The following is a 50040-nucleotide window of genomic DNA, read 5'->3' as shown; positions in this document are numbered from 1 at the left end:
AGGAGAACTCTTCCGGCCATCGCAAAGGGAAATATAAAATCTCCAAGCGGTGACGGAAACGGCTGCGATCAGTGCTGTTTCGGTTGGTGATTCATCTGTTTCGGCATAACGAGGCGTTTCGCGAGCTGCATGAGTATTATACGACCCGATCCGTCAATCCGCTGACCGGAAAGCAGTCCATCGTCGCCTTGTGCCGGAAGCTGTTGAATGTGCTGTTTGCGATTTGTACGAAGAAACAAGCGTTTGACGCGGAGCGAATGAAACAGGACGTCTTGTCCCAGGTGCAACGGGCGGCCTAAGGCCTCCCCCCTGCGAACGGAAGAATCGTTGGACAACGAGATGACACCGGAGAAGCTGGCGTGATTTCATCCATTCGACCTTGAGTCCCTAAAGGAGCTTGGCCGGCCTCCGCCTGATGACGAGACCGAACGAGGGAATGTTGGCGCGAAGACGCCCGGAGACATGGGAGGGTTCGTCCTCATCAGCGACGCGGAGATCCAAAGGGTGCATCGAATATGCTTCCCCCCGTGGCAGGAAAATATAACCAGCCGTGGCCGCGAAGCGCACCCTAGGTCTGTAAGATATCCACAAAACTGAAAAAGGATGTAAGGGATTTTGTCGAAAAATATTTTTTGGACACCCCTGAGAGGCCGAAAAGCCTTGATAGATCAACATTTCTAGAGGGAGGAAAAACGAGATATAAGCCTTATGTATCGAAAGCACTATACGATGCCAACAAACGATTGGATCGAGATAAAGATGGGATCGCCTGCGAACGATAGTCTTTCGCCCTTCGTTCTGCATCTTGTTAAAGCCAAAGGGCCAACCGAATCGCCCTTTGGCTTTTGGTTTCTTCGAATGGGCGATCGCTTACACCGCCGTTTCTCGTCCTTTGCCCGAATCGCGGACATCTAAGAGAGCAGGCGGGTACGGGGCGAAGTACCGCTGTTGCAACAAATAATCGTTTTCTTCGCGAATGGCCCATGATTTCAAGACGCTTGTCACACTGCTGAGCGGCAGTTGTTGCGCCCGGTATTGCGCCAGCAGTTCCAAAACATATTGCTTTTCTTTCTCCGACATCCCTTTTTTGAAATAGCCCATCAAATGTTGGCAAACGTTCACATGGGAGCGGCGCTGTGGAGCGCGGGCAAATAACGCGTGCAATCCTTGTTCATATGCCTCAAGCACCTGTTCAACCAGTAGGCGTTCGCGATTCGCCACCAAGCGGCCAAGCTGCTTCAACCACTTTTGGCTGTACGCCATAAATAAATATTTATGCTCAGAGTGGAATTGCACAAGCGCTTTCATGGACCCCTCCGCTTTCACTTCGCGGAATAAGGCGAGCGAAAACAACTTTGTCAAAAAGTGTTCGCGAATGGCCGCATTCGTCAAGCGCCCTTCTTCCTCAATGGCGGCATTAGGGAAGCGTCGGAAAACATGCTCGGCGAACAGTCCGACTCCCTTCTCAACCACCATGCCGCTTTCCTCGTCGTCATACACTCTCACATCTTTGATGCCGCACGTCGGGGAGCGCCCCTTTAAAATGAATCCATCGACTTCTCCGACTTGGCCGAAAAAGGAGGTGGCAAATTCATTCATTTCCCTCGTCCAATCTCGGTTCGTCGACGACTGCACAAGCCGCCTTTCCTCGCCGCGTTTCACAAGTCGGACCGTTTCCCGCGGAACCCCAAGCCCAATGGCCACTTCTGGGCATACAGGCACAAGCCGAGCAAACTCCCCTAAACGAGAGACAAACGAATTGTGAATGATATCGCCGTTATACCGACAGGCAGAAAAGCCGAGGCATTCGCTGACAACCACCGTTGGAATTGCATAATGCATTTCTCTTTATTCTCCTTTCTCGTTCCGTCATCTTACTTTTATTGTAACCATTCGAACAAGTGACTGTCATGAATGACGATTTCATTAAGTCTGTCAAAAGAAGAGGCTTCGGACACTCTCTTTACTCAAGAAGGCCGGTGAAAAACGATTATTTTCGCTAAATCCGTTCGTTTTGGTTAGAAAAGAAGGGTTTATTTTGCAATGTTTTCCAATATCGAGAAAAGTCGGTTTTAAGCTTCTTTTTTATATTACCGTCCTTCAAGAGACCAACTCACTCTTACCACTGCGCCACCAAGCGGCAGTGGGCAAGACGACTCAACATGCAAAAAGCGTCCTAAACAACTCCTGCTTAGGACGCTTTATTTTAGCAGAATAGTTGCGGCAGTTGCTGCATAGCGGTATGACGCCCATATACTCCATCAAAACGACGACAATGGCGCCAAACACGGTGAGCCAAAGCGGGTGGCGGTAGTCGCCGACAATGTCCCGCTTGTAAGCAGCGACAAGCATACAGCCCCGGCCAACACACTGATTCTGCTTTCTTTCTTCATCGTCTCTCCTCCCGTTGCACCGCCTGAATGGCGATTCCTTCGTTTTGCAAGGCTTGATAGAGCCGCTTGGCAAATCGCACCGCTTGTTCATTGTCGCCATGGAGACAGACGGTGTCGGCTTCAATCGCCACGTCCGTCCCTTGCACCGAGCGAACGCGCCGGTCGCGGATCATCATGAGCACTTGCTTGACCGCTTCGTCTTCATCCGCGATGATAGCGCGCGGATCGCTTCTTGGGGTGAGCGAACCATCCGTCTGATACGTCCGGTCGGCGAACACTTCGCTCGCCGTCCGCAAGCCGCAGGCGCGGCCGGCGCGGATGAGTTCGCTTCCCGACAAGCCGTATAAGACAAGCATCGGATCGACATCATGCACCGCTTTGGCGATCGCTTCGGCCAGCGCCGCGTCTTTCGCCGCCATATTGTACAAGGCGCCGTGCGGCTTCACATGCGTCATCACGCCGCCTTCCGCCTTCACAAACGCAGCCAGCGCGCCGATTTGGTAGACTACATAGGCGTATACTTCCTCTGGCGAAACGGCCATGGCGCGCCGTCCGAAGCCAAACAAGTCCGGAAACCCCGGATGGGCGCCGATGGCAACGCCATGACGAATCGCAAGCTGCACCGTCCGCCGCATGACGAGCGGGTCGCCGGCGTGAAACCCGCAGGCGATGTTGACAGAGGTCACATACGATAAGATTTCTTCCTGCCCAATCCTATACACCCCAAAGCTTTCGCCGAAATCGCAATTCAAATCAATCGTCCTCACCGTTCTCCCTCCCATTGACGGCGAATGGCGGCAACCCAACGAATCAATCGATGATGTTGTTCCTTATAAAGCCGCGTTGCTTCCTCCGAAGTAACCAACTGAAATTGAAGACAATCGCCCGGGCGAGCCTGCGCCAAAATCGGCAAATCGACCGCCGCAACTTGGGCGATGCGCGGATAGCCGCCCGATGTTTGGCTGTCGGCCATCAATACAATCGGTCGGCCGGATGCCGGGACCTGCACCGTACCGAAAACGACCGCTTCCGAGACCATCTCCCGCTCGCGTACAAGCGCCAACGCTGGTCCAGAAAGCCGATAGCCGGTTCGGTCGGACTGCGGCGTCACTTCATAACGGGCGGCGAAAAACTGGCAGCGGCTCGCCGGCGTAAATTCATCATACTCCGGACCGGGAACCGCGCGCACCGTTTTCGTTTTCCCGTGAATATAGGAAGCGGCTAGACGCGAAAGCCCCCAGCGGATCGAGCGAACCGCAGTGAACGGGTGCGCAGCGCCGACCGGAAGCACATCTCCGCGGCGCAACGGCCGCCCCGCCAAACCGCCAAGCTGCGCTGGAACATACGTGGAGCGGCTGCCCATCACGGGCGGCACATCGATGCCGCCTGATACCGCGATATACGCCCGAAACCCCGTCCGACACACTCCCACTTCGAGCACATCCCCCGGTTTGACGGTCTCCGGTTTCCAAAGGGAAATCGGCCGCCCATTGAGCGCGCACGGGAAATCGCCCCCGCATACCGCAACGACGACCTCAACGCGAAACCGAAGCGTCGGTCCGGCCATCGTCACTTCCAGCACTGCTTCATCACCGCTGTTGCCGACAAGCGCATTGGCAAGACGATATGCCCATGCGTCCATGGCTCCGCTCATTGGCACACCGGCATGCCGGTAACCGGTGCGTCCGCTATCTTGGACGGTTGTAAAAAATCCGCTCTCGATGACGTCAATCATGTTCCTCTCTCCAACGTGCAAATTCCTTGGCGTCAATGGGCTGAAACTCGACGATGTCGCCAGCGGCAAGCAAACTCGGCTCAGCCCGGCGCGGGTCAAACAGCTTCAGCGGCGTCCGGCCAATCAACTGCCAGCCGCCCGGCGTGGCAAGCGGGTAGACGCCCGTCTGTCCGCCGGCGATGCCGACCGAACCGGCTGGCACTTTTGTGCGCGGCACCGGCCGCCTTGGCGTCGCCAAGCGCGGCGACAGCCCTCCTAAATAGGCAAATCCAGGAGAAAAGCCGATCATATAAACTCGGTAGCGTCCGGTCGAATGAAGCGTCACCACCTCGTTTTCCGTCATCCCATGAAAGCGGGCGACATCCGACAAATCCGGACCGAATTCGCCGCCGTAACAGACGGGAATGACGACCGTACGCGCCAAACGCCGCGCCGCTTGTTCAGACCGCCTGATGTTTTTCCTTAGCCATGCGCCTATGCCGATGTAATCGATCACCAATGGATCATAGTAGATGGTGAGCGACGAAAACGCCGGCACGATCTCCTCGATGCCTTCTTTTTTCTCTGCCTCAAGACGGGCTGCCGTCCCATGGACGACCTCGTTCACCGCCTCATCAATGCAGTCCGCGAACCGAACCGTCACCGCATATTCGCATAGCGGAAACAACGTATACTCCACCATCATCCCTTCCCTCGAAAGCCGAGTTCGCGCGAAATGTCCATCGCCGCCTTCTTCAGAAGCGGAACGATGCGCGCCACATCATCCGACGAAAAGCGTTGTTCCGGCCCGGCAACGCTCAGCCCGGCAACCGCCGCGCCTTCATGGTTGAAAATCGGCACAGCAACGGCGGCCGAATAGTTTTCCAGCTCAGAATAGCTGACCGTATAGCCGCGGTCCCGGTCTTCTTCCAACAACCGGCGCAACGCTTCTTTGTCGGTCACCGTATGTTTGGCGATTTTGACAAGCTCGACTTGTTCTAAATAACGTTCCCGATCCGCCTTGTCCATAAACGCGAGCAACACGCGCGGACACGCACCGGCGTACAGCGGAGCGCGCCGCCCAACTTTCGTATAGACGCGCACCGGCTCGGACGTTTCGACTTTTTCAATATACAGCGCCTCATCGCCGTCGCGGATGACTAAATTGACCGCTTCGTTCGTCTCCTCTTTCAGCCGCTTCATCACTGGCAGCGCCGCCCGGCGAATATCGAGCCGCTCGGCGACGAGCGCGCCAAACGTCAAGAAGGCTAAACCGAGCTCATAGTGATCGCCTCGTTTTTGCAAAAAACCAAGGACAACAAGCGACTGTGCCATCCGGTACACCGACGTTTTGGGCATCCGAAGCCGCTCGACCATTTCCGGCAGCGTCAACCGTTCGCAATCGAGAAACAAATCAAGCAGTTCTTTTGTTTTTAAGACCGTTTTATTCACCATTGCCCCTCTGTTCCGAATATCAGAATATCAATTCCAAAATACGAGTTATATATTTTTTATTATAATGAAAAGTGGAACAACTTTCTACCACAAAATGAAAAGCGCCCGCTGAACGGACGCCGTTGAATTCAAATCGATAAGCGTTTCAAAAACACGTAACTCACTTTTTGATATTCCATTTTTTCCTCATAGAAGCGATGGGCGTCAACCCGCTGGAGGCCGGATGACAGCGAGACAATCCCGTAGCCGTGCTCCTTCGCCCATTCGTGCACATGCGACAGCAACGCTTTTCCATACCCTTTCGAACGTTCGCTCGAAGCGGTAACCAAATCGCACACCCAAATAAAGCGACCGTTATAGAGCGTAATCATCGGCATGAATCCGACAACGGCAACCATTTTGTCCTGATCATATAACGCCGCAAGCTTATACCCTTCTTTTTCTTGCGCTTCACGCACAAGCGCAACATACGTTTCTTCATCCAAATGGGTGCGCAGCTCGCGCATGACCGGAAAGGCGCTTCTCACTTCTTCTTCGGTTTCGAGCCAAACGAATTGCCGCACGATTCCCATCTCCCTTCTCTAGTCAGTGCCCCTTTCAATGGATCGGCTGATCATGTCAGCGAAGCGAGCACAGCCGGCAAGGCATCCACAACGTCCGACGCCAATACATCCCAGGGCGAATGACCGTGTTGAACAAGCCAATCAGCAGCCTTTCCATGCACGAAAACAGCATTGCTCACCGCCGGCTGCACCGCCTCGTGCTGCAGCAAAAACGCCGCCACGATGCCCGTCAACACGTCACCGCTGCCGCCTTTCGCCAAAGCCGGGTTGCCGGTCGTGTTGACATATTGCGATCCATCCGGCCCCGTAACAATCGTATACGGCCCTTTCAACACGACATACACGCCATATTCCATCGCCAACCGCTTGGATACCCCAAAGCGGTCGTGCTCCACCTCGCGAATGGAGCGATGGACGATGCGCGCCATTTCCCCCGGATGCGGGGTGATCACCGTCGGCGCGCTTCGGACGCGCACCTGTTCGGCGTAATCATCCCAGAAAAATAGGGCATCGGCATCGAGGACAAGCGGCACCGGACGGCGCACAAGTTCGCTGACCAGGCGGCGCACCCCTTCCGTTCGCCCCATGCCTGGACCAACGGCGAGCGCATCGACATCCAGCCCATCCCAATCGGTCGCACCGGCAAATGCGCCGTCATCAGCCGGCCACGGCCTACACATCGCCTCGGGCACCCGGTTGGCGACCGCCTCGTACACCGTTTCCGGAACCGCCATGGTCACAAGTCCGGCCCCGCTTCGCAGCGCCGCTTTGGCGGCGAGCGTCACCGCTCCGGCCATCGCCTGTGACCCGCCGACAACAAGCAGTTTGCCGTACGTTCCTTTATGAGAGAACCGCTTCCGCTTTGGCATCGTTCGTATGACATCGCTTCGTTCCCACACGAACCGATGGTCTGCATTCGCTTTGACCGCCAGCGGCGGAATGCCGATATCAACGACAACCATTTCTCCGTAATAATCGACAACGGGGAAGGTATACGCCCCAAGCTTTGGACATTGAATGGTGAGCGTCATATCCGCGCGAACGGCCGCGGCGACATCACCGCCATCCGCCGGCACCCCGCTTGGCACATCGATTGCATACACAACAGCCCGCGAGCGGTTCACTTGTTCAATGATTTCTTGATACGGAGAACGAACCTCACCTTTCACGCCGATGCCAAGGAGCGCATCAATGATCACGTCGTAGTGCGGCGCACGCATCGCAAACTCTCGTTCATTCCCTTCATACGGAATCCACGAATACCCGGACCGCTCGTACACCTCAAGCGCCGTGCGCGCTGCTCCTTTCACCTTTTCCTTTGGTGGAACGAGCCATACATCGGTTTCGTAGCCGTAGCTTTTCAACATGCGGGCAACGACAAACCCATCCCCGCCGTTGTTGCCCGTCCCGGCAAGCACCGCCACGTTAGCGGCGCGTGGAATTCGTTCTTTCAGCGCTGAAAACAGCGCCTGCCCGGCGTTTTCCATCAATGAATCAGCGCTAATGCCGATCCGCTCCGTCACTTCCCGGTCGATGGCGTACATTTCATCAGCTGTTACGATCGGAATCATTCTCCTTCCTCCTCGCTTCTTTTGGCCTCCGTCCCCTTTGACGCTCCATCTTTTACACATGTTGGCCATGGGAGAATCAGGCTTCGAGAACGAACCACGATGCCCGATGGAGCGGTCTTTATGGAGCGTTCATGAAACGTTTGGCGTTCCCTGCCGCGCCTTCCCATCATCAATGTATATAGCATAACGTTCGACGCAAGAAAATGAGCGGTTCAACTCAACGCCAACCGCGCTTGCACCGAATGGGCGCCACATCATTCATCAGCCAAACCGCAGGCGCGAATCATCACTGTCTGTAGACGATATAGGCAAAAAAGGAGTATAGTAGAAATAGGCAATCCCGTAAAAGTCAAAAAAGAGGCGACCAACATTGACGCACATCGAAAAAGGAAGCAACAAATACCTTAAAGCAAGCATATCGCTCTTTTTTGGCGGCTTTGTGACGTTTGCCGTCCTATATACGCCCCAGCCGCTGTTGCCGATTTTCGCCAAACAGTTTCACATTTCTGCCGCGGCGGCGAGTTTAACCGTATCAGCATCGACCGGCACGCTCGCCGTCATGATGCTGATCGCTGCCAACTTATCGGACCGAATCGGCAAAAAACGGGTGATGATCGCCTCGATGTGGCTGACGTCGCTGTTGGCGATCGCGATGGCGTTCAGCCCGAATTTTCCGATGCTGCTTGCGGCGCGCACGCTCGTTGGCATCACGGCAGCCGGCATCCCTTCGTTGGCGATGGCGTATGTCGCCGAAGAATTCCACCCAGCAAGCATCGGCAAGGCGATGGGGCTCTATATTAGCGGCACATCGATCGGCGGCATGGCTGGACGGATATTGACGGGCGTACTGACCGATCTCTTTTCCTGGCGTTCGGCGCTTGCCATCATCGGCCTTCTATCATTGGCGCTTTGCCTCGCCTTCACCGTCCTTCTACCTGCCCCAAGACAAGCGACCAAACGACGGAGCAGCGAAACGGTATGGCGGGCGTACGCCGTTCACCTTCGCGACAAGCCGCTTGCGGCGCTGATCGTCCTTGGTTTTTTGTTTATGGGCGGGTTTGTGACGATGTACAATTACATCGGCTTTTTGCTGAGCGAGCCGCCGTATTCATTCCGCCAATCCGTGCTCGGCTTTTTGTTTATCGTTTATGTGTTTGGCAGCTTCAGTTCTGTCTATATGGGGCGTCAAGCCGATATATACGGCCATGCGCGCACCCTGCGCCTGTCGGTCGCCTTGACGGCGCTCGGGGCGCTCGCCACGCTCGCCCCGTCCGTGTTCGTGAAAATCGCCGGCTTGGCGCTGTTTACGTTCGGCTTTTTCGGTTGCCATTCGATCGCCAGCGCCTGGATCGGCGAGCGGACGCACGTCTATAAAGCGCAGGCGTCGTCCTTGTATCTTCTTTTCTATTATTTAGGATCAAGCCTTGCCGGAACAGCCGGCGGCTACGTCTGGGCGCATTTTCATTGGAGCGGCGTCATCGCCTTTATCGCCGTGTTGCTCGCCTTGTCCTACCCGCTTATCCGCTATGCGGAAAAACGACGGCCATCGCCTTCACGATGACCGCCGCCTCGATTATGGCTGCTTGGCGATCACTTGCAACCCAAACTGCAGGCAATCGTCGCAAATCGCCGCCAGCGGACCTTTGGCCAGCCTTGGTTTTTCTTTGAGACAAAACGAGCAGCGGCCGCCGCCATGCGCCTCTTCTACCTCCATGGCCAGCGTTTCCTCAAGTTTTTCCAATGAGAAGACAGCCAACGCCTCGTATACATTATCAAGCAAATGATCATCAATATAGGCACATTTTCCTTCCCAACGGAGCGCGATGAGTTTCGCCGCCACCGCCATCCCTTCGTAAAACCGGCGCCGAGCCTCATCCTCCCTTTGCTCGGCCATAGCGATCAATTCATCGGCAAAACGCTCAAGCGCCCGAGGCGTGCATTCATCAAGCCACCGTGTTGTTCCGTTTGTCATGCACATTTCCCCTCCCTCGTTTCTTTCCCTTTTCAATACGACAAACGGGCGTATTTTCCTTCTTCACCGCGGCAATTCATCAAGAAAACGGGATCGCAGCTCAAGCGGCGGCAGCTGACAATGATCGCGCTTCGGAGCGAGACGATGCCGACGATTGGCAATCGCGTCATACATATGATCGCGCAACAGCCGTGGAACGAGAAATCCAGCCGCTGTCAGCCAATTCCACGGCCAAGCTAGACGCCGGCCGATGCGCAGGACAGCGTCAGATTTTACATAACAGCACCCGTTCTCGATGAGGACGACACTGTCTTCTGCTGACATCTCCTGCTTTGCCAGCAACGCTTGGCCAACGATGCTCTGTTGCGCCGCAAAGCGGAACACCGCCTGGCGGTCGCGGGCGGCGATCCAGTGCGCGCTCGCATGGCAAAACAGGCAATCGCCATCAAATAAGATGACAGGATGCATCACGTTCCCTCCATTGACCGGCTGTCGACCGGCTTGATGCAGGCGATCACGTCGTTTTTCGGCGAGTTGACCAGCGGCGCCACTTCGTACATGCGCATCTCGCCGCTCGGATACGGCGACAATAACGATTTCAAGTACTCGCTGTCGTCCAAACGCGGATCAAGCCAGTCGTCATGCCGCTCGGGAGGCAACATGACCGGCATCCGATCGTGGATGGGGGCGATGAGCTCGTTCGCCCTCGTCGTGACGATCGCGCACGTCTCAAGCGGCCCGCTCGGCCCGTCCCAGCGCTCCCACAGTCCAGCAAAGGCAAACGGCTCGCCCGTTTTGAGGGTAAACCGGTACGGCACTTTTTTCGTTCCTTCCTTTTTCCATTCGAAAAATCCATCGGCTAAAATCAAACAACGCCGCCGCTTGAACGCATGGCGAAAACTCGCCTTTTCATCGACTGTTTCCGCCCGGGCGTTGATCATCTTGGCGCCGATGCGGGCATCTTTTGCCCAAAACGGCACAAGCCCCCAGCGCATCATTTTGCCGATTCGCTCCCCTTCTTCCACAATGACCGTCAACACCTCCTGGCTCGGGGCGATGTTGAACCGGGGCGCGAGCGGGCCTTGATAACGGAAGTGAAACTGCTCCTGCAACGCCAACAAATCGACAGTTAATGTAAACCGCCCGCACATGCCTCTTCCTCCCTTCTTCTCGTTAGCTCGATGGAAGCAAACCATCTTCTACCAGCAAACTGTCAACAACGCTCTCCCCATGTGCGCTCATCTTTATGAAAGTGTAAGTCTTCCTAGTTGAGTGATGATCCAAATCCTTTCCTTCTCAGTTTATAAAAAAAGCGGCCGAGAGGGAAATCCGGCCGCTTGATGAAAAGAAGCATCAGTTCACCTCTTGCGGCACCGGCGCCAGAGGAAACCGAACCGTAAACGTGCTTCCTTTTTTCTCTTCCGAAACGACGGTTACCTCACCGCCGTGCGCTTTCGCAATTTCTTTGACGATCGTCAAGCCGAGCCCTGTTCCGCCGATGCGGCGGCGATCGGAGTTATCAACGCGGAAAAACTTCTCGAAAATATGCGGCAACGCTTCCGCCGGGATGCCAGGCCCTTCATCTTGCACATCGACGCACAGGCAGCCGCTATGTTCATACAACCGGATCACAACGGCTCCACCGTCTGGAGAATATTTCACCGCATTATGAACTAAGTTCGTAAACAGCTGCCGCAAACGCTCTCTGTCGCCGCGGATCATCGTCCGCTTTGTCTCGATCAAGACGGAAAACGCATGAATATCCGTCCCCATTTTTTCGGCATCGATGACTTTTTCCATGATCGGAACAAGATCCACCGGCTCCCAACGATACGTTTGCCGGCCGGCTTCCATGCGCTGCACATCGAGAAAATCATTGATCAAAGCCGTCAGCCGCTCCGCTTCTTGGCCAATGGCGGTCAAATATTTTCGCTGCCGTTCCGGCGCAAGCGGTTTGTTCAGCAGCAACTCCGCCAAACCGAGAATGCCCGCAAGCGGCGTCCGCAATTCATGGCTGACCGTGCTGACCAACTCGGATTTCATCCGATCCACTTCCGCCCGCGCTCAAACGCCTCCATCGCTTTCGGCATAAGCTGTTCGAAATAACGGATGAAAAACTCGCGGGCATCGCGAAGAACCCGCTCATCTTCCGGATGAGAAGCCAACGGCTCCATTTCCCGCAATACTTGCTTCACGATTTCTTGTTGCTGAAAGACGCTTTCTTTAAACGACGGACGTCCAAATGCAAAATAGCCGCGCACATCAAAAAACGCTTGCGTAAACGCCCGATCAAGCTGGCGGGTGAGAATTTCCTTTTGCTCGAGCCTTTGTTGCGCCGCCTCAAATGAACGGACGAGCGACTGCTGGTACATCACAAACAACGCCGAACCGAGAATAAACAACATCGTACATAAAACCATCAGCGATACAAATCGGGATGCAAGGTTGCGACGAAAGCGCATTGTCATCTTTCATTCAATACCTCATTCACTTTTTTCACAAAATCCAACGGGTGATACGGTTTTTCGATAAACAAATCCGCACCGGTTGAAAGCGCCCGCTCTCGGTCGGCCGGCTGGGTTTTCTCCGACAGCATGATCACTTTCGGACGTTTCCCGGGGCAGTCACGGCGAACATGTTCGAGCACCTCGACACCGCTATAAAACGGCAACATATAATCCAGCACCACCAAATCATAATCGCGTTCGCGCAGCTGCGCGAGCGCCTCTGCTCCGTCCGCCGCATCGTCCACTTGATGCCCTTCATCGGTCAACAAATCGACTGCCAACATGCGCAACACATCTTCATCCTCAACAAGCAAAATCTGTTTCAATCGTCCTTCCTCCCCCTGCTTCATCATGTTCGCCGCCTGCTTCTCCCCTTGCCGGCCAAAGGAAAATCCTCTTCCGCTCTCCCCGATGCCCGACGGGGGAATCCCATAAAAGCATAGAACGGTCGACGCAACTCTACATCCGTTTCAGCAATCGGCTGACCCGCGCCTCGAGCTCAAGCCGTTTAAACGGCTTCGTTATATAATCGTCCGCTCCCAACTGAAGCGCCCGCGCGATATCTTCTTCACTTTGCCGCATGGTCAACATAATGACTCTATACCGTGAGGCATCACGTCGGCTACGAAGACGGCGCAATACCTCAAGCCCGTCCATTTTGGGCATCACTCCATCCAAAATGACAAGGCACGGCGAGCGGTCCTCGTGCCACGATGACTCGACAAACGACAGCCCATCCGCAAATGCCCGCACTTCACACCGTTCTTTTCGATCCCGGGCAATGTGTTCAAGAAGATCTGCCACAATCGTGCGAACAATCACATCATCGTCAACGACCGCCATTTTCATGGTTTTTCGCTGTTGTCTGCCGCCGAGCTTTTCAGCAGCCACCGTCCGATCACGACCACCGTTTTTGGCCGCATACATCGCCGCATCCGCCTGCTCGAGCCAATCATCAAGCGCCGCGCCTCCTGCGTTCACTTCCACAATTCCACAAGAAAAGGTGCAATGGAACACCGTGTTCCCCCCGGAAAAAGAGCAGGAGCGAAATTGGTCGCGAAGCCGCTCAATGACTTCGATCGCGTCTTGTTGCGGCGTTTTCGGCAAAAAGAGAAGGAATTCCTCACCGCCGAAACGAAACGCCAAGTCATTGGGCCGTGTTCCGTTCCGAAGAAGCGCCGCAAATTCACGCAACACTTCATCTCCGACTAGATGGCCGTACTGATCGTTAATCTTTTTAAAATGATCAAGATCAAGCAATGCAATACGGCTTCCCGAGCCGCTCCCGCTCGTTTTCGAACTGGCGATAGGCCTCGGGCAAATATTTGCGGTTGTATAATCGCGTCAATTCGTCGACAAGCAAAAGACCTTCCAACTGCCTTTTTCGCTCCAGCAGCCGATTCACGCGAATAAGAAATTCGGATAAAGAAAACGGTTTGACCATAAAATCGTCAGCGCCCAACGCATAACTTTGCAGGCGCACCTCTTCACGATCATCGGCGCTGATGATGACGGTTGGTACAAATTGTTGGCCAAGCGCCGCTTTCAATTCTTTAAGGACAGTCAACCCGTCCGTTCCCCTTATGTGGACATCGATGACAATACAGTCGGGCTTCACCTCATAAAATTGCGCGATCGCCTTTTCCGGTTGGGCGACGGTGACAATATGCCAACCTGCTTTTTCCATTTGCTCTTTCATAAACATAAGAAAAAGCGGATCGTCGTCAATCATCAACATCAATGGCGCTTCCTCGACCTCCGCTTTCGAAAGCGAAAAATGGGGCGGAATGTCGCGATACGTCTCATCGTAATACCAATGCATCAGTTCATAAACATGCTCCTTCAATGCAGCGGACGTCCATACGTTTCCGCTTTCCTCTTCAAGCCGCTTCATGAGGCGGCGCGCTTTTTTCCCCAGCTCTTCCATGCCGATAACCGCTGCCGTCCCCGCAATGTTATGGAAGAACCGATACACCTCTTCATACGTAATCGTTTCCGCCCGCTCCCATTGTTCCAATTTGGCGCGAATATTGCGCCAAAAATGCTCCTTATATTTGTCCATGGCCGGACGCTGCCCCTCCTGTTTTCATCTCATCTCCTTAACGGCACAAAAAAGAAGGAACCGCCGAAGCCGTTCCACTATTTTTCATTATATATGGCTTTTGTTGTGCTGTACACGATCAAATCAATTTTTTCTAGCCTCTGTCACTCAAGCGACTGTAAAAAAGAAAGCATGCGGCTCACGTATTGGTCGCCATACAACGAGAAACTTTTGACATGATCCGCTTTGTCCGTCAGCCATAGTTGAAACGCATCCGGATGGGTTTTGTACAGTTTTACGCTTTCCTCATACGGAATCGAATGGTCGTCTTTGCTGTGGATGAACAAAATCGGCCTTGGCGCGACACGATCGACCGCATGGATGGGAGAAGATACGCTCAAATCCAAGTCGGCAAGCGCTGGGATGATGGCCAAAATCAAATACGTAAACGGTACATCCGGCAAATGCGTCCAAACCGGCATGTTGGCGCGCAAATACGATTCAAGATCGCTAAACGGGCTGTCCGCAATCACCCCGCGAACATCGCCGTCCTCTGCCGCCGCCAAGATCGACGTTGCCGCTCCCATGGAAATGCCGTATAAGGCGATCGGCTCGCGGTAATGACGTTTCGCGTAATCAATGACGCCGAGCAAGTCGTCCTTCTCTTTGACGCCGATCGTAATCATGTCCCCTTCCGATTCACCGCTCGCACGGAAATCGAACAAAATGACACGGTACCCTTCAGACACGAGCCGCTTGGCGAGCGGCAAAAACGGCACGTTTTTCTGAATCCGGTTGCCGGCGTACCCATGGGCAAAAATGACCGTCATCTTCGCCTCTCCTTTAGGCGGAATGATCCAGCCTTCGAGCGCCGTTTTCCCATCTTTGCTTGTGAATGTCGCACTTTCATACGCCATGCCATAGTCTTTCGGCGTCACGGCAATCGGCTCGCGCGGTTTATGCGTCAGCTGCCAGCCGACATAAACGGACAAACCGACGCAAGCGAGCAACCCCAAAATGACAACGCCAATGGCCGCAGAAATCCAAACGCGCCGTTTTGTCCGGCGCGGCGTGCGCACCAATTCCATGCGCATTTCCCCCTTCTTGCTTTTTCCCTTTCTTTCATCCTACTTGTGCAATTGGTCATTTGGCAAACAAAAAAGAGATGTCCGCAAAAGAACGAACATCTCTTCCGCCAATGGCCCGCTTGAAACACAATCTGCCATACCGCCAACTTACGAATGCGCAAGCGGCGCAGACGCTCCTTTACATCTGACGATCAAGTCAAACTCACGCACCGACGTCATGCGTTCATCAACGAGCCCGCGCTCCCAAACATGGCACAAAAACAGCTCAGCGATCAGCCTATTCCGTTCGTTTTCTTGCCCGCGTTCCAAAGCGATGACGCTCAAATACAGATCGCACATCCGATTGGCGATCGCTTTCGCATGGAACGTCTGGACCTCTTCCGCCTGGCCGTTAAGACGCGCCAGTGCTGCCCCCCATTCCTTAAGCCCTTCTTCGACCGGGCGGGCGAGCGGCTTCACGTCAGCTGCCAAATGCTCAAGGCGCTCCTGCATCTCGGCGGCAAACCGTTCGTGGATGCGATATTTGCGCATCAAACGCAGCACCTCGAGCGCCAAAATGTTCGCCGTCCCCTCCCAAACCGTCAGCACTTGCGCATCGCGCAACAGGCGCGGCGTGACGAAATCTTCAATATACCCGTTGCCTCCATGCATTTCAATCGCCTCATGGCTGAACGCGATCGCCTCTTCAGCGGTGCGCATCTTAAGGAGCGCGATCAGAAGCCTAAGCCATGCTTTCTCCGCCTCGCCCGCTTCATGCGGCGCAGTCATCACGCGGTCAAACAAGGCGATCATGTCAAAGCAGGCGCTCGTTTCCACTTCCTGCCTCGCCGTCAAGTCAGCCAACGTATGGCGCACCATCGGGTAATCGGTCAGTTGATGGCCAAAAGCGGTGCGCTGTTCGGCGTATTGTTTCGCTTCCTCGAGCGCCCGCTTCATGATGCCGACCGAGGCGACCGCATTGCAGACGCGCGACAAATTGAGCGCTTCCATCATATAATAGAAGCCTTTTCGCGGATCACCAACCACATACGCCTCGGTCCCGTCAAACACGACTTCGGCCGACGGCACGGCGCGCACGCCTAACTTATCTTTTAGGCGGCGAATCGAGATGCCGTTTAACGTCCCATCCTCCTTGCGCCATGGGACGAGAAACAAGCTCAGCCCTTTCGTCCCCGGGCCGCTCCCGTCGATGCGCGCCAATACGAGCGCTACACCGCAGCGGCCGGCATTGCTGGCAAAATATTTTTCCCCATATAGTTTATAATGGTCGCCGCACGGCACGGCACGCACCGCGTTGGCGCCAACGTCCGACCCGCCTTGGCGCTCGGTTAAAAACGTCGCCCCTTCGTACAGCTCGACTTCCCCAGTGGAGATGACATGGGGCAAATACGTCGCTTTCAGCTTTTCATCGGCGAAATGCTCGAGCACATAGGCGGTCGCCATCGTCAGCGTCACCGGGCATTGACACTCCACACGCCTAAAGGGCGTGGGATTCTTGGGTCGTTCGCGTCCTCATCCATTTCTGGTTCGGACAACGCCCAAGTTCGGGGGTGTGTCATCACCCCGTCCCATCGGGTTAGCCTGTACCCCAATGGGCGGCGCACCTGTGACCAGTGCGCTAGGTTAGGCGGCGAAGCCCGAAATCGCTTTGGCGATGTTGATCGCGCCATTCAAGTCGGCATGAATCGCATATCCGCATTTTTTGCATTGGAAGTGGATGCCGTTTCGGTTCGCTTTCTCCCGATGCCCGCATCGGCATGTTTGGCTTGTATAGGTCGGCTTCACCCACTCCACCCGAATGCCCGCCATTTCCGCTTTATAGGCAATCATCGTTTGCAATTGATGAAACGCCCAGGAATGGAGACTTCGTCCTGCTTCTTTTGCCGATGTTGCCCGCTTTCGAATCCCCGTCAACTCTTCCATCCGAATCACGCCAACACCGTTGGCGAGGGCAAAACGGACGATTTGACGGCTGATTTTATGGTTCCTATCCTTCATCCAGCGGGACTCTTTACGGCCGATTTTGCGAATCATATGGAGCTTCTTGGCTTTGCCCAACGTTCGCCGCAAAGCCGCATATCGTCGGCGTACAAAGGCGCATTGGCTCCCTTTGAAAAACAACGATTTCGTTCCTACGCTGGCAACGGCGATATAGCGAAGCCCAAGGTCAACCCCCATCACCTTTGTTTCGTGTCGCGGCTCCAYTTCAAAGGTGATGGTGATMGCCAAGTACCATTTCTTTCTCTTTTTGTAGAGCTTGGCTGCCCCTTGTTTGGCGGTTCCATTGATAAGCCGATTCAGCCACGCTTCTTGATAGGAACGCGTGACGACAGGCACGCCRATTCGYTTCTCCAGTGTGGGGAATGAAACCGTGTAGAACTCTCCTTTCTTTTCCACCTTTACGTTTTGGTTGTTAAAGCAACACCATAATGTTCGGAACTTCTTTGTTTTCTGGTTTTTCTTTTGAGACTTCACTTCTCGAATCGTCTGATTCACGACGGCRGAAGGAAACCGCTGCGACGAAAACTCTTTAAAWAKTTTGCTCGTCGCTTGATTCAGYTCGGGATGATTCAACAGCCAATTCGCAAACGMTGTATTCACTTCTGTCATCCGTTCRTACATGTCTTGTTTGACTTTCGTTGGGTTGTGCAGCTCCAGCYTTAGTGTGATSGTSGGCATGGATTCACCCCCTTTTCTTTTGAGATTCCACATAGCGTTTTATTGTTTCACTTGATACATTCTCTGCTGTACTAACGAAGAAAGAGCGTGTCCAAAGACTAGGCAAATGAGACAAGTGTTTAAATTCCTGTCTTAATCGTCTGGAAGTCACTCCTTTCACTCTTGCCATAATATCTGATGGAGAATCAGAAGGGAGGCAATTCAAGAACAAATGGCAATGATCAGGCATCACTTCCATAGCAAGGATGACCCAATCATTCTCTTGGCAAATTTCTTCTACTAACTGCTTGAATCGCTCTTCCACTCTGCCTACCAACACCTTTCTTCGATAACGCGGACAGAAAACAAAATGATAGTGAATCAAAGATACAGTTGTTTTCGTTCTTCGATATTCTTGTTCCATATTATGAATAGTATCAGTTTAATGGTTATACTGCAGCACCTAAAGATAAAAATGGTTGCTCGAAGCAATCCTCTTAAGGGATTACCGAGCAACGCCGTCTTTCATCCCACGATTGAAACCGTGGGATGAAAGACGGCTTTTTCTGTAGAATTCTTCACGCGACACTGCCTGTTTTTCCGGAACGTTCACGAAATCACCTTCTTTCCAGCTTTCTATTTTCATTATACACTGGCCGCTTTGCCGAACGAAAATGATTTGGCATAACGCAACGGGTGACATACTCCCGCCGCCTACGCTCACTTGCAGAAATGGCGGCCTTGTCGGTTTAGGACGATAAAAAAAAGCCGCCCGCTATGGGCGGGCGATTCGTGATGCGAATGGGCAGTGATGAACAGGCGGCCGACAGCGCGCGTTGCCGGCCGCGCCAACCAGCGGTTAGTTGGCAGCTAGCGTTTTCCCGAGCGCTTCGCGGGCCGGGACGTAGCGGTAACCGAGGTCACGGGCGACCGCTTCATACGTAATTTCGCCGTTGGCGACGTTGACGCCAAGTTCAAGAGCTGGATTATCAGCGATGGCTTGGATGACGCCTTTATTGGCGATTTGCAAGGCGTATGGGATCGTGACGTTCGTTAAAGCGATCGTCGATGTGCGCGGGACAGCGCCAGGCATGTTGGCGACCGCATAATGAACGACGCCGTGTTTGACGTACGTCGGGTTGTCATGTGTCGTGACGTGGTCGCTCGTCTCGACAATGCCCCCTTGGTCGATGGCGACATCGACGATGACCGAGCCCGGTTTCATCGCTTTCACCATGTCCTCGGTGACGAGCTTCGGCGCCCGCGCCCCTGGGATGAGGACAGCGCCGATGACAAGGTCGGCCTCTGCGACCGCCTCGGCAATGTTCATCGGGTTGGACATGAGCGTCGTAATTTGGTTGCCAAAAATGTCGTCAAGCTCGCGCAAGCGGTCAGCATTCAAGTCGATAATCGTGACATCTGCCCCGAGGCCGACGGCGACTTTCGCTGCGTTCGTGCCGACGACCCCGCCGCCGATGATCGTCACTTTGCCGCGGGCGACGCCTGGGACGCCGCCAAGCAAAATGCCTTTGCCGCCGTACGGTTTTTCTAAAAATTGCGCTCCGATTTGCGCCGCCATCCGTCCGGCGACTTCGCTCATCGGCGTCAACAGCGGCAGCGTGCGGCCGACTTGCACCGTCTCATAGGCAATGGCGATGACGCCGCTTTCTTTTAAGGCGCGCGTCAACTCCGGGTCGGCGGCCAAATGCAAATAGGTGAACAAAATGAGACCTGGGCGGAAATAGCCGTATTCGCTTGGCAGCGGCTCTTTCACTTTCATCACCATATCGGCTTGCGCCCAAACATCTTCCGCCCGCTCGATGATTTGTGCGCCGGCACGGGCGTAATCGCTGTCGATGAAACCGCTTCCGACCCCTGCCTCTTTCTCAATCAGCACCGTATGTCCTGCCTGAACGAATGACAAAACGCCAGCCGGCGTAATGGCGACACGGTTTTCGTTATTTTTGATTTCCTTTGGCACTCCAATAATCATGGATATCGTTCCTCCTCGTCAGAAGTGGCCTTACTTAATAGTATAAAAGAGAGGGAACGGGCCGGGCATTGTTCAAAAAAGAGAAAGAAGCGCCCGGCTTTTGTGGATTTCCACAAATTCAACCGCGCGCTTCGTATTTCGCTAATTTAATATCAATGTATAATTTAATTTTTTGATTCATGTCATGGAGATCAAGCTCGGCGATGTCGGCGATCCGCTTGAGCCGATAAGCAAGAGTGTTCGGGTGAACGTTGAGGACGTCGGCGGTTTCTTGCACGTTTTGATTATGGTCAAAAAACGTTTCAAACGTTTTCACCAAGTCGCTATGATGTTTGCGGTCGTACGATTGCAGCTTCGTTAACGCTGGGTTGGTCCATTCCCCTTGCCGTTTTTGTTCAAGCAAAAAATCAAAAAATTGGTAAATGCCAAGCTGGGCATAGCCGTAAACCGACTTGATTTCATCGCCGAGCTTTTCTTTCAGCGCCAGGACGGCGAGCGCTTCGCGGTAGCTTTTTTCAATGAGGCGATAAATGCCATACACGCCGCCAAACCCGCATTGTACATCGTGGATGTGAAATCGTTCTTTCATTTTGGCGGCGAACGACTCGATGAACGCATTCAGCTCTTTGAGCGGCTGGTCGGTTTTGGGCGCCGCCAGCAAAATCACATCGCGGCCGTCGGTCGTATAAAGAAGGAGCGGGAGTTGCTGGGTCGTTTGCAATAGGTAGGAAATTTGCCGCTCCATTTCGGCGGTCAAATCGGCGGCAAAGCGGAAGACGACAACGGCAAACTGCGGTGCGGTCGGGATTTGCATCGCGGCGAGATGAGCGTGGATTTCGTCTTCACGCGCGATGTGGCCGGTGAGCAGCTTCCAAAACAGCTCTTGCACCCGCTCTTCTTTTTTGTTTTTGCGCATATACAGCTGCAACACTTTGTTTTTCGCCGCTTTCGCCGCCAGCTTCAGCCATTCCATCTCCTCGGGCGAAAGCGTCCGGTTTGTTTCGAGCACCCAGATGAAGCCAATCACCTCATCGTTTTTCCAGATCGAGACAGCGACGCGGCTCCCGAGGCCCACGTCTGGAATCGGCGGCACGCGCACCGGCTCGCGGCTTTTGAGCAGCGCTGGGATGGCGCCTTGTTTCCATAAGCTGTTGATCACTTTTTCCGGCACACGCCGGCTGATGATCGTCGCCGTCCGCGCCGGGTCGGTGTAATCATCATGGGCGCTGTAGGCGATGAGCCGATGGTTCGCGTCTTCGATCGTTACCGGGCATTTCAGCACGTCGCTGACGCGGTCGGCAAACTCTTCAAGACTGTCAAATTCGCCGCGGAACGGGTCGGTATCATAAGACATATTGGCTCCCTCGCATCGTCCATATGATTTGTAGTTTCATTTTATCATAAATGTGAATCCACCACCGTTATTGTATGATGAAAGAAAGGAATGGCTGCGCTTTCTGTCGAATGAAGGGAAGAAGGGATTGGCCAAGGAGGAGGATGACACGCTTTGTTCAAAAAATGGTTTGGCAAGCAACAGCCGAAGGAAGAGACGATCACCGCGCCGCTCGACGGGACGATCATGCGGCTTGAAGACGTGCCGGATCCGGTGTTTGCGCAAAAAATGATGGGCGATGGCCTCGCCATCGATCCGGCGGATGGGGATGTCGTCGCTCCGGTCGATGGCGAAATCGTTCAGCTTTTTCCGACGAAACACGCCATCGGCTTGCGTTCGGAAGCGGGTGTGGAACTGCTCATCCATGTCGGCATCGACACCGTGTCGATGAATGGGGAAGGATTCGCCTATGTCAAAGCCGGCGACCGGGTGAAACGGGGGGATCGGCTTCTTTCCATCGACTTGCCGCTTGTGCGCGAGAAAGCGAAAAGCGCGGTGACGCCGATCATCATCACGAATGGTGATGCCCTTGAGAACCTCAAGAAAAAAGCTGAGGGAGCGGCGGCAAAAGGGGATACGGCCTTAATTTCAAGTGAAGATGAAATAAGGGCGGCGAAGGAACACTTACTGTGCGGTTTTTTCCCGCATCCGGACGACAAGTCGTGGAACTGAGAAGCTCCCACTTCAAGCAAAGCTAAGTTGGAGTAGTTCACAGAAAAGATTGGCGAAAAGAAATAAATGCCCCTTCTAAGTGAGAAGAAGGTGTCCCAAAAGGATCGGGACACCTTTTCTAGCGTCAGGCTGATCGATGAATCGATGCTCCCTTTCCCCAAACAGCCGCTTTGTCGGAAAAATGGGTCAACGCGGCTTTTTGCGTTGTGTAAGCCATAGCGGAAAGCGGATGGCAAAGCTAAGGAGCAAAACGATCACCACGAGGAGGGCGGATGTTTTTTGGGCAATTTCCTGCGCGTCAGCGACGAGCGCTTCGGACTGGATATACCATAAGTGGACAGGGAGCGTTGCCCCTTCCGAAAGAAGATGAAAATCCCACATCTCCCCGGATGCCGATGTTCCCCCGACCAATAAAATAATGGCGGATTCGCCGAACGCGCGGCACGCGACGAGGCTGACGCCGGTTACAATACCTCTGGCAGCGGCAGGGAGAACGGTTTTTAAGATCGTCTGCGTTTTGGTGGCGCCTAAAGCGAAAGAGGCTTCCCGCCATGTTGATGGCACGGCTGTAACGGCTTCCTCCGTGACGCGGGCCAAAACGGGCAAATTCAATAAAGCCAGCGTGACAGCTGCCCCCAGAATGGTGACGCCAATTTGGAAATATTCCACGAATAGAGCGTAGCCGAATAGCCCAAACACAATCGACGGAACCGATGCCAAGCTTTCGATGGCGCCGCGGACCCATTCCATGGATCGGGTGCGCGGTGCGTATTCAGCCAAAAAGATGCCGGCGCCTATCCCAATTGGAAGCGATAGGAAAAGGGATAAAAAGAGAATATAAAGCGAATTCCATAAAAACGGGCCGATTCCGCCGCCTGCATCGATTTCTTCAGGCAACCCGACAAGGAAATGGACATCGATGTCGGGCAATCCTTTCCGGACAATTGTATAAAGAAGAGCCAAAATCAAGGAAAAAATAGATAAGGAAACGGCGCTGATCAGCCCAAGCATAAGTTTGTTGATCGTGCGGCGGGTGCGGAAACGCCCCATTTTTTTGCTTGGAACAGAAACCAGCTCATTCATTTATTGCCCTCCTTTCAGCCGCAAACGGCGAATGGCCATAATGAGCGAAATCGAAATCAAAAGCAACAAAAACGCCATCATGTAAAGAGCGTGGTTGGTGGTCGATTGAAAATCGACGTTTAAAATTTGCATCACGATATGACTGGTCAACACGCTGGTCGGAGTGACCAAGTCAAAGCCGAATTGGGCCACGTTGCCGATTACCATCACTACGGCCATCGTTTCACCGATGGCGCGCGCCATGCCGAGGATGACGGCGGCGGCAATGCCTGATTTCGCAGCTGGGAGCACCACTCGGACGATCATTTGGAATGTTGTTCCCCCAAGCGCATAGTTTGCTTCCCGCCATTCGTTTGGAACGGCGCAGAGGGCGTCATCAGTAATGCGGGTGATGGTCGGCAAAATCATGATGGATAAAACGATAGCGGCGGCGAGAAATCCGTCGCCGACCGGGGCCCCCGTGTGTTCGCGGATCCATGGAATGAGCAAGGTGGCCCCTAAATAGCCGTAGACGATCGATGGGATGCCGACCAATAAATCAAGCAGTGTGCGAAGCCATTGCCGCAGCCATGGCGGGGCGATTTCCGCGATAAACACCGCCACACAAATCGAAATCGGCGTTGCGATCAGCAGGGTCACCAAGGTTAAATACAATGTACCGGCGATAAAAACGGCAGCTCCATATTTGCCGTGTTCCGGGTCCCAACGGGAGGAGAAGAAAAATTCCCAAAGTGATACGTCCCGAAACACGAGAAAACCGGTTTCGCTCACGAATAGAACGATGGCGCCCAATACGGCGCCAAGGAATATGATGCTTCCAAGGCATAGAAAACGGAAAAAGCGGTCGGCGGCATATTTGGCGGCCCAGCGGCTTTGACGGCGGGCCGTCAACAAGTTCGTTGCGTCAGTCCAATCCGGCGATAGTTTCTCCATTTGCGCATCCCCCTTCCCCTGTTGGCGGAAAAATCAGCCTCTCCGCCGGGAAGGAGAGGCTGAGTTGTGTTCTGTTACTTCACAGGGATAAATTTCAGTTTTTTCAAAGAGCCGTTTTGAAACTTTTTGCTTAGGATATAATTGATAAATGCTTTGTCGGCCCCTTTCGCTTCGCCTTTTGTCAATAAGTAGCCATAGCCGTAGAACACGTATTTCCCGCTGGCGGCGTTGGCGGTTGTCGCTTTTACGCCGTTGATGCTGACCGCTTTAATTCCGCCTTTGACATAGGCCAAGTCGACAAATCCGATGGCGTTTGGATTGGAAGAAACAGCATTGACCATATCCCCTGATTTTTGCACTTCTTTGTAGTTGTCTCCGGATGTTTTGATGGCATGCCCGTCCATGATTTTGTCTTCAAAATTGACGCGCGTCCCGGAACCTTTCGCGCGGTTGATGACGACGATCTCTTCGTCTTTCCCGCCGACTTGCTTCCAGTTGGTGATTTTGCCTTCATAAATGTCTTGAATTTGTTGGACTGATAGATTGTCCACGGAATTGTTTTTGTTGACGATGACAGCGAACGGAATTTTTGCGATTTTGTATGCTTTTAATCCTTTGTAAGCAGGGAATCCTCCGACTGCTCGGGTCGCGTCCCAATCGCATGCGCCGATGGTCGCGACGCCTTTGGCGACGGATTGCGGACCGGCGATTGACGAGGATCCGGAGACTACAATTTTCACTTTCGGATGACTCTTTTTAAATTCTTTTGCCGCCTGTTGGGTTAACGGCAGCAAAGCGGTGGAGCCGGCGATAACGATTTTTCCGGATACTTCTGCGGCGTCAGCGCGGTGTTGAGTCGTAAAGGCAGCGCCAATCAGCAAAGCTGATGAAAGAACAGCAGCAGCCATCCGTTTCCATAGTGTGGTTCGTTTCATGGCATATCCCTCCGTGATCAATTTTAGCGGCCTGGGAGACCCTTGTTTTTCCATGATCATTTCGTCATATCGATCCAGCGTCCGTTGCGGAGGATCGATACTTTTTCCCCGTTCTCGGTCGCGATCGTCACGGCGATTTGATTGTCATATGGTGACGGCGCGATCGAGGTGATTTCGTTTTTCGTACTTCCTGCGGTTGTCCACGATTTTGTGGACGGGTCGAAGATGCGGATTGTGTAGATGCCGTTCGTTTCAAGAGCGACATAGATCCGGCTTTTGACAACGACCGCGTCAATGATGTTCTGGTCGGCAAGCAGTGTTTGCTCTTCTCCGTTTCTAGTCCATTTTAATGACGGCCGAGCGGCTTCATCGTCGATCGCACTTACATACACGATTTCATTGTTAGAAAGAAATGCACTGTCGACTTTATTGTCCGGCGACGATGTTAATGGCGTCGGCTGTTTGTTCGGAGAGGAGAGATCCACGAGAAACAGCTGCGGATCCGTCCCGCTTGTATCAATTGAATCAACATCCGTTTTTTGATCGTCAGTGTAGTTTGTTTTTCCTTCATTGGCAACCGTGTACAACAGCTTCGTTCCATCCGGGGATAGACGAAGGTCGGTTTTATATTTCACTTTGTCGTCGATCAATTTGTTGATGCTGCCTGTATCTAGGGACGCGACAGCGACTGCCTCATTGTTGCTTCCGTAAATGCAATAGAGTGAGCGGCCGTCGTTGGACCAAACGAGATCGGTTTTCACCTCATCGTCGTCGCCGATTTGTTTGACGACGTTGGAAGCCAAATCGATGACAAACAAATGGCCGTTTTCATCGACATAGGCCGCTTGCTTCCCGTCAGGCGACAGAGTGAGATCCATTTGGCTAATGGATCGAATGGCGGTTCTCGAACGAATGTCCAAAAGCAGCGAAGTGGAATCGTCCGGTCGGCTGATAAGCAACGTGTTTTGATCCACCCATTGCGGATGGGTGCTCATTCCTTTGATCAGCCCGGCGATGGCGATGAACCGTCCATCGATGTCTCCTCCTAATGCGCGGACGATTGATGGCAGATCGGCGTACGGCACCCCTTTTTGGATGAACGGTGCAATAGGCATGGTCATTTTTTTGCCGTTGGCGTTCAAGGTATAGCTAAATGGGTGGAAGAGAACCGTCCGTTTGCCCTTTGTCACTTTGACCATGCTCGTTTTTTTGTCGACGTGAACGGCGGCGCCGAAAGCGGCGGCAATATCGTACACTGAATAAAAAGATACGTGTTGAAAGGCGACGCCATGAATGACGGACGGAGAGCCGTCAAACTCCCACGTTTCACTGAATGAACGGAAGCTGCCAGACGTCGAGACGACGGCGATCCCGTTCTCCGCTTGCCATTGGCCGCCTAAAAGTTCAGCGATCGGCTTTGCATCAATGTACAATTCTTTTCCTGACCGTTGGGGTGCGATGGATAACGAGAAATGTTTTCCATTGACAAACGCTTTGTTTTGCCCGGCTTGTAAAACGATGCGTATCGCCGGGGATGTCCGACGGATTTCGTATCTTTGATGCGCCTTGTCATACGTACAATTCGCGGAAAACAGCTTGGCTAGATCACTCGCCGCAAACAAGGCAACTCCCGAATGGTGGAGCGAACGAATTGTCGCCAATTTCCCATTGACATTCACGGGGTAACGGGACATGACGCTTTTGGCTGAAGTTGCTGCATAAACATGTCCATCGAGGCTTGTCCCCGGCAAAGGCGATCCTGCAAGCAGAGCAGACGCCATGACTGCCCCGGCGATGATTTTCTTCATTATGAACCTCCTTTCATTTCCTTTTGAAAAAGGAACGGGCGTAAGCAATAGTAGTGATCCCCCTTTCTACATAAGCATTTTTTCTTGTCAGCATAACCCATTATATTTGAGAAATATGAACATACTGTTTTTATTTGTTGGAAATTTATTAATATTATGTATAATGAACGTAAATTTTTTATCATCCTAAACCGAGAAGACCCCCACTTCCACGCGTGAGCGTAAGTGGGAGAGCGTTCAAGGGATGAAATCATTGCAGAAGATAGGCCCCTGTTCGAGCGCCATATGGCAGTCATGATGATCATGGCATGATCGGGCAAACTATTTGAGCCGCTTGAAATTCTCCTGTCCATCCATAGTAGAAAAGAACTATTGGCGAAAAGTGCTGGGAAAGAAATCAGAAGAGCATACGGGTTCACAGGCAGCCGATCTTCTTTATATAATGAAAATATGTCTTGACACTAATAATGACAGGAGGATGCACATGAACGAACCGATGATTTCCCAGCGCAAGCTGTTAGGCATAGCCGGCCTTGGCTGGCTGTTTGACGCGATGGATGTCGGCATGTTGTCGTTTTTGATGGCGGCCTTGCAAAAAGACTGGAATTTGACGGCCGGCCAAGTCGGCTGGATCGGCAGCGTCAACTCGATCGGCATGGCGGTTGGAGCGCTCGTGTTCGGGCTGCTTGCCGACCGGATCGGCCGGAAAAACGTTTTTATTTTCACATTGTTGCTGTTCTCGATCGGCAGCGGGCTGTCGGCGCTGACGACGACGCTAGCGGCGTTTTTGGCGCTCCGCTTTTTGATCGGCATGGGGCTTGGCGGCGAGCTGCCGGTCGCGTCAACGCTCGTTTCGGAGGCGGTGCCGGCTGCCGACCGCGGCCGGGTTGTCGTGCTGCTTGAAAGCTTTTGGGCTGGCGGTTGGCTGTTGGCAGCGCTCATTTCGTATTTCGTCATACCAGCTTACGGATGGCGAACGGCGTTATGGCTGGCGGCGATTCCAGCGCTGTATGCGATCTATTTGCGCCTCCGCCTGCCCGATTCGCCGCGGTTTGCGGCCGCGCAAAAAGAGGAGACGGTGTGGAGCAATATCGTCAAAGTATGGTCCGCTCCCCATCGGAAAGAGACGGTCATGCTTTGGTTGCTTTGGTTTTGCGTCGTCTTTTCGTATTACGGCATGTTTTTATGGCTGCCGAGCGTCATGGTGATGAAAGGGTTTAGTTTAATTAAAAGCTTTGAATATGTGCTCATCATGACGCTGGCGCAATTGCCCGGCTATTTCAGCGCCGCATGGCTGATCGAGCGGGCGGGGCGGAAATTTGTCTTGGTCACGTACTTGCTTGGCACAGCATTGAGCGCTTACTTTTTCGGCACGGCCGAGTCGCTCGTCGGGCTGATGGCATCCGGCATTTTCTTGTCGTTTTTCAACCTTGGCGCTTGGGGAGCGCTGTATGCGTATACGCCGGAGCAGTATCCGACGTCGATTCGCGCCACTGGTGCGGGCATGGCGGCGGCGTTTGGACGCATTGGCGGCATTTTTGGCCCACTGTTGGTCGGCTCGCTTGTCGCCCAAGGCGTGTCGGTGACGGCCATTTTCACGCTGTTTTGTCTATCGGTCCTTGTCGCCGTTTTGGCGGTCGCGGTGTTGGGCAGCGAGACGAAGCAGCAGGAGCTTGCATGAGTAAAATCGTTGTAAGGGACATTCTAAGACAGATCTCTAATGAGAGTTGCGGGCTTTGGTTCGTGGCGCTCGTTAGGGGAGGCAAGCCGAAATTGACAAACAAACGGCAGGGGCGGTACCTTAAGGGTAAGCCCCTTTTTTGATTGGACAAGCTTTCTGTGGGTGTGCGCATCGACGCCCGCGGACGCCAAGGGGAAAGCCAGTGCGAGAGGCGGTGAATCAATCTTGCGTCCGTCCGTGTCCGTCGTTATTCCGACGTACAATCGCCCGTATCCGCTTGCCGAGCTGCTCGAGTCGTTAAGCCGGCAGACGTACAAGCCGTTTGAGGTCATCATCGTCAATGACGGCGGCGTCCCGGTTCATGATGTCGTCGCCTTGTACCCGGAGCTTGACATCCGTCTCATCGACCGCCGCGACAACGAAGGACATGTCGCGGCCCGCAACGTAGGCGTCAAGGCGGCGCGCGGCGAACTCATCATGCTTTGCGACGACGATGACTTAGTGTTGCCGTGCCATCTCGAGCGGATGGTCGCGGCGCTCGAGCATGCGGACTTCGCCTATGCCGATGCGGAAATTGTCCAGTATCGGGTGGAAAACGATCAGCGCGTCCCATCCGCCCGTTTTTTATTTGCCTATGAGTATGATTTGGAAGCGATGCGGACGTTTTCGACGTACGTCCCGTCTGGAAGCGTGTATCGAAAATCGCTCCATGACGAGATCGGTTGCTTTGACCCGTCTGTCCACCATTATTGGGATTGGGACTTCTTTTTGCGCGCGGCGGTCGTCTGTCGCGTCATGCGTGTCGCAGCGGCGACGGTCTTGTATGCGTTCAGCCCGGACGGCGACAACGTGTCGCGACAGGTAGGCGGCAAGCGGCGCCAATATTTGCGGCGGCTTTGCGAGAAGCATGGGCTCGGCGACTTGCCGGTGAAAAACTTTTGGCTCTTGCTTGACGAGCCGGAAGTCGCGAAGCGCCGGGCGGACAGCGAAGTCATTTGGAACGGTCAGCCAATCGTGTCACGGTTTTGGATGCAAAAAAAGGCAGGATGGCGTTGACAAAAGGTTTTGGGGTTTGTTATGATAGTAGACAAAATCATATATGGATCGCGATGACGGATCAATAGTAGTTAACCCTCTCTTCCCAAGCGAGCCGGGGACGGTGGAAGCCCGGCGAAGACGGTTAATGAAACGGCAGTCCGGAGCGGGAACGGAAAAAGAGGATGCGCTGTCGGCGCATCAACTAGGGTGGAACCGCGGGAGCTACGCTCTCGTCCCTAGGCGTCAGGCCTAGGGGCGAGGGCGTTTTTGATTGTTGGACATCACATTGAAGGAGGATGAACACGATGGCTGTTACAATGGAAGAAATCGTCGCACATGCCAAGCATCGCGGCTTCGTTTTTCCGGGGTCGGAAATTTACGGCGGGCTGGCGAACACGTGGGATTACGGCCCGCTTGGCGTTGAGCTGAAAAACAACATTAAACGGGCGTGGTGGAAAAAGTTTGTCCAAGAGTCGCCGTACAACGTCGGGCTCGACGCCGCCATTTTAATGAACCCGAGAACGTGGGAAGCGTCCGGCCACTTAGGCAACTTCAACGATCCGATGGTCGACTGCAAACAGTGCAAAGCGCGTCATCGCGCCGATAAGTTGATTGAGAAGGCGCTCGAGGAAAAAGGGATCGAGATGATCGTCGACGGTTTGCCGCTCGCGAAAATGGATGAGCTCATCCGGGAATACGATATCGCCTGCCCGGAATGCGGCAGCCGCGATTTCACGAACGTGCGCCAGTTCAACTTAATGTTCAAAACGTACCAAGGCGTCACCGAGTCGAGCGCCAACGAAATTTATTTGCGCCCAGAGACAGCGCAAGGCATTTTCGTCAACTTCAAAAACGTCCAGCGCACGATGCGGAAAAAGCTGCCGTTTGGCATCGCGCAAATCGGCAAAAGCTTTCGCAATGAAATTACGCCGGGCAACTTTACGTTCCGCACGCGCGAATTTGAGCAGATGGAGCTCGAGTTTTTCTGCAAACCGGGCGAAGAGCTGCAATGGTTTGACTATTGGAAGCAGTTTTGCAAGGAGTGGCTGCTGTCGCTTGGCATGAAGGAGGACAGCATCCGCCTGCGCGACCATGCGAAGGAAGAATTGTCCCACTACAGCAACGCCACGACTGACATCGAGTACCATTTCCCGTTCGGCTGGGGCGAGCTGTGGGGCATCGCGTCGCGCACTGATTACGACTTAAAGCGGCATATGGAATACTCGGGCGAGGACTTCCATTATCTCGACCAAGAAACGAACGAACGCTACATCCCGTACTGCATTGAGCCGTCGCTTGGCGCCGACCGCGTCACGCTTGCGTTTATGATCGACGCCTATGACGAGGAACAGCTTGAAGACGGCACGACCCGGACGGTGATGCATTTGCATCCGGCGCTTGCGCCGTACAAAGCGGCTGTCTTGCCGTTGTCGAAAAAGCTCGCTGACGGGGCGCGCCGCATTTACGAAGAGCTGGCGAAACATTTTATGGTCGACTATGACGAAACCGGCTCGATCGGCAAGCGGTACCGTCGTCAAGATGAAATCGGCACGCCGTTTTGCATCACATACGATTTCGAGTCTGAACAAGACGGCCAAGTGACCGTGCGCGACCGCGACACGATGGAACAAGTGCGGCTGCCGATCAGCGACCTAAAAGCTTTTTTGGATCAAAAAATCGCCTTTTAATGAAAAACGCCGGGGCATCGATGAAGCCTCGGTTTTTTTGTGAAAAGGGGAATGGAAACGGAACCGCTTTTTTAAGCAAAATTTCAAAAAATCATCCAACTTTCATTGAGTGAACTACCCCCACTTAGCTTTGCTTGAAGTGGGAGCTTCTCAGTTCCACGACGAAAGCAGCCTTTCGTCTCCCTGAGCGTAACTTCGGGTCGTCCCAACCCTAGGCATCCGACGATTCGGAGTTCTTTCGCGCCTTGGATATTTTACGCATGGAAGGCTTAGCTTGGTTTTCGCATTGGATTTTCTCCATGCAACCCCATATATCCAGTTCACAAAGAACATGATACACATTTATTTTATCATGTGTTTTGGCTGACGCCAACCGAAATTCATCTCCCGCTTATCGCTGGGCTGCGCCATTCACGCGCTTGAAGCTGGAGTCTTCTTTCGGAACTATGATAAATGGTAACATAGAAGTGTAGACTAGTTCTTGCATCCTACAACAATCGAGGGGGTCAAACATTATGGAAGGGAAACCGATCTACTACGATGGAAGCGGGCATCTGCCTGGCAGCGAAGGTGAAAGCGCTGTCAAAAATGAGCCGTTTACGCTTACGGATGAAATACGAAAACAAATCAGCGGCAACCCGTTTGTTGTTGAACAAAGCGAATAACGATCCACGCCAAAATTGCCTTTACCTAGGGCAATTTTTTTTGAGCCAAATCGGTTGCCAAGTGTCTCGATTCCTTATATAATTATATCTCGTATTAAAGATATTTGATTTAAAAATAAATGTATGCCGTTTTAGTGACTAAAATGGCGACACCAGCAAAGAAAGGGAGTATGCATCATGGTAAAAGTGTTGTACATCACCGCCCACCCTCACGACGATACGCAATCGTACAGCATGGCGGTTGGAAAGGCGTTCATTGAGACGTACAAACAAGTTCATCCGGACCATGAGGTGATCCATCTCGATTTATATAAAGAATACATTCCGGAAATCGACGTCGACGTATTCAGCGGTTGGGGCAAACTTCGCTCCGGGAAATCGTTTGAAGAGCTGTCTGACGAAGAAAAAGCGAAAGTCGGGCGGATGAACGAGCTGTGCGACCAATTTATTTCCGCTGACAAGTACGTGTTCGTTACCCCAATGTGGAACTTTTCATTCCCACCGGTGTTGAAAGCGTACATTGATGCGGTGGCGGTCGCCGGCAAGACCTTTAAATATACGGAACAAGGGCCGGTCGGATTGCTTACCGATAAAAAAGCGCTCCACATTCAAGCGCGCGGTGGTTTCTATTCGGAAGGCCCAGCGGCAGAAATGGAAATGGGGCATCGTTACTTAAGCGTCATCATGCAATTTTTCGGTGTTCCGTCGTTTGAAGGACTGTTTGTCGAAGGGCATGCGGCGATGCCGGAAAAGGCGGAAGAAATTAAAGCGAACGCCATCGCCCGGGCGAAAGACTTGGCTCACACGTTCTAATGAGACGCTTTGAACAGGTTGGCGATTTCGAAATTGCATGGGAAATGACCGCGATTGAGGACGCTCTCTGTTTAGAGAGCGTTCTTTTTTGTTGTTCCAGCGGCGGAAGCGAAAATGAGGAGGCGGCGACGTTCGTATGCGCTTGACGTCCAACGTTATGGTATAATAAGCCATATAGCAGTGAGGAGTGGAGGTTCACCATTTGTGAACAAGGATCAACGATATCAGCCAGCGCGTTGGCACGGCATGGCGGCAACGCTGGCGGCTGGGCTGTTTGGCCTGCTTCTGTTCGCTGGCGGTCATCTGCCGCTTTTGCTCGAATTCTATCATCCTATTCTTCTTTCTTTAGGGTTTGCCGCTGTCGTCGTCTGTTGGCTTGTCGCCTTGCAAGGATGGGCCGTATTTCCGCATACGCTGTCAACAGAGCGGCTCATGATGGGGGCGTTGTTTTTTTCTGCGGGGGCGCTCTTTTCTGTTCATTTTGTCCTTTCCTTCACAGAGGCTGACGTTTTGGCGGCGCTGTTTTCGCTCGCTGCCCGCTTTACGCTTGCTTGGGGGCTGCTCTTTCTCTTTTCACGGCCCGATGAGGTGATGGAACGGCAAAGCGGGCAACGCTGGCAGGCGTTTTTGGCCGCGTTTTTGTATACGGCGGCTGTTAGTTTGTTCATCCACATCACGTCCCCGTTTTGGCCGGCGCATGGGACGAGCCGCTGGCCGTTTTGGTGGCGCGCAGGGGAAGGAGCGGTCGGTTTGCTTGATGCAGCGGCGACCGTGTTCGCATGGCGGCGTTTTCGGCAAGGGAGGGCTCCCGCTTCCCTATACTGGTCTATGGCGCTTCTATTATTTGCCCTCGGCCAATGGTTGCTCATGCTTGGCAGCGGGTACGGGCTGTGGGGGCAGCTTTATGAAATGGCTGGATTTTTGTATGTCGTGCGCGCCATGTATGTGGAAACGGTGGAAAAGCCGTACGTGGAGCTGAAGCACCGTGAACAACAGCTCGAGATGATGGCGAACGCCCTTGGAGAAGGATTGCTGATGGTGAATCGCGACGGGCAGATCGTTTGGATGAATCCGGAGGCGAGCCGGTTGATCGGCGCCACTTTAGAAGAGGCGAAAGGCAAGCCGCTGTTTTCGTTTGTCTCGCTCGCGGGGCCAGACGGCGACAAGTGGGATTGGAAGCAGCTGCGCCGCGTCGTCAAACGGCTGAAAAGCGGCGAGGTGATTCGCGTCGAGGAGGAGCCGTTTCGCCGCCGCGACGGCGTCTGCCTGCCGGTCGGTTATACGCTGGCACCGGTGTTGGAAAACGGTGCGCTGGCGGGGCTTGTCGCCGTCTTGCGCGACATGACGGAGAAAAAAGAGAAAGAGCGGCTTGAGCGTGAACGCGAACAACTCGACTTTGAACTGTCGCTTGCCGCGAATATGCAGCGATCGCTTTTGCAGACATCTTCGAAAGTGAACTTGCCTTCGTACATCGACATCGGTGTCCTCAGCGTCCCTGCCCGAGTGTTGAGCGGCGATTTTTATCACTTTGCTGTCCATCAAACATCGGTGTCCGTCGGCATTGCCGATGTATCGGGAAAAGGCATTCCAGCGGCGATGCTCATGACGCTGATGAAATTTATTCTGGACCGGACCGTCCATTACGGAACGCAGCCGCACGTGTATCTTGACTTGCTGAACCGATTCGCCTACGACTACACCGAGCCGTCGATGTTTGTCACGATGTTTGTCGGCAATTACAACGAAAAAACGCATACGTTCTCGTACGCGTGCGCCGGACACGAACCGGCGCTTTGGTATCGGGCGAAAACGAAGCAATGCGTGCCGCTAGGCGCCAAAGGCTGCGCGCTCGGCTTGTTTCCGCAATTTTCATTTGAGACCAAATCGGTTGTGCTCGAACCAGGTGATTTTGTGCTGCTGTACACCGACGGGGTGACGGAAAAGCGTACCGAAGAGGCGGACGATGACTTTTCCGTTCTCGCCGCGATGGTCGCCCGCGTCAACCTTGATCAGCCGGCGCCGGAGATCGTGCGCGAGTTGTACGAGCATATTCAAGCGTATCATCAATACGAACAAAAAGATGACCAGACGTTGTTGCTGCTGCGCCGCCGTTAGCATGGGCTGTTCGACCGCTTGATGCGTCCGGCGGCGCAATGTTTGACCGTTATGGCGAATAGGCGGCGAGCTGCCGCTTCAATTTCGCGATGGCCCGCTTTTGAATGCGGCTGATTGTCATTTGCGAGACGCCAAGCCTCTCGGCTAACGAGCGTTGCGTTTCCCCGCGACGGAAGATGGCGTCGATGACGATTCGTTCTTGCTCGCTCAGTTTGCCGATCGCTTGCTCTAAATCCATTCGCTCGATCAGTGACTCGATTTCGTTCGCTTCATCAGCGACGAATTCACCGATCGTCGTCGCATCCTTTTCCCCGTCTTGCACCGGGGCATCGAGCGAAACGGCTTGGTAATGGTCCCGTCCGGCCAAAATTTCGATCGTCTCTTCGACCGATAAGCCTAAGTGGCCGGCGATCTCATCGATCGTCGGCGAACGCTCGAGCTTGACGGTCAGCTCATCGATCGCCTGCTGTACTTTGCTTCCTTTTTCCTTCACCTTGCGCGGCACTTGGATGTACCATGCTTTGTCGCGCAAATAGTTTTTCATATAGCCGATCAAGCTTTTCATGGCGTATGACTCAAAGCTTGCACCTTGGCTCGGGTCATAATGATCGAGGAGGCGCAAAAACGACAGCCGTCCGATTTGAAACAAGTCTTCGTAAAAGTCAGGGCGGCTGCGCGCCATTTTTTTCGCTGCGGCCGCAATGAGCGGCTCGAAGCGCACGAGCAAGGCGGTCGCCGCTTCTTCCGTTTTTGTTTGTTGATAGGCGGAAATGAGGGCGTCAAGCTTGCTCTTGGACAGAGGAGGGGGATATAGAGTCATGGGCATGCTCTCCTTCGCCGCGATGGCGGAATTTCGTCAGGCGGACTTCCGTTCCGCCCTTTGTGGTGACGGTGACATCGTCCATGAGCGCTTCCATCAAAAACAGGCCGAGGCCGCCAGCTTTGACGTCTTCAAGAGGCTTCGCGGACAGCGGCGCTGCCTGTTTCGCCGCCCGTTTGTAATCAAACCCTTTGCCCTCGTCTTTAATGATGATCGAAAGCGCATCGGCGCGCATCTCAAAGCGAAGATGAATGACGCCACCCCTTCCGTTGTACGCATGCAAAACAGCGTTGTTGCACGCTTCTGAGACAGCCACTTTCATATCTTCAATCTCTTCATAGGAAAACCCCATCTTAGCGGCCAGCCCGTATAGCGTCAAACGCGCGACATCGATAAACTGCGCATCGGCTGGCATCGACAGCTGTACGACGGTTTCATGCTCTTTCATGATTGCCCCTCGATCCTTTCTGTCGTGTCATTCATTGTCGAAAACAAGTAGGATACGCCGGTTAAATCAAACAAGCGTTGCACTTTCGGCGGTACGTTCTCAATCGCAAACGGCGCCCCTTGCTTTTTTCGCGTTTTTAATAGCGCGACAAACATTCCGATGCCGGTGCTGTCGATATACGTCAATTCTTCAAGGCGGATGACGAGCGGCTTCGACGCATCACCAGCGAGCGGCTCGACGGCGTGTTGAAACTGTTCCGCTGCCGCTAGATCAAGCTCCCCTTTTATGTATACAACATGACGGTCTGGCTGTTCTTCGTGTACAACATGAAATCGTTTCCTATCCATGGTTGTTCACCTCACATGATCGATGAGTCGGTTTCATGATGGTACGGGAAGGTTGTCGACCTTGCAATGTTTACACTACTATACCCATATTTTATACTATATGAAACAGGAAAGGGCAGGGGAACGCGATGTTCACAAAGTGGAAAGAATGGGCAAGGGCGCTGAAACGAGACATATTTGTCTTGTATTCTGCGGTTCGTGATCGGCGCGTTTCCATTTGGCTGCGGCTGTTTATGCTGGTCGTTGTGGCGTATACGTTCAGCCCGATCGATTTGATTCCCGATTTCGTTCCGGTTCTTGGGTATATCGATGATTTGCTGCTTGTGCCACTCGGTATTTACTTGGCGCTGAAATGGCTGTCGAAAGACATTGTTGCCGAACACCGGGCGCGGGCGGAAGAGCTCGCTAAGCGCGTCAAGCCGACGAACTGGGCCGCTGGGGCGCTGATCATTTTTTTATACGTGCTGCTTGGCGCTTGGCTGCTCCGCTGGTTGATTTCGTGGACATTTTGATTTTCTCTTCAATTTTTTATGGCTGCGGCAGGGGATTGGCGCATTTCCTGTTGGGGAAACAGGTTTCGCTATGGTTGCCTCAATCTGAACATTCGCTTCGCTTTGACGCTGGGGTCTTTTTGGTTACAATGATAAAAGGAAAAAAGCCGATGGCAAAGGAGTTGCTCGCAATGCCGATTCTCAAAAACGACTGGGCTCCGTTGCTTGAAGAGGAGTTTCAAAAACCATACTACTTGAAGCTGCGCGAATTTTTAAAAGTAGAGTACCGAACGCGGACGATCTATCCCGATATGCACGATATTTTCAACGCCCTTCATTATACACCGTATGCAAACGTCAAAGTCGTGCTGCTCGGGCAAGATCCGTACCATGGCCCGGGGCAGGCGCACGGACTTAGTTTTTCCGTCAAGCCGGGCGTGCCGGTGCCGCCGTCTTTGGTGAACATTTTTAAAGAGCTGCATGATGACCTTGGTTGCTACATACCAGATAACGGCTATCTCGTGAAATGGGCCGAGCAAGGGGTGTTATTGTTAAACACGGTGCTGACCGTCCGCCGCGGCCAGGCGAACTCCCACCGCGGCAAAGGGTGGGAACAATTCACCGACCGCGTCATTGAACTCGTCAATGAAAAAGACGATCCGGTCGTCTTTTTGCTTTGGGGCCGGAACGCTCAGGAGAAAAAAGAACGGATTACGAATCCGCGCCATCTGATTATTGAAGCGCCGCACCCGAGCCCGTTTTCCGCCGCGCGCGGCTTTTTCGGCCATCGCCCGTTTTCGCGGACGAACGCGTTTTTGATGAAATGCGGACGCGAACCGATCGACTGGCAAATCGAAAACATCGGCGTCCGCGCTGAATAAGGAGGGGAGAATGATGTCCATCTCGTTTGCGGCCGTTATCGCCAAGATGGAAGATGAGCTGCGGAAAGCGAGGTCCACGAACGACCTGCAGCGGGTGCGTGAACACGTCGCCGCCATTCGCGTTTTATGCGATTTGATGTTGGAAGCAACAAGCCATCCGCAGCCGTCCGCTTCGTCTGCCGCAGCCGGGCCGCTTGTCGTCGGCGGGCCGATTTCGGTTGCTGGCGGGCTTTCGCTTGGAGCCGTTTCTGTCGGGGGACGCTCCCCTGACATTGACGATGAGGCGAACGGGGAGTCGTTGCTTGATTTTTGACTGGAAAACGGGCTCGCTCCGGCCGAAGCGTTGAAAGACTACTTGGCCTGCATGCCTGGGAAGACGCCTAATCCGATCTCGCGCTGGCCGATCCGGGATCTAGATGATGATTCTCTTTCTCCTCCGTCGTCTCTGAAACGAATGGAGAAAGAAGGGAACTTCCGTGAAAAAACTTTTCCAATCGGGCGCACTACAGGGACGGAGCTTTTTTCGCCAAGCAGCCAAATTTGTCGTTTGACAAAGGATATTTTTAACCCGTGGTGCTAGTTGAGCGTCAGCGCTCAACCAGCCCTAGTGTGACCAAGGAATAAGCCAACAAGATGCCATCGAGTGCCACTTCAAACCCGGCAATGGAATTCGCTCGAATGTCGGTGATCCGGTATTGGTCTACGAGAATCGAAAACACCGTCTCGATGACTTTGCGTTTTTTCCTGATCCATTCTTCCCATGCCTTGGATGGGCCGTGCTTTTGATTGTGTCGAGACGGTGTCCAGAACGCGGCTTGGTGTTCTTCGTACAGCTTTTCTCGAAGAGCGYGGCTGATGTACCCTTTGTCCCCAAAGTTGTAGGGATGAGGGATTTGAGTCATCACCGTTTCAGCGGCTTTGACGTCGTGGCAGGACGCTTCCGTCACGACATAGCCCATGGCCAGCCCTTGATTGGTCACTTGAAGATGCAGCTTGAAACCGTAGTACCATTGCTTTTTGGAAGCACAATACCCCATATCCGCGATCCCTCGAAATCGCTTGACGCGCTGCATTCTCGCGGGATGGCACAACGGAAGAGGCAAACTGTCGACAATGTCTAGCATGRTGTTGGCCACGTTTCGCCAGTTCATGACGAATCCATTTGACCGCGAAGCCAAGCGCTCGGCAGCGGCGGTTGTATCGGGAGCGTTCAAGAAACGAGCCGTTTGTGAACAAATTTCCCGTGACAAAGCGATGCCAGGCTCGTTCGGAAGAAAAGCCCAGCAGCTTCCCCAAAAGGTGAACCGCCATGACCACTTCGTCTTCWTGCTTGACCAAGTGACGGTTGCGGCGATGAAGATMCATTTGAATCAACGACAGTTGGGCAGAAACAAAACAGAAAATGGCGGCATATTGTTTTTGAAGTTTGGCTGGATCTGTAGTAAAATGAAAGTGCTCTTGCGTGGGGGATCTCTCCTTTCGAATGATGGGTCGCACTTTCATTCTACAGGAGATCCGCCAGCAAGGGCTATTTTTTTTTATGCTTGATCAAGTTTATCTAGCACCACGGGTGAAAATATTACAAAAAAAGGGGGGAGAAAAGATGAAGGTGCTCGAGTACCGCTTTGCCATTGCACCCATTTTTCATTTCATTGCAAGCAAATCGATGGAAGCAGGCTTGCATTTATGTGATGGCCATGCAAAGCAAACAGTGCAGTTGTTTATGAATGATACAGCTTCCGAGAAAGGGAAGAAGCGCATCGGGGCTATACAATATGAAGGATCCAACGATTACACAGCGAAAGAGCCCTGCATTGTCAGTTGGAGGTTCGAACGAGCGTTGCTTCCGGATGGCCTCAAACAAGACTTGGAGGCGATCACTGCGTTTCGCAGAGATCAAAACGAAGGACCATCCATCAATCCAAACGCCCAGTCGATTGCCTTTAAATTTGAAGCGTTGACGGATGCCGCCAAAGAAACGATTGAGGCAATTACCGCAGTTCTTAAGAAGCATGCAAGAAGTTGAAGTGGTTACATACTGTACACGAGCTTCAACTAGGGATTTAATTGTGAACCAGGAATGTTTGAGACATATATGAAATGGTTCAAAGGTCGAAAATCGTCGTTTCATCTTACTTCCTCGCGAAGGAAATTATGGTACAATAAAGTAAGCTAAATTGAGGAGCAGCTAGACAAGGTGACGGCTCGCATTCAAGCGTTAAGTGAAGCGGAACCGGCAACGGGCGCGCAAACCTCGCCAGAGCCTGCCGATTCGTCGCCAACGGGCGAGCCGTCCGCTTCTCAACCGACAGAAACCACAGCGGCATCTGACGCTCCGAGCGGACAAGCCATAGCGGCCAATGACGCCGCAGTTCCGGCTTCCAGCGGGCAAACCGCAACGGAGGCATCGTCTCCGGCTTCTTCACAACCGGTTGACGAAGACCAAGAGGAACTCGATGAAAAACTGGCGAGACAGCCGATATTCGATGTCGAACGAGATGCCGTTGGATATGAAGTGTTTTATCGAAGCGGCAAGCGCAATTTCTATGATGGTTTGAATGGAGATCATGCCACACTAGAAGTGCTGATTAACAGCTTCATGAACATTGGAATTGAGAAGTTGACCAATGGGAAGCCGTGCTTTGTCAACTTTACGGAGAAATTGCCGGAATGATTGAGCGCGATCTCTCACTTACTTATCTCCTATTGAAATTGGCGAATTCGATGATTGTGTCTCATCGGCCAAAAATCAAGTCGATCCGTCATGCGATCATGTTATTAGTCATCAATGAGCTGAAAAAGTGGATTTCTGTATTGGCGCTGCAGAAATTATACGATCTGCATGCCCATCTGTATCAAGAGATTGTGACGCTGTCCTTCAAGAGGGAAAGCTTGTAAGTTGCCCGGTGATCTATTCGGATATGAGCAGGACAAGGCGAGCTTGTTTTTAATGGGGGGTTGCTCGCTTTTTGATGTTCTCTTGCATCAGCCGTTGCCGAAGATTTTACATGAACTGAATATTCACGACGATATACAGGCTTGTCTTCTTCACAAAACGGGCCGCTTTTGCCCCGTCTATGATCTTGTCTGGTGCATGGAACGAGGGGACTAGGAACAGATGAACCGTCTTTGTGATCACTTTTTGAGGAAAAAATAAGTTTGATCAAGCACTTTTGAATAATTTTTTGCGTAAAATAATCATATATTCCGTTTTTTGAGGAAAAAATATAGAAAATCAATACGTTCTTATTTTATAATTTGTTGTAGATACAGGAGGTGAAGTGTATGGTAAATACAAACAAAATTGTAGGCCAGAATGTCAAAAAATATATAGAAGGGAAAGGCATTAAACATTCATGGGTGATGGAACGAACTGGTATTAAGAAGACAGCTTATTATAATTTCTTGAAAGGCGAAGGAAATGTGGAGAAGTATGTTGCAAAGATCAATAAGCTGTTCCGCATTAACGATCCGTTCTTTTTTTACAAGGCAGATATGGAGTTAAATGGAAAAACGTTTGGCCGCAGCCGATCTGATTCATTTATGAATTATGTGGCCCTTTCGTTTCACGGTGCAGAGGACGAAGAATTAAAAAAGGGCATGCATCTTTTCAGCGAATTTGTTGAACTGATCGATGTGTTAAAATCAGTGACAAATTCGGAACATCCAAGGGGGTAGTCCATTGATTACAAAAGACAATCTTGAAATGATTTTAGAGCATAACAAAACACATTTGCCGAAAATGAAAAGGGCAATGGACCGTATTTACTCCCTCGGAGATCCTCTTGCTCATGTAAAGCCGCTTGATTTTATAAAAACTTATCTTTACGAGCATGCAAATGTATTGCAGTTTCCGATTCAAAATGCTGACTATGGTGGGCTTGTGTATTACTATAACGGTGATTATTATGTCCATATTAACACGGCACAGCCGAGAATATATGAAAATTTCATGTGGGCGCACGAGTTTTATCATTTCTTTTTTGACAGAGAGAAAATTAAGAGCCCTGACCAAAATTTTATCATGATTGATCATATTTATGATGAAAAAGAGCGGCTTCCTAATCTCTTCGCTGCCGAATTTTTAATTAATGATTTTGTGTTGGAAAGAAGTTTTCGATTTTTGGAGACCGCTCACATGAAACAATCTCTCCCCCAAAAAATTATGCGATTAATCAGTGTCTTCCAGATCCCGTACAAAGCGTTAGTTGTGAAACTTGCTCAAAACGAATTGATCACGATTAACGAAGCGAAAGATGCATTGGACTATGATTATAGAAATCGTATTCCCCATGATATAGACAAATCATTGTTCGAGCCTAGTTATACGATAAACATCAGCGGGTTTGATGAATTATATGAAAAAGCAAAAGGATTGATGTATGAAGAGGATCTTCAATCGATTAAAAAATTTTATGATAAGCTATATGAACAAGTGTTGGCGTCAGTGCATGATCAAAGGGGGACTAAAGGATGAAGGTCCTCGATTCCCCTGTTTTAGAATCCGTTCGCCCGTTTATTTCAGATAATACGGTCCAACTGTACCAGTCACTAAATGAACATCAAGTATTTTATATGTTAGATAATATGATCTTAACGAAATTCAGAAAACAAATATCAAATTTGCCGCTTTTGCTGCAGGCATTTCATCAGTCTCCGATTTTTCTTATTCCTGATGCAGTGTTAGAAGAGTCTTGTAGGAATATACCCACAAAGGAACGATATAATGATTATTACTTTGAGCTTTTCAAACAATTATCGGCGAAGAAACAGCTGTATATTCTATCGATGCAAACCATTTATCAATTATTAGAGAAAGGAATGACGAAAAAGCAACGCATATTGGATGTGATGAAACAACTGGCTTTGCAAGCTTTCAGAGTAAATAGAGATATTATTCATAACCTGGAACGATGTGAATTATCCTCCATTTCGGATCTTCCAAAATTGAGACAAATCATTTTACATAACGGAAATAATGCAGGAGAGCGCTTTATTTGTTTTTTCTCATTATTGCTTGTTCATCAGTACTACGGTCCTGCCTATATATGTAGTGATGACGGCAAAGGTGTATATACGATGTATAATACTTTTGTAAATAACGAAAGTTTATTTGGAATATTAGGTATCGATGATTTTTTAGGGTTTAAACAGCAATACATCCTGCTGTCTTATGACCGTATTCTACAATTATCCATTCAGAATACGAAATTAAGCTCCGAAGAAATCTATGCTTTTGTGCACAGCAGCGGTCGAAACGAGTCGAGGAAGGTCATTTATTCGTTAGATGGACAGTCATTCCATACAGAAATTAAAAATGCCAATTTGGCAAAATGGATTGAAGAAGGAAAAATAGAGATTTCCTTTTAACGGAGGGGCATCCGTTGCTTCTCAAAAGTTGCGAAAGCTCGATAGAGGCAGAGAGCCGCAAGGAAGATCCGTTATGAAAAAAGCTTATTTTGTTGAAATCAAACCGACAACTGAACAAGCGATCAAAATAAACAAAACGATTGGTGTTTGTCGCTACGTGTATAATTTTTACAGACCTGCGAGCGAGAAAGCCCACTCCTTTAGGGGTGGGATGAAAGCGAGCCGTTTTCTTCATATTGAATGATACTGAAAAAAACGGTATCATGTCATCGTCGCAAGAAGGTGAATCCATGCCCACGATCACACTAAGGCTGGAACTGCACAAACCAACGAAAGTCAAACAAGACATGTACGAACGGATGACAGAAGTGAATACAGCGTTTGCGAATTGGCTGTTGAATCATCCCGAGCTGAATCAAGCGACGAGCAAACGATTTAAAGAATTTTCATCGCAGCGGTTTCCTTCTGCCATCGTGAATCAAACGATTTGAGAAGTGAAGTCCCAAAAGAAAAACCAGAAAACAAAGAAGTTTCGAACATTATGGTGTTGCTTCAACAATCAAAACGTGAAGGTTGAAAAGAAAGGAGAGTTCTACACCGTTTCATTCCCTACACTGGAGAAGCGAATTGGCGTGCCGGTGGTCACGCGCCCCTATCAAGAAGCATGGCTGAATCGGCTGCTTAATGGAACCGTCAAACAAGGGGCAGCCAAGCTCTACAAAAAGAGAAAGAAATGGTACTTCGCTATTGCGATCACAGTTGAAGTCCAACAACGGGAAGAAACCAAGGTAATGGGAATTGACCTAGGACTTCGCTATATTGCCGTTGCCAGCATTGGAACGAAATCGTTGTTTTTCAAGGGCAGCCAATGCGCTTTCATTCGCCGACGATATGCGGCTTTGCGTCGAAAGTTGGGCAAAGCCAAGAAGCTCCATATGATTCGCAAAATCGGCCGTAAAGAGTCCCGCTGGATGAAGGATAGGAACCATAAAATCAGCCGTCAAATCGTCCGTTTTGCCCTCGCCAACGGTGTTGGCGTGATTCGGATGGAARAGTTGACGGGGATTCGRAAGCGGGCAACAYCGGCCAAAGAAGCGGGACGAAGCCTTCACTCTTGGGCGTTTCATCAACTGCAAACGATGATTGCCTATAAAGCGGAAATGGCGGGCATTCGGGTGGAGTGGGTGAAGCCGACCTATACAAGCCAAACATGCCGATGCGGGCATCGRGAGAAAGCGAACCGAAACGGCATCCACTTCCAATGCAAAAAATGCGGATATACGATTCATGCCGACTTGAATGGCGCCATCAACATCGCCAAAGCGATTTCGGGCTTGAGCGCCGAACCTAGCGCGCTGGTCACAGGTGCGCCGCCCATTGGGGTACATCTTAACCCGATGGGACGGGGTGATGACACACCCCCGAACTTGGGCGTTGTCCGAACCAGAAATGGATGAGGGCGCAAACGACCCAAGAATCCCACGCCCTTTAGGCGTGTGGAGTGTCAAACCCGCACTTTTCCGTATTCTCTCCGCAGTTCGCTCGCAATGATGTTGCGCTGGATTTCCGAGGTGCCTTCGTAAATCTTCGTGATGCGGGCATCGCGGAAGTAGCGTTCGATCGGGTAGTCTTTCATGTAGCCGAGGCCGCCGTGGATTTGCACGGCCATGTCAGCGATTTTGTTGTACACTTCCGAGCCGAACAGTTTGGCGATGGCCGCTTCTTTGACGACGCGCATCTTTTGGTCGACCATCCAGGCGACGCGGTAGACGGTCGAGCGCAGCACTTCGATCAACATGCTCATTTCCGCCAGCATATGCTGGATCGCTTGCTGCTCGATGATCGGCTTGCCGAACTGTTCGCGCTGTTCGGCATATTCCATGCAGTATTCTAGGAGGCGGATGCATGAGCCGAGGTTGCGGGCAGCAAGACCAGCGCGGCCGTTCGCTAAAATTTTCAAGGCGTTGACATAGCCTTCTCCCTCTTTTCCGAGCACGTTTTCGACCGGCACTTCCAAGTTGTCAAAAAACAGCTCGGCTGAATGCGATCCGCGCAGCCCCATTTTCCGCTCCACGTTTCCTACGATAAAACCGGGAAAATCTTTTTCCACGATAAAGGACGTGATGCCTTTCGGACCTTTCGACGGATCGGTGACTGCCATGACGGTAAACACATGGGCGTCGACAGCGTTCGTAATGTAATGTTTCGAGCCGTTAATGATGTAGCGGTCGCCTTTGCGGACGGCGGTCGTTTTAATCGCGGCGGCGTTCGAGCCAGCACTCGGCTCGGTTAAGGCGAAAGCGCCGATCCATTCGCCCGTCGCCATTTTCGGCAAGTAGCGCCGCTTCTGTTCTTCCGTGCCCAGCTCAACGATGCCGACCGTGCCGATGCCAGTATGAGCGCCAATGAGTGTTGTATAGCCGTTATGCGTTTTGCCGAGCTCTTCATAAATGGCACATTTGCCGACCATTGACAAACCGAGGCCTCCGTACTCTTCCGGAATGCTTAATCCAAACAGCCCCATTTCTTTCGACTTTTCAATGATATCTTGCGGAATCTGGTCATTTTCCTCAATATCCATCGCCACCGGTTCGACAACTTCTCTCACAAATTTGCGGACGTTTTCTTTTAAAAATTCAATCTCGGCTGGCAGCGTGAAATCCATCTTCTTCCCCTCCCCATGATTGAATTCCATATTTTTGCGCCTTGCGCACGAGTGTCGACGCATCGACACCAAGCAGTTTCGCAGCTCGCCGATACGTCTTCGCCTTGTGAAGCGCCTTGATGATGAGCTGGCGCTCGACCTCAGCCGTTGCCTGTTTGAGCGGGATGATCTCTCCGACCGCCACCGGGCTCGCAGCTGGCTCCGGTTCAAGGTGGAGCCATTTCGCCACTTGGTGTTCGTCAACGACTGGGGAAACGGCGGTCACAAACATACGTTCTACAACATTGACGAGCTCTCGGACGTTGCCGGGCCAGTGATAGTCCATCATCGCCGCCAGCGCCCCATCGGTAAACACGAGCGGCTTTTGATACTTTTCCGCAAACCGCTTTCGGTAATGGTCAACCAAGAGCGGGATGTCTTCTTTCCGGTCGCGCAGCGGCGGAATGGCAATCGGCATCACGTTCAGCCGGTAAAACAAATCAGCGCGAAACCGCCCAGCGGCAACAAGCTCCTCAAGCGGCTTGTTCGTCGCGGCGATGACACGCACATCGATCCGCTTCGGCGCCTCCGCCCCCAACCTCATGATTTCCATCGACTGCAACACGCGAAGGAGCTTCACTTGCAAGTGAAGCGGAATTTCACTGATTTCATCGAGAAAAATCGTCCCGCCATCCGCCTGCTCGAAATAGCCTTTTTTCCCTTTCTTCGCCGCTCCGGTGAACGCCCCCGGCTCGTAGCCGAACAGTTCAGACTCCATCAACGTCTCGGGGATCGCCCCGCAATTCACTTTCACAAACGGTCGGGCGCGGCGGGCGCTTTGTTTCCAAATGTAATTCGCCAATTCCTCTTTCCCGGTGCCCGACTCTCCGGTCAACAACAACGTCACATCGACAGCCGCCGCTTGGCGGGCGATATTGACAACATGCGCCATCGCTGGAGCGCGGTAAATGAGATGATCTTCTTCCTGACGGCCCAACATATGAAGGAGCCGTTTCGTCTCCTCCAGTTCCGAGCGCAGCTGTTCCATCTCGGTCATATCTTTGACGTAGAGAACAACCCGCTCCGCCCGCCCATCTTCCTCGATGATCGGCACCGCGGAAACGATCCAAATGTTTCCCGTTTCCGTCCCCTGATGAAGCATCGAGCATGGCTGGCGGCCGTCAAGCGCCTGTCGAACGACCCGGTCAAGCGGGGCGGTCACCCGCTCTTGCTCCGTTCCTAGAAACAGCGCATCCCATTTTTTGTTTCGCCGCGTGATCATTCCACTGCGGTCCGTGATGGCGATGCCGTCGCTGGATGCCTCCATCACCGTTTGCAGCTCATTGACGATGCGCTTGACGGTCTCAAGTTCGTTGGAGATAAATTCAATCTCGGAAATGTCTTGAAACACCCCGACCGCCCCAACGACCTTCCCCTCGTCGATAATTGGCGAGCGGTTTGTAATATAGACGCGCTTGCCGACGCGGTATTTTTCCGTATGCCCTTTGCCGGTGCGCACGACCTCGAGCAAGCCAGACGGGATCACGACATCGGTCAAAAACTTGCCGATGGCTTCTTCTTTCGTCGTCCGCGCCATTTTCTCAGCCGGTGGATTGATCGATGTAATCCGCCCTTTTGCGTCGATCGATAAAATGCCGTTATGGGCGGCGTTGAAAATGGCATCCAAATGTTTTAAGCGGAGTTGTACCGCCTTCGCATATGCCGTCAAATGCTGCTCTTTCGTCAACACACCGACAAGGCGTCCGCTCTCATCGACAACGGGCCGGAGCGGACCGCCGCCAAACTCGATCCCCTCCACACGGTCGTGAATGGAAAGCGGCGGCAGCGACGGGCGCATCACCTCACGCACAGTTGTTTTCCCTTGAGCAAGACCGAACAACACGTCTTTGACCGCCACCACGCCGACGATTTCCTCACTGCAACGGCATACGACCATCCCATCAAGTCCGTATTCAAAGAATGTCCGAGCCGCTTCATCAAGGGAATCGCTTTCAAAAATTACTGCCTTTGTCTTCACCATGATGTCTCCGACCATCATTGCCATTTCCTCTCCCACCGTTCCGCCTTATTTTCTACTCAAGCAATTTTTGTGCCAAAAAACAAGTTCCCACTATTTATTCAGAAAAAACAAGTCCCTAGAAGGCTGGTGAAAAACAACGGATTCGCTCGGTTTGTGAGAAATCGTAAGGAAGGAAGTTATGGTGTTGCAAGGTTTTTCAATTTGAGAAACACTGTTGGAGAGCAGCATTTCCCCTTAAATCACCAACCTTCTAAAATTCATCTTACTTGATCGCTTGTTGCCAAACAACAACATATTGTTGCAATTTTGCAACAAACAGAACGAATTTGTTGCAGTTCTGCCGTTATTCAGCTAAAAAATGTTGTTATTTCGCAACACTCATTAGTCACTTCTTTGCAAGTAAAATTGATTCCCATTTTCAAAAAATCATTGTTTTTTTCATTGGATGCGCTATAATAAGATTGTTATTGATATTGATTCTCATTTTCCTGATCCAGAAGGAGGTGGCCGCATGGTTCGCCTATATGCTAAAGAATTGACCGTTCGCTACGATGACCGAACGATTTTCGAACATTTGTCCGTCCGCATTCCCGACCGACAAATCACAGCCATTATTGGACCAAACGGATGCGGAAAATCGACGCTGCTCAAGACGTTGACGCGCATCATTTCCCCGCAGTCCGGCGCCGTCATTTTGGACGGCCAGGCCATTTCGCAACAACCGACGAAAGAGCTGGCGAAAAAAATGGCCATTTTGCCGCAAATGCCGGAAGCAACAAGCGGGTTGACCGTCGGCGAACTCGTCTCCTACGGCCGCTTCCCATACCAAAAAGGGTTTGGCCGCCTGACGAAACGAGACTACGAAGCAATTGACTGGGCGCTTGAAGTCACGAAAACAACCGATTTGAAGCATCGGCCGGTATCGATGCTCATCGGCGGTTGACTGCTGCTTACAGCTGATACGATCGGACGCAACGTTCTCGCCGAACCGCTTCCGAAGGGAGTGGTCGTCTCGTTGATCGGTGCACCGTATTTCATCTATTTGTTGCTAAAATGGTGAAGACGAAAGACGCCGGGGCATCTTATGATGTCCGGCGTCTTTTCCATAAACGCACAGCGGATGCTGCAAGCGCAATGGCCATCACGACGTAAACCACTTCAGCGTACATCCCGATCACCTCGGACACTTTCCCCCACGATTGGCCGAGCGCCGCGCCGATCGAGACTAGCGCTGTATTCCAAATAAGTGTGCCGAGCACTGACAGCCAGACGAACAGCCAAATGTTCATCTTCGCCATGCCCGCCGGGATGGAAATCAAGCTGCGCACCAACGGAATCATGCGGCCAAGAAAGACGGCCCATACCCCATAACGGTGAAACGTCCGGTTCGCCTTGGCGATGTCTTCCGGCTTCACCCGCAGCCATCTCCCCCAACGGTCGACCATCCGTTCGAGCCGTTCAACAGACAACAGCCGGCCGATTCCGTACAGCACCAATGCCCCGGCAACCGAACCGGCGGTCGCCGCCGCAATGACGCCAGGCACCGTCAATGACGTGTACGTCGTCATAAATCCGCCAAACGGCAAAATGACTTCCGACGGAATCGGCGGGAAGATATTTTCCAGTGCAATCATGAGAAAAATGCCGATATAGCCGAATTGTTCCATTACATTCGTGATCCACGCCTGCATGGCGCCATTCTCTCCCTTCCGCACGGCTCATTGTATGTACGCATGTCTCTTTCCTCATAATGTATGTATATGATATGGTAGTACAAAAAAAGATCCTTTGCAAAAAAGAAAAGCAGCTTGCTTTCGCTCTCCCTTCGATATCACCGGCTTCATCGGCGTCTCGCAAACGAAAGGCCGCCCACCCCCAAGCAGATGAGGATGGACGGCACGCCCCCCTAGCAACAACTTTTTCCGTGAAAATCCCCACCACTTGGTGAGTGCGGTATACGCTCCTGATCCGTGAGGGTATACTGAAAATGGCCAAAAAAGGCAATAGGAAAGCAGAGGTGCCCGATTTTAGGCATCTCGTATAACCTGTCTGCCTTTTGGCTAGACTAAATAAGTTGTGGTTGGCGGAACGGCTCTTTGCGGGAGATCATGCAAAAGATGATCACCAACATCCGCCGAGCAATGGCGATGAGGGCTTTTTTCTTCCCGCACCGGGACGCCAACGAACAAAACGGTCGGGACAAGGGATGCGTCTTGGAT

At 52.2% G+C, this 50040-nt stretch carries 48 protein-coding genes and 8 pseudogenes; 23 read left to right on the top strand and 33 right to left on the bottom strand.

Annotated elements, in window-relative coordinates:
- Together B1A75_RS13035 and B1A75_RS20790 are read left to right on the top strand one after the other, a co-directional pair.
- Positions 1-299: pseudogene (locus B1A75_RS13035) on the top strand (transposase); the annotation flags it as partial.
- A 282-nt stretch (positions 300-581) separates the two neighbouring features.
- A complete protein-coding gene (locus tag B1A75_RS20790; RefSeq protein ID WP_079936343.1) occupies positions 582-782 on the top strand; it encodes an excalibur calcium-binding domain-containing protein in 201 nt (66 codons plus the stop codon).
- An 88-nt stretch (positions 783-870) separates the two neighbouring features.
- On the opposite strand, the gene B1A75_RS13025 is transcribed toward B1A75_RS20790, so the two are convergent.
- The 8 genes and pseudogenes from B1A75_RS13025 to B1A75_RS12995 all read right to left on the bottom strand — a co-directional run bounded on the left by B1A75_RS13025 (position 871) and on the right by B1A75_RS12995 (position 7696).
- A complete protein-coding gene (locus B1A75_RS13025) occupies positions 871-1842 on the bottom strand; it encodes a YbgA family protein (protein ID WP_074044812.1) in 972 nt (323 codons plus the stop codon).
- A 364-nt stretch (positions 1843-2206) separates the two neighbouring features.
- A pseudogene (locus B1A75_RS20785) lies at positions 2207-2358 on the bottom strand (hypothetical protein); the annotation flags it as partial.
- 31 nt (positions 2359-2389) lie between these two features.
- The gene (locus B1A75_RS13020) at positions 2390-3160 is read right to left on the bottom strand and encodes a 5-oxoprolinase subunit PxpA (RefSeq protein ID WP_074044811.1); all 771 of its coding nucleotides are present in this window, start codon (positions 3158-3160) and stop codon (positions 2390-2392) included.
- A complete protein-coding gene (locus B1A75_RS13015) occupies positions 3157-4128 on the bottom strand; it encodes a 5-oxoprolinase subunit C family protein (protein WP_079936342.1) in 972 nt (323 codons plus the stop codon). The genes B1A75_RS13020 and B1A75_RS13015 overlap by 4 nt, the downstream gene beginning before the upstream one ends.
- Positions 4121-4813: a 5-oxoprolinase subunit PxpB gene (gene pxpB / locus B1A75_RS13010; protein WP_074043429.1), complete on the bottom strand. Its 693-nt coding sequence runs from the start codon at positions 4811-4813 to the stop codon at positions 4121-4123. Before pxpB ends, B1A75_RS13015 begins: the two co-directional genes overlap by 8 nt.
- Entirely contained in the window at positions 4810-5559 is a 750-nt protein-coding gene (locus B1A75_RS13005) for an IclR family transcriptional regulator (protein WP_074043481.1), read from the bottom strand. The genes pxpB and B1A75_RS13005 overlap by 4 nt, the downstream gene beginning before the upstream one ends.
- Before the next feature lie 131 nt (positions 5560-5690).
- Positions 5691-6134 (bottom strand): GNAT family N-acetyltransferase, encoded by a 444-nt coding sequence (locus tag B1A75_RS13000; RefSeq protein ID WP_074043430.1) that lies wholly within the window; start codon positions 6132-6134, stop codon positions 5691-5693.
- Positions 6135-6175: 41 nt separating this feature from the next.
- Positions 6176-7696 carry a bifunctional ADP-dependent NAD(P)H-hydrate dehydratase/NAD(P)H-hydrate epimerase gene (locus B1A75_RS12995; protein WP_074043431.1) on the bottom strand — a complete coding sequence of 507 codons (1521 nt, stop codon included), beginning with the start codon at positions 7694-7696 and terminating at the stop codon, positions 6176-6178.
- Positions 7697-8066: 370 nt separating this feature from the next.
- Between B1A75_RS12995 and B1A75_RS12990 the strand changes: the two genes are divergently transcribed.
- Positions 8067-9257, top strand: coding sequence for an MFS transporter (locus B1A75_RS12990; protein WP_074043432.1), 1191 nt, complete (start codon positions 8067-8069; stop codon positions 9255-9257).
- Positions 9258-9269: 12 nt separating this feature from the next.
- Here the strand turns inward: B1A75_RS12990 and B1A75_RS12985 are convergent, their stop codons facing one another.
- The 14 genes and pseudogenes from B1A75_RS12985 to B1A75_RS12920 form a co-directional block, all read right to left on the bottom strand.
- Positions 9270-9668, bottom strand: coding sequence for a hypothetical protein (locus tag B1A75_RS12985; RefSeq protein ID WP_074043433.1), 399 nt, complete (start codon positions 9666-9668; stop codon positions 9270-9272).
- 63 nt (positions 9669-9731) lie between these two features.
- Positions 9732-10136 carry a thiol-disulfide oxidoreductase DCC family protein gene (locus B1A75_RS12980; RefSeq protein WP_074043434.1) on the bottom strand — a complete coding sequence of 135 codons (405 nt, stop codon included), beginning with the start codon at positions 10134-10136 and terminating at the stop codon, positions 9732-9734.
- Positions 10136-10819 carry an SOS response-associated peptidase gene (locus B1A75_RS12975; protein ID WP_074043435.1) on the bottom strand — a complete coding sequence of 228 codons (684 nt, stop codon included), beginning with the start codon at positions 10817-10819 and terminating at the stop codon, positions 10136-10138. The genes B1A75_RS12980 and B1A75_RS12975 overlap by 1 nt, the downstream gene beginning before the upstream one ends.
- Positions 10820-11021: 202 nt before the next feature.
- On the bottom strand, positions 11022-11711 hold the full coding sequence (locus B1A75_RS12970; RefSeq protein WP_074043436.1) for a sensor histidine kinase: 690 nt from the start codon (positions 11709-11711) through the stop codon (positions 11022-11024).
- Positions 11708-12136, bottom strand: coding sequence for a hypothetical protein (locus tag B1A75_RS12965; RefSeq protein WP_139268042.1), 429 nt, complete (start codon positions 12134-12136; stop codon positions 11708-11710). The genes B1A75_RS12970 and B1A75_RS12965 overlap by 4 nt, the downstream gene beginning before the upstream one ends.
- Positions 12133-12528, bottom strand: coding sequence for a response regulator (locus tag B1A75_RS12960; protein ID WP_239691213.1), 396 nt, complete (start codon positions 12526-12528; stop codon positions 12133-12135). Before B1A75_RS12960 ends, B1A75_RS12965 begins: the two co-directional genes overlap by 4 nt.
- A gap of 106 nt (positions 12529-12634) precedes the next feature.
- Positions 12635-13435, bottom strand: a complete 801-nt coding sequence (locus B1A75_RS20330) for a diguanylate cyclase (protein ID WP_254866635.1) — start codon at positions 13433-13435, stop codon at positions 12635-12637.
- Complete coding sequence (locus B1A75_RS20325; RefSeq protein WP_254866634.1) at positions 13428-14237, bottom strand: response regulator; 810 nt, start codon at positions 14235-14237, stop codon at positions 13428-13430. Before B1A75_RS20325 ends, B1A75_RS20330 begins: the two co-directional genes overlap by 8 nt.
- A gap of 143 nt (positions 14238-14380) precedes the next feature.
- The gene (locus B1A75_RS12950; RefSeq protein WP_074043439.1) at positions 14381-15310 is read right to left on the bottom strand and encodes an alpha/beta hydrolase; all 930 of its coding nucleotides are present in this window, start codon (positions 15308-15310) and stop codon (positions 14381-14383) included.
- Positions 15311-15451: 141 nt separating this feature from the next.
- Positions 15452-16765: pseudogene (locus B1A75_RS12945) on the bottom strand (acyl-CoA dehydrogenase family protein); the annotation flags it as partial.
- Between the two features lie 162 nt (positions 16766-16927).
- Entirely contained in the window at positions 16928-17983 is a 1056-nt protein-coding gene (locus tag B1A75_RS12940) for an RNA-guided endonuclease TnpB family protein (protein WP_079936341.1), read from the bottom strand.
- 4 nt (positions 17984-17987) lie between these two features.
- A complete protein-coding gene (gene tnpA / locus B1A75_RS12935) occupies positions 17988-18386 on the bottom strand; it encodes an IS200/IS605 family transposase (RefSeq protein ID WP_074042906.1) in 399 nt (132 codons plus the stop codon).
- A gap of 435 nt (positions 18387-18821) precedes the next feature.
- A complete protein-coding gene (gene ald, locus B1A75_RS12925) occupies positions 18822-19955 on the bottom strand; it encodes an alanine dehydrogenase (protein ID WP_074042905.1) in 1134 nt (377 codons plus the stop codon).
- A gap of 118 nt (positions 19956-20073) precedes the next feature.
- Positions 20074-21309, bottom strand: coding sequence for a PucR family transcriptional regulator (locus tag B1A75_RS12920; protein ID WP_074042904.1), 1236 nt, complete (start codon positions 21307-21309; stop codon positions 20074-20076).
- A gap of 153 nt (positions 21310-21462) precedes the next feature.
- On the opposite strand from B1A75_RS12920, the gene B1A75_RS12915 reads away from it, so the two are divergent.
- Positions 21463-22020, top strand: a complete 558-nt coding sequence (locus tag B1A75_RS12915) for a PTS sugar transporter subunit IIA (RefSeq protein WP_239691170.1) — start codon at positions 21463-21465, stop codon at positions 22018-22020.
- A gap of 186 nt (positions 22021-22206) precedes the next feature.
- On the opposite strand, the gene pstA is transcribed toward B1A75_RS12915, so the two are convergent.
- The 4 genes from pstA to B1A75_RS12895 form a co-directional block, all read right to left on the bottom strand.
- Positions 22207-23103 carry a phosphate ABC transporter permease PstA gene (gene pstA / locus B1A75_RS12910; protein ID WP_074042903.1) on the bottom strand — a complete coding sequence of 299 codons (897 nt, stop codon included), beginning with the start codon at positions 23101-23103 and terminating at the stop codon, positions 22207-22209.
- Positions 23104-24036 (bottom strand): phosphate ABC transporter permease subunit PstC, encoded by a 933-nt coding sequence (gene pstC / locus B1A75_RS12905; RefSeq protein ID WP_074042902.1) that lies wholly within the window; start codon positions 24034-24036, stop codon positions 23104-23106.
- A 74-nt stretch (positions 24037-24110) separates the two neighbouring features.
- A complete protein-coding gene (locus tag B1A75_RS12900; RefSeq protein ID WP_074042901.1) occupies positions 24111-24971 on the bottom strand; it encodes a phosphate ABC transporter substrate-binding protein in 861 nt (286 codons plus the stop codon).
- A 56-nt stretch (positions 24972-25027) separates the two neighbouring features.
- Positions 25028-26779: a stalk domain-containing protein gene (locus B1A75_RS12895; RefSeq protein ID WP_074042900.1), complete on the bottom strand. Its 1752-nt coding sequence runs from the start codon at positions 26777-26779 to the stop codon at positions 25028-25030.
- Between the two features lie 484 nt (positions 26780-27263).
- Between B1A75_RS12895 and B1A75_RS12890 the strand changes: the two genes are divergently transcribed.
- The 6 genes from B1A75_RS12890 (at position 27264) to B1A75_RS12870 (ending at position 34779) form a co-directional block, all read left to right on the top strand.
- Positions 27264-28460 (top strand): MFS transporter, encoded by a 1197-nt coding sequence (locus B1A75_RS12890; protein ID WP_074042899.1) that lies wholly within the window; start codon positions 27264-27266, stop codon positions 28458-28460.
- Between the two features lie 225 nt (positions 28461-28685).
- The gene (locus B1A75_RS12885) at positions 28686-29516 is read left to right on the top strand and encodes a glycosyltransferase family 2 protein (protein ID WP_074042898.1); all 831 of its coding nucleotides are present in this window, start codon (positions 28686-28688) and stop codon (positions 29514-29516) included.
- A gap of 287 nt (positions 29517-29803) precedes the next feature.
- Entirely contained in the window at positions 29804-31186 is a 1383-nt protein-coding gene (locus B1A75_RS12880) for a glycine--tRNA ligase (RefSeq protein ID WP_074042897.1), read from the top strand.
- Positions 31187-31701: 515 nt separating this feature from the next.
- Positions 31702-31851 (top strand): hypothetical protein, encoded by a 150-nt coding sequence (locus B1A75_RS19950; protein ID WP_161496639.1) that lies wholly within the window; start codon positions 31702-31704, stop codon positions 31849-31851.
- Positions 31852-32028: 177 nt separating this feature from the next.
- Positions 32029-32664 (top strand): FMN-dependent NADH-azoreductase, encoded by a 636-nt coding sequence (locus B1A75_RS12875; RefSeq protein WP_074042896.1) that lies wholly within the window; start codon positions 32029-32031, stop codon positions 32662-32664.
- A gap of 246 nt (positions 32665-32910) precedes the next feature.
- The gene (locus B1A75_RS12870) at positions 32911-34779 is read left to right on the top strand and encodes a SpoIIE family protein phosphatase (RefSeq protein ID WP_139268030.1); all 1869 of its coding nucleotides are present in this window, start codon (positions 32911-32913) and stop codon (positions 34777-34779) included.
- A gap of 49 nt (positions 34780-34828) precedes the next feature.
- On the opposite strand, the gene B1A75_RS12865 is transcribed toward B1A75_RS12870, so the two are convergent.
- Genes B1A75_RS12865 through B1A75_RS12855 form a run of 3 tightly spaced genes read right to left on the bottom strand, consistent with a single transcriptional unit; the run spans position 34829 to position 36394 of the window.
- Complete coding sequence (locus tag B1A75_RS12865; RefSeq protein ID WP_074042894.1) at positions 34829-35599, bottom strand: sigma-70 family RNA polymerase sigma factor; 771 nt, start codon at positions 35597-35599, stop codon at positions 34829-34831.
- The gene (gene rsbW / locus B1A75_RS12860; protein WP_074042893.1) at positions 35559-36047 is read right to left on the bottom strand and encodes an anti-sigma B factor RsbW; all 489 of its coding nucleotides are present in this window, start codon (positions 36045-36047) and stop codon (positions 35559-35561) included. Before rsbW ends, B1A75_RS12865 begins: the two co-directional genes overlap by 41 nt.
- Positions 36044-36394, bottom strand: a complete 351-nt coding sequence (locus B1A75_RS12855) for an STAS domain-containing protein (RefSeq protein ID WP_074042892.1) — start codon at positions 36392-36394, stop codon at positions 36044-36046. The genes rsbW and B1A75_RS12855 overlap by 4 nt, the downstream gene beginning before the upstream one ends.
- A 128-nt stretch (positions 36395-36522) precedes the next feature.
- Between B1A75_RS12855 and B1A75_RS12850 the strand changes: the two genes are divergently transcribed.
- From B1A75_RS12850 to B1A75_RS12840, 3 genes are all read left to right on the top strand, one after another.
- A complete protein-coding gene (locus B1A75_RS12850; RefSeq protein WP_079936340.1) occupies positions 36523-36906 on the top strand; it encodes a YkvA family protein in 384 nt (127 codons plus the stop codon).
- Between the two features lie 170 nt (positions 36907-37076).
- A complete protein-coding gene (locus B1A75_RS12845; RefSeq protein WP_013524842.1) occupies positions 37077-37766 on the top strand; it encodes a uracil-DNA glycosylase in 690 nt (229 codons plus the stop codon).
- A 13-nt stretch (positions 37767-37779) separates the two neighbouring features.
- Positions 37780-38079: a YwdI family protein gene (locus B1A75_RS12840; RefSeq protein ID WP_025039370.1), complete on the top strand. Its 300-nt coding sequence runs from the start codon at positions 37780-37782 to the stop codon at positions 38077-38079.
- A 274-nt stretch (positions 38080-38353) separates the two neighbouring features.
- Here B1A75_RS12840 and B1A75_RS12835 read toward each other — a convergent pair.
- Positions 38354-39269 (bottom strand): annotated as a pseudogene (locus tag B1A75_RS12835) (IS982 family transposase).
- On the opposite strand from B1A75_RS12835, the gene B1A75_RS12830 reads away from it, so the two are divergent.
- From B1A75_RS12830 to B1A75_RS12790, 8 genes and pseudogenes are all read left to right on the top strand, one after another.
- Positions 39250-39792, top strand: a complete 543-nt coding sequence (locus tag B1A75_RS12830; protein ID WP_254866633.1) for a hypothetical protein — start codon at positions 39250-39252, stop codon at positions 39790-39792. The pseudogene B1A75_RS12835 and the gene B1A75_RS12830 sit on opposite strands and share 20 nt — an antisense overlap.
- A gap of 171 nt (positions 39793-39963) precedes the next feature.
- A complete protein-coding gene (locus tag B1A75_RS20320) occupies positions 39964-40440 on the top strand; it encodes a hypothetical protein (RefSeq protein ID WP_239691302.1) in 477 nt (158 codons plus the stop codon).
- On the top strand, positions 40437-40664 hold the full coding sequence (locus tag B1A75_RS12820) for an HDOD domain-containing protein (protein WP_074044850.1): 228 nt from the start codon (positions 40437-40439) through the stop codon (positions 40662-40664). Before B1A75_RS20320 ends, B1A75_RS12820 begins: the two co-directional genes overlap by 4 nt.
- A 387-nt stretch (positions 40665-41051) precedes the next feature.
- The gene (locus B1A75_RS12810) at positions 41052-41444 is read left to right on the top strand and encodes a hypothetical protein (RefSeq protein WP_049625976.1); all 393 of its coding nucleotides are present in this window, start codon (positions 41052-41054) and stop codon (positions 41442-41444) included.
- 4 nt (positions 41445-41448) lie between these two features.
- Complete coding sequence (locus B1A75_RS12805) at positions 41449-42243, top strand: ImmA/IrrE family metallo-endopeptidase (protein WP_068895178.1); 795 nt, start codon at positions 41449-41451, stop codon at positions 42241-42243.
- Complete coding sequence (locus B1A75_RS12800) at positions 42240-43136, top strand: hypothetical protein (RefSeq protein WP_079936339.1); 897 nt, start codon at positions 42240-42242, stop codon at positions 43134-43136. The genes B1A75_RS12805 and B1A75_RS12800 overlap by 4 nt, the downstream gene beginning before the upstream one ends.
- Positions 43137-43209: 73 nt before the next feature.
- A pseudogene (locus B1A75_RS20655) lies at positions 43210-43309 on the top strand (helix-turn-helix domain-containing protein); the annotation flags it as partial.
- Positions 43310-43426: 117 nt separating this feature from the next.
- Positions 43427-44593: pseudogene (locus tag B1A75_RS12790) on the top strand (RNA-guided endonuclease TnpB family protein).
- Positions 44594-44640: 47 nt separating this feature from the next.
- Here B1A75_RS12790 and B1A75_RS12785 read toward each other — a convergent pair.
- Together B1A75_RS12785 and B1A75_RS12780 are read right to left on the bottom strand one after the other, a co-directional pair.
- Positions 44641-45801, bottom strand: coding sequence for an acyl-CoA dehydrogenase family protein (locus B1A75_RS12785; RefSeq protein WP_074044627.1), 1161 nt, complete (start codon positions 45799-45801; stop codon positions 44641-44643).
- Positions 45773-47845 carry a sigma-54-dependent Fis family transcriptional regulator gene (locus tag B1A75_RS12780; RefSeq protein WP_079936338.1) on the bottom strand — a complete coding sequence of 691 codons (2073 nt, stop codon included), beginning with the start codon at positions 47843-47845 and terminating at the stop codon, positions 45773-45775. Before B1A75_RS12780 ends, B1A75_RS12785 begins: the two co-directional genes overlap by 29 nt.
- Before the next feature lie 487 nt (positions 47846-48332).
- On the opposite strand from B1A75_RS12780, the pseudogene B1A75_RS20125 reads away from it, so the two are divergent.
- Positions 48333-48761: pseudogene (locus B1A75_RS20125) on the top strand (ABC transporter ATP-binding protein); the annotation flags it as partial.
- Positions 48738-48881 (top strand): annotated as a pseudogene (locus B1A75_RS20560) (iron chelate uptake ABC transporter family permease subunit); the annotation flags it as partial. The pseudogenes B1A75_RS20125 and B1A75_RS20560, both read left to right, overlap by 24 nt.
- A gap of 22 nt (positions 48882-48903) precedes the next feature.
- Here B1A75_RS20560 and B1A75_RS12770 read toward each other — a convergent pair.
- The gene (locus B1A75_RS12770) at positions 48904-49512 is read right to left on the bottom strand and encodes a DedA family protein (protein WP_074044629.1); all 609 of its coding nucleotides are present in this window, start codon (positions 49510-49512) and stop codon (positions 48904-48906) included.
- Positions 49513-50040 lie beyond the last annotated feature (528 nt).

The organism is Geobacillus sp. LEMMY01, from assembly GCF_002042905.1.
Taxonomy (GTDB): Bacteria; Bacillota; Bacilli; order Bacillales; family Anoxybacillaceae; genus Geobacillus; species Geobacillus proteiniphilus.
Note: the sequence above shows the minus strand (reverse complement) of the source record. Positions and strands in the feature narration are given on the sequence as shown.

Excerpts from the sequence above, each read along its gene's own strand:
- B1A75_RS13025 (WP_074044812.1), bottom strand. The coding sequence starts at position 1,842 with ATGCATTATGCAATTCCAACGGTGGTTGTCAGCGAATGCCTCGGCTTT.
- B1A75_RS13015 (WP_079936342.1), bottom strand. The coding sequence starts at position 4,128 with ATGATTGACGTCATCGAGAGCGGATTTTTTACAACCGTCCAAGATAGC.
- pxpB (WP_074043429.1), bottom strand. The coding sequence starts at position 4,813 with ATGATGGTGGAGTATACGTTGTTTCCGCTATGCGAATATGCGGTGACG.
- B1A75_RS13000 (WP_074043430.1), bottom strand. The coding sequence starts at position 6,134 with ATGGGAATCGTGCGGCAATTCGTTTGGCTCGAAACCGAAGAAGAAGTG.
- B1A75_RS12995 (WP_074043431.1), bottom strand. The coding sequence starts at position 7,696 with ATGATTCCGATCGTAACAGCTGATGAAATGTACGCCATCGACCGGGAA.
- B1A75_RS12985 (WP_074043433.1), bottom strand. The coding sequence starts at position 9,668 with ATGACAAACGGAACAACACGGTGGCTTGATGAATGCACGCCTCGGGCG.
- B1A75_RS12980 (WP_074043434.1), bottom strand. The coding sequence starts at position 10,136 with ATGCATCCTGTCATCTTATTTGATGGCGATTGCCTGTTTTGCCATGCG.
- B1A75_RS12975 (WP_074043435.1), bottom strand. The coding sequence starts at position 10,819 with ATGTGCGGGCGGTTTACATTAACTGTCGATTTGTTGGCGTTGCAGGAG.
- B1A75_RS12970 (WP_074043436.1), bottom strand. The coding sequence starts at position 11,711 with ATGAAATCCGAGTTGGTCAGCACGGTCAGCCATGAATTGCGGACGCCG.
- B1A75_RS12965 (WP_139268042.1), bottom strand. The coding sequence starts at position 12,136 with ATGACAATGCGCTTTCGTCGCAACCTTGCATCCCGATTTGTATCGCTG.
- B1A75_RS12960 (WP_239691213.1), bottom strand. The coding sequence starts at position 12,528 with ATGATGAAGCAGGGGGAGGAAGGACGATTGAAACAGATTTTGCTTGTT.
- B1A75_RS20325 (WP_254866634.1), bottom strand. The coding sequence starts at position 14,237 with ATGGACAAATATAAGGAGCATTTTTGGCGCAATATTCGCGCCAAATTG.
- B1A75_RS12950 (WP_074043439.1), bottom strand. The coding sequence starts at position 15,310 with ATGCGCATGGAATTGGTGCGCACGCCGCGCCGGACAAAACGGCGCGTT.
- tnpA (WP_074042906.1), bottom strand. The coding sequence starts at position 18,386 with ATGGAACAAGAATATCGAAGAACGAAAACAACTGTATCTTTGATTCAC.
- ald (WP_074042905.1), bottom strand. The coding sequence starts at position 19,955 with ATGATTATTGGAGTGCCAAAGGAAATCAAAAATAACGAAAACCGTGTC.
- B1A75_RS12920 (WP_074042904.1), bottom strand. The coding sequence starts at position 21,309 with ATGTCTTATGATACCGACCCGTTCCGCGGCGAATTTGACAGTCTTGAA.
- pstA (WP_074042903.1), bottom strand. The coding sequence starts at position 23,103 with ATGAATGAGCTGGTTTCTGTTCCAAGCAAAAAAATGGGGCGTTTCCGC.
- pstC (WP_074042902.1), bottom strand. The coding sequence starts at position 24,036 with ATGGAGAAACTATCGCCGGATTGGACTGACGCAACGAACTTGTTGACG.
- B1A75_RS12900 (WP_074042901.1), bottom strand. The coding sequence starts at position 24,971 with ATGAAACGAACCACACTATGGAAACGGATGGCTGCTGCTGTTCTTTCA.
- B1A75_RS12895 (WP_074042900.1), bottom strand. The coding sequence starts at position 26,779 with ATGAAGAAAATCATCGCCGGGGCAGTCATGGCGTCTGCTCTGCTTGCA.
- B1A75_RS12890 (WP_074042899.1), top strand. The coding sequence starts at position 27,264 with ATGAACGAACCGATGATTTCCCAGCGCAAGCTGTTAGGCATAGCCGGC.
- B1A75_RS12880 (WP_074042897.1), top strand. The coding sequence starts at position 29,804 with ATGGCTGTTACAATGGAAGAAATCGTCGCACATGCCAAGCATCGCGGC.
- B1A75_RS19950 (WP_161496639.1), top strand. The coding sequence starts at position 31,702 with ATGGAAGGGAAACCGATCTACTACGATGGAAGCGGGCATCTGCCTGGC.
- B1A75_RS12875 (WP_074042896.1), top strand. The coding sequence starts at position 32,029 with ATGGTAAAAGTGTTGTACATCACCGCCCACCCTCACGACGATACGCAA.
- B1A75_RS12870 (WP_139268030.1), top strand. The coding sequence starts at position 32,911 with ATGGCGGCAACGCTGGCGGCTGGGCTGTTTGGCCTGCTTCTGTTCGCT.
- B1A75_RS12865 (WP_074042894.1), bottom strand. The coding sequence starts at position 35,599 with ATGACTCTATATCCCCCTCCTCTGTCCAAGAGCAAGCTTGACGCCCTC.
- rsbW (WP_074042893.1), bottom strand. The coding sequence starts at position 36,047 with ATGAAAGAGCATGAAACCGTCGTACAGCTGTCGATGCCAGCCGATGCG.
- B1A75_RS12855 (WP_074042892.1), bottom strand. The coding sequence starts at position 36,394 with ATGGATAGGAAACGATTTCATGTTGTACACGAAGAACAGCCAGACCGT.
- B1A75_RS12850 (WP_079936340.1), top strand. The coding sequence starts at position 36,523 with ATGTTCACAAAGTGGAAAGAATGGGCAAGGGCGCTGAAACGAGACATA.
- B1A75_RS12845 (WP_013524842.1), top strand. The coding sequence starts at position 37,077 with ATGCCGATTCTCAAAAACGACTGGGCTCCGTTGCTTGAAGAGGAGTTT.
- B1A75_RS12840 (WP_025039370.1), top strand. The coding sequence starts at position 37,780 with ATGTCCATCTCGTTTGCGGCCGTTATCGCCAAGATGGAAGATGAGCTG.
- B1A75_RS12830 (WP_254866633.1), top strand. The coding sequence starts at position 39,250 with ATGATGGGTCGCACTTTCATTCTACAGGAGATCCGCCAGCAAGGGCTA.
- B1A75_RS12820 (WP_074044850.1), top strand. The coding sequence starts at position 40,437 with ATGATTGAGCGCGATCTCTCACTTACTTATCTCCTATTGAAATTGGCG.
- B1A75_RS12810 (WP_049625976.1), top strand. The coding sequence starts at position 41,052 with ATGGTAAATACAAACAAAATTGTAGGCCAGAATGTCAAAAAATATATA.
- B1A75_RS12800 (WP_079936339.1), top strand. The coding sequence starts at position 42,240 with ATGAAGGTCCTCGATTCCCCTGTTTTAGAATCCGTTCGCCCGTTTATT.
- B1A75_RS12785 (WP_074044627.1), bottom strand. The coding sequence starts at position 45,801 with ATGGATTTCACGCTGCCAGCCGAGATTGAATTTTTAAAAGAAAACGTC.
- B1A75_RS12780 (WP_079936338.1), bottom strand. The coding sequence starts at position 47,845 with ATGGCAATGATGGTCGGAGACATCATGGTGAAGACAAAGGCAGTAATT.
- B1A75_RS12770 (WP_074044629.1), bottom strand. The coding sequence starts at position 49,512 with ATGCAGGCGTGGATCACGAATGTAATGGAACAATTCGGCTATATCGGC.